The organism is Shewanella sp. SACH (genome assembly GCF_001887095.2).
Classification (GTDB): Bacteria; Pseudomonadota; Gammaproteobacteria; order Enterobacterales; family Shewanellaceae; genus Shewanella; species Shewanella baltica.
Genome location: NZ_MPDG02000001.1, coordinates 1,425,054 through 1,482,724, shown reverse-complemented (window position 1 = coordinate 1,482,724; position 57,671 = coordinate 1,425,054). Strand labels below are relative to the sequence as shown.

48 protein-coding genes and 1 riboswitch (1 of these 49 only partly in view) are annotated in these 57,671 nt (G+C 47.3%); of the genes, 24 read left to right on the top strand and 24 right to left on the bottom strand.

The annotated features are described in order from the left end of the window. Both dapE and BM607_RS06415 read right to left on the bottom strand, forming a co-directional pair. Window positions 1-414: the 5' portion of a succinyl-diaminopimelate desuccinylase gene (gene dapE / locus BM607_RS06420; protein WP_170927460.1), read on the bottom strand. It extends 726 nt beyond the left edge of the window; 414 of the gene's 1,140 nt are visible here — the first part of the coding sequence; its start codon is at window positions 412-414; its stop codon lies beyond the left edge, outside the window. Next, entirely contained in the window at window positions 414-758 is a 345-nt protein-coding gene (locus tag BM607_RS06415) for an arsenate reductase (protein ID WP_071939507.1), read from the bottom strand. The genes dapE and BM607_RS06415 overlap by 1 nt, the downstream gene beginning before the upstream one ends. 292 nt (window positions 759-1,050) lie before the next feature. Between BM607_RS06415 and BM607_RS21900 the strand changes: the two genes are divergently transcribed. Beyond that, complete coding sequence (locus tag BM607_RS21900; protein ID WP_006086821.1) at window positions 1,051-1,221, top strand: hypothetical protein; 171 nt, start codon at window positions 1,051-1,053, stop codon at window positions 1,219-1,221. An 888-nt stretch (window positions 1,222-2,109) separates the two neighbouring features. Further along, complete coding sequence (locus BM607_RS06410; protein ID WP_071939423.1) at window positions 2,110-3,492, top strand: MFS transporter; 1,383 nt, start codon at window positions 2,110-2,112, stop codon at window positions 3,490-3,492. A 228-nt stretch (window positions 3,493-3,720) separates the two neighbouring features. On the opposite strand, the gene crr is transcribed toward BM607_RS06410, so the two are convergent. From crr to BM607_RS06385, 5 genes are all read right to left on the bottom strand, one after another. Further along, window positions 3,721-4,230 (bottom strand): PTS glucose transporter subunit IIA, encoded by a 510-nt coding sequence (gene crr / locus BM607_RS06405; RefSeq protein WP_006081821.1) that lies wholly within the window; start codon window positions 4,228-4,230, stop codon window positions 3,721-3,723. Between the two features lie 71 nt (window positions 4,231-4,301). Beyond that, a complete protein-coding gene (ptsP, locus tag BM607_RS06400) occupies window positions 4,302-6,005 on the bottom strand; it encodes a phosphoenolpyruvate--protein phosphotransferase (protein WP_071939424.1) in 1,704 nt (567 codons plus the stop codon). A gap of 203 nt (window positions 6,006-6,208) precedes the next feature. Further along, complete coding sequence (locus BM607_RS06395) at window positions 6,209-6,466, bottom strand: HPr family phosphocarrier protein (protein WP_006081819.1); 258 nt, start codon at window positions 6,464-6,466, stop codon at window positions 6,209-6,211. A gap of 28 nt (window positions 6,467-6,494) precedes the next feature. Continuing rightward, on the bottom strand, window positions 6,495-6,890 hold the full coding sequence (locus tag BM607_RS06390; protein WP_006086817.1) for an ACT domain-containing protein: 396 nt from the start codon (window positions 6,888-6,890) through the stop codon (window positions 6,495-6,497). A 208-nt stretch (window positions 6,891-7,098) separates the two neighbouring features. Beyond that, window positions 7,099-8,736 carry a methyl-accepting chemotaxis protein gene (locus tag BM607_RS06385; RefSeq protein ID WP_011846922.1) on the bottom strand — a complete coding sequence of 546 codons (1,638 nt, stop codon included), beginning with the start codon at window positions 8,734-8,736 and terminating at the stop codon, window positions 7,099-7,101. Window positions 8,737-9,093: 357 nt separating this feature from the next. Between BM607_RS06385 and BM607_RS06380 the strand changes: the two genes are divergently transcribed. Together BM607_RS06380 and BM607_RS06375 are read left to right on the top strand one after the other, a co-directional pair. Beyond that, window positions 9,094-9,822, top strand: coding sequence for a DUF3334 family protein (locus BM607_RS06380; RefSeq protein WP_006081816.1), 729 nt, complete (start codon window positions 9,094-9,096; stop codon window positions 9,820-9,822). Window positions 9,823-9,927: 105 nt separating this feature from the next. After that, window positions 9,928-10,974 carry a LacI family DNA-binding transcriptional regulator gene (locus tag BM607_RS06375; protein WP_011846920.1) on the top strand — a complete coding sequence of 349 codons (1,047 nt, stop codon included), beginning with the start codon at window positions 9,928-9,930 and terminating at the stop codon, window positions 10,972-10,974. Between the two features lie 129 nt (window positions 10,975-11,103). Here the strand turns inward: BM607_RS06375 and BM607_RS06370 are convergent, their stop codons facing one another. Then, window positions 11,104-11,730: a 3'-5' exonuclease gene (locus tag BM607_RS06370; RefSeq protein WP_071939425.1), complete on the bottom strand. Its 627-nt coding sequence runs from the start codon at window positions 11,728-11,730 to the stop codon at window positions 11,104-11,106. Between the two features lie 219 nt (window positions 11,731-11,949). Here BM607_RS06370 and BM607_RS06365 point away from each other — a divergent pair, with 219 nt between their 5' ends. Further along, window positions 11,950-13,107 carry a cupin domain-containing protein gene (locus tag BM607_RS06365; protein WP_006086813.1) on the top strand — a complete coding sequence of 386 codons (1,158 nt, stop codon included), beginning with the start codon at window positions 11,950-11,952 and terminating at the stop codon, window positions 13,105-13,107. Window positions 13,108-13,288: 181 nt separating this feature from the next. Here BM607_RS06365 and umuC read toward each other — a convergent pair whose 3' ends face one another. From umuC to BM607_RS06350, 3 genes are all read right to left on the bottom strand, one after another. Next, window positions 13,289-14,563: a translesion error-prone DNA polymerase V subunit UmuC gene (gene umuC / locus BM607_RS06360; protein ID WP_071939426.1), complete on the bottom strand. Its 1,275-nt coding sequence runs from the start codon at window positions 14,561-14,563 to the stop codon at window positions 13,289-13,291. Beyond that, window positions 14,560-14,976: a translesion error-prone DNA polymerase V autoproteolytic subunit gene (umuD, locus tag BM607_RS06355; protein ID WP_249269571.1), complete on the bottom strand. Its 417-nt coding sequence runs from the start codon at window positions 14,974-14,976 to the stop codon at window positions 14,560-14,562. The genes umuC and umuD overlap by 4 nt, the downstream gene beginning before the upstream one ends. A gap of 289 nt (window positions 14,977-15,265) precedes the next feature. After that, window positions 15,266-16,657 carry an SLC13 family permease gene (locus BM607_RS06350; RefSeq protein WP_071939428.1) on the bottom strand — a complete coding sequence of 464 codons (1,392 nt, stop codon included), beginning with the start codon at window positions 16,655-16,657 and terminating at the stop codon, window positions 15,266-15,268. 80 nt (window positions 16,658-16,737) lie between these two features. Here BM607_RS06350 and BM607_RS06345 point away from each other — a divergent pair, with 80 nt between their 5' ends. Next, window positions 16,738-17,589: a helix-turn-helix transcriptional regulator gene (locus tag BM607_RS06345; RefSeq protein WP_071939429.1), complete on the top strand. Its 852-nt coding sequence runs from the start codon at window positions 16,738-16,740 to the stop codon at window positions 17,587-17,589. Between the two features lie 395 nt (window positions 17,590-17,984). Here BM607_RS06345 and BM607_RS06340 read toward each other — a convergent pair whose 3' ends face one another. Together BM607_RS06340 and BM607_RS06335 are read right to left on the bottom strand one after the other, a co-directional pair. After that, window positions 17,985-20,549: a glycoside hydrolase family 15 protein gene (locus tag BM607_RS06340; protein ID WP_071939430.1), complete on the bottom strand. Its 2,565-nt coding sequence runs from the start codon at window positions 20,547-20,549 to the stop codon at window positions 17,985-17,987. 276 nt (window positions 20,550-20,825) lie between these two features. Continuing rightward, window positions 20,826-22,481 carry an MFS transporter gene (locus BM607_RS06335; RefSeq protein ID WP_071939431.1) on the bottom strand — a complete coding sequence of 552 codons (1,656 nt, stop codon included), beginning with the start codon at window positions 22,479-22,481 and terminating at the stop codon, window positions 20,826-20,828. Window positions 22,482-23,674: 1,193 nt separating this feature from the next. On the opposite strand from BM607_RS06335, the gene BM607_RS06325 reads away from it, so the two are divergent. The 4 genes from BM607_RS06325 (at window position 23,675) to BM607_RS06310 (ending at window position 26,512) form a co-directional block, all read left to right on the top strand. After that, window positions 23,675-23,968, top strand: coding sequence for a YciI family protein (locus BM607_RS06325; protein WP_071939433.1), 294 nt, complete (start codon window positions 23,675-23,677; stop codon window positions 23,966-23,968). Window positions 23,969-24,053: 85 nt separating this feature from the next. Further along, a complete protein-coding gene (locus BM607_RS06320; protein ID WP_249269560.1) occupies window positions 24,054-24,245 on the top strand; it encodes a hypothetical protein in 192 nt (63 codons plus the stop codon). Window positions 24,246-24,310: 65 nt separating this feature from the next. Further along, window positions 24,311-25,180, top strand: a complete 870-nt coding sequence (locus tag BM607_RS06315; RefSeq protein WP_071939435.1) for an alpha/beta hydrolase — start codon at window positions 24,311-24,313, stop codon at window positions 25,178-25,180. 324 nt (window positions 25,181-25,504) lie between these two features. Further along, window positions 25,505-26,512, top strand: coding sequence for a class I SAM-dependent methyltransferase (locus tag BM607_RS06310; protein WP_071939436.1), 1,008 nt, complete (start codon window positions 25,505-25,507; stop codon window positions 26,510-26,512). 84 nt (window positions 26,513-26,596) lie between these two features. Here the strand turns inward: BM607_RS06310 and BM607_RS06305 are convergent, their stop codons facing one another. The 3 genes from BM607_RS06305 to BM607_RS06295 form a co-directional block, all read right to left on the bottom strand. Further along, window positions 26,597-27,046 carry a carboxymuconolactone decarboxylase family protein gene (locus BM607_RS06305; protein ID WP_006086802.1) on the bottom strand — a complete coding sequence of 150 codons (450 nt, stop codon included), beginning with the start codon at window positions 27,044-27,046 and terminating at the stop codon, window positions 26,597-26,599. Between the two features lie 37 nt (window positions 27,047-27,083). Then, window positions 27,084-28,010 (bottom strand): helix-turn-helix domain-containing protein, encoded by a 927-nt coding sequence (locus BM607_RS06300; protein WP_071939437.1) that lies wholly within the window; start codon window positions 28,008-28,010, stop codon window positions 27,084-27,086. 376 nt (window positions 28,011-28,386) lie between these two features. After that, a complete protein-coding gene (locus BM607_RS06295) occupies window positions 28,387-30,495 on the bottom strand; it encodes a glycoside hydrolase family 97 protein (RefSeq protein ID WP_071939438.1) in 2,109 nt (702 codons plus the stop codon). Between the two features lie 255 nt (window positions 30,496-30,750). On the opposite strand from BM607_RS06295, the gene BM607_RS06290 reads away from it, so the two are divergent. The 3 genes from BM607_RS06290 (at window position 30,751) to BM607_RS06280 (ending at window position 33,126) form a co-directional block, all read left to right on the top strand. Continuing rightward, a complete protein-coding gene (locus BM607_RS06290; protein WP_071939439.1) occupies window positions 30,751-31,566 on the top strand; it encodes a tRNA (adenine(22)-N(1))-methyltransferase TrmK in 816 nt (271 codons plus the stop codon). Window positions 31,567-31,838: 272 nt separating this feature from the next. Continuing rightward, window positions 31,839-32,369: an NUDIX domain-containing protein gene (locus BM607_RS06285; RefSeq protein ID WP_041408466.1), complete on the top strand. Its 531-nt coding sequence runs from the start codon at window positions 31,839-31,841 to the stop codon at window positions 32,367-32,369. Window positions 32,370-32,517: 148 nt separating this feature from the next. After that, entirely contained in the window at window positions 32,518-33,126 is a 609-nt protein-coding gene (locus BM607_RS06280; RefSeq protein ID WP_071939440.1) for a tRNA-uridine aminocarboxypropyltransferase, read from the top strand. Window positions 33,127-33,258: 132 nt separating this feature from the next. Here the strand turns inward: BM607_RS06280 and BM607_RS06275 are convergent, their stop codons facing one another. Next, a complete protein-coding gene (locus tag BM607_RS06275) occupies window positions 33,259-33,942 on the bottom strand; it encodes a hemolysin III family protein (RefSeq protein WP_011846893.1) in 684 nt (227 codons plus the stop codon). Between the two features lie 494 nt (window positions 33,943-34,436). Between BM607_RS06275 and BM607_RS06270 the strand changes: the two genes are divergently transcribed. The 9 genes from BM607_RS06270 (at window position 34,437) to BM607_RS06230 (ending at window position 45,948) form a co-directional block, all read left to right on the top strand. Beyond that, window positions 34,437-35,723, top strand: coding sequence for a hypothetical protein (locus BM607_RS06270; protein ID WP_071939441.1), 1,287 nt, complete (start codon window positions 34,437-34,439; stop codon window positions 35,721-35,723). A 166-nt stretch (window positions 35,724-35,889) separates the two neighbouring features. Next, window positions 35,890-35,988, top strand: a riboswitch (TPP riboswitch). Window positions 35,989-36,188: 200 nt separating this feature from the next. After that, a complete protein-coding gene (gene thiC / locus BM607_RS06265; protein ID WP_071939442.1) occupies window positions 36,189-38,312 on the top strand; it encodes a phosphomethylpyrimidine synthase ThiC in 2,124 nt (707 codons plus the stop codon). 2 nt (window positions 38,313-38,314) lie between these two features. Further along, the gene (locus BM607_RS06260; protein ID WP_071939443.1) at window positions 38,315-40,243 is read left to right on the top strand and encodes a bifunctional hydroxymethylpyrimidine kinase/phosphomethylpyrimidine kinase; all 1,929 of its coding nucleotides are present in this window, start codon (window positions 38,315-38,317) and stop codon (window positions 40,241-40,243) included. Further along, a complete protein-coding gene (locus BM607_RS06255) occupies window positions 40,236-41,147 on the top strand; it encodes a HesA/MoeB/ThiF family protein (RefSeq protein ID WP_071939508.1) in 912 nt (303 codons plus the stop codon). The genes BM607_RS06260 and BM607_RS06255 overlap by 8 nt, the downstream gene beginning before the upstream one ends. 16 nt (window positions 41,148-41,163) lie before the next feature. Then, window positions 41,164-41,367 (top strand): sulfur carrier protein ThiS, encoded by a 204-nt coding sequence (thiS, locus tag BM607_RS06250; RefSeq protein WP_071939444.1) that lies wholly within the window; start codon window positions 41,164-41,166, stop codon window positions 41,365-41,367. Window position 41,368: 1 nt separating this feature from the next. Beyond that, complete coding sequence (locus BM607_RS06245) at window positions 41,369-42,133, top strand: thiazole synthase (RefSeq protein ID WP_012089303.1); 765 nt, start codon at window positions 41,369-41,371, stop codon at window positions 42,131-42,133. Continuing rightward, window positions 42,130-43,245 (top strand): 2-iminoacetate synthase ThiH, encoded by a 1,116-nt coding sequence (gene thiH, locus BM607_RS06240; protein ID WP_071939445.1) that lies wholly within the window; start codon window positions 42,130-42,132, stop codon window positions 43,243-43,245. The genes BM607_RS06245 and thiH overlap by 4 nt, the downstream gene beginning before the upstream one ends. A gap of 102 nt (window positions 43,246-43,347) precedes the next feature. After that, on the top strand, window positions 43,348-43,611 hold the full coding sequence (locus tag BM607_RS06235; RefSeq protein ID WP_006081755.1) for a hypothetical protein: 264 nt from the start codon (window positions 43,348-43,350) through the stop codon (window positions 43,609-43,611). 6 nt (window positions 43,612-43,617) lie between these two features. Beyond that, window positions 43,618-45,948: a putative metalloprotease CJM1_0395 family protein gene (locus tag BM607_RS06230; RefSeq protein ID WP_071939446.1), complete on the top strand. Its 2,331-nt coding sequence runs from the start codon at window positions 43,618-43,620 to the stop codon at window positions 45,946-45,948. A gap of 177 nt (window positions 45,949-46,125) precedes the next feature. On the opposite strand, the gene BM607_RS06225 is transcribed toward BM607_RS06230, so the two are convergent. The 7 genes from BM607_RS06225 to cmoA form a co-directional block, all read right to left on the bottom strand. Next, window positions 46,126-47,034 (bottom strand): LysR family transcriptional regulator, encoded by a 909-nt coding sequence (locus BM607_RS06225; protein ID WP_006081753.1) that lies wholly within the window; start codon window positions 47,032-47,034, stop codon window positions 46,126-46,128. Between the two features lie 203 nt (window positions 47,035-47,237). Then, window positions 47,238-49,103 carry a M3 family metallopeptidase gene (locus tag BM607_RS06220; protein WP_071939447.1) on the bottom strand — a complete coding sequence of 622 codons (1,866 nt, stop codon included), beginning with the start codon at window positions 49,101-49,103 and terminating at the stop codon, window positions 47,238-47,240. Next, window positions 49,078-50,022, bottom strand: a complete 945-nt coding sequence (locus BM607_RS06215; RefSeq protein ID WP_071939448.1) for an alpha-L-glutamate ligase-like protein — start codon at window positions 50,020-50,022, stop codon at window positions 49,078-49,080. The genes BM607_RS06220 and BM607_RS06215 overlap by 26 nt, the downstream gene beginning before the upstream one ends. Before the next feature lie 2 nt (window positions 50,023-50,024). Further along, window positions 50,025-51,530, bottom strand: a complete 1,506-nt coding sequence (locus BM607_RS06210) for an inactive transglutaminase family protein (protein ID WP_071939449.1) — start codon at window positions 51,528-51,530, stop codon at window positions 50,025-50,027. 338 nt (window positions 51,531-51,868) lie between these two features. After that, on the bottom strand, window positions 51,869-52,627 hold the full coding sequence (locus tag BM607_RS06205) for an ATP-dependent zinc protease (RefSeq protein ID WP_071939450.1): 759 nt from the start codon (window positions 52,625-52,627) through the stop codon (window positions 51,869-51,871). Between the two features lie 34 nt (window positions 52,628-52,661). Then, window positions 52,662-53,657, bottom strand: coding sequence for a tRNA 5-methoxyuridine(34)/uridine 5-oxyacetic acid(34) synthase CmoB (gene cmoB / locus BM607_RS06200; protein ID WP_071939451.1), 996 nt, complete (start codon window positions 53,655-53,657; stop codon window positions 52,662-52,664). Continuing rightward, window positions 53,654-54,385: a carboxy-S-adenosyl-L-methionine synthase CmoA gene (gene cmoA, locus BM607_RS06195; protein ID WP_006081747.1), complete on the bottom strand. Its 732-nt coding sequence runs from the start codon at window positions 54,383-54,385 to the stop codon at window positions 53,654-53,656. The genes cmoB and cmoA overlap by 4 nt, the downstream gene beginning before the upstream one ends. 150 nt (window positions 54,386-54,535) lie before the next feature. Between cmoA and BM607_RS06190 the strand changes: the two genes are divergently transcribed. Together BM607_RS06190 and BM607_RS22100 are read left to right on the top strand one after the other, a co-directional pair. Next, entirely contained in the window at window positions 54,536-57,346 is a 2,811-nt protein-coding gene (locus tag BM607_RS06190) for a transporter substrate-binding domain-containing protein (protein WP_071939452.1), read from the top strand. Between the two features lie 184 nt (window positions 57,347-57,530). Then, on the top strand, window positions 57,531-57,671 hold a 141-nt coding region (locus BM607_RS22100), incomplete at its 3' end, for an OB-fold nucleic acid binding domain-containing protein (protein WP_249269570.1).

Sequence of the window (57,671 nt, the reverse complement as noted above, 5' to 3'; positions counted from 1 at the left end):
TTCTTCATCGCTGGTGATCAAAAAGGCGATTGAGCCATTATGATCGGGATGTTTAGCCACAAAACGTTCGGTGGCAATCACCATAGCCGCCAATGAACCTTTCATGTCCGCGGCGCCGCGGCCATATAAGTAGCCATCGATAATGGTGGGCACAAAAGGCGGCGTGTGCCAGCGGCTCACATCACCCGTTGGCACAACGTCAGTATGGCCGGCAAAACAAAAGACCGGACCTTCATTGCCACGGCGAGCCCACATATTGGTAGTGTCTTCAAATACCATAGGTTCGATATTAAAGCCGATGGCGCTCAGTCTTTCAGCCATTAAGGTTTGGCAGCCTTCATCAAGCGGCGTCACTGAAGGGCGGGCGATCAGCGCTTTTGTCAGTTCAGTTACAGGATAATCGTCGGCTGGCATCATAGTGAAAATACTCTTTTATAGGCGGCTTCATCAAAGCCAATCAGCACGTGCTCACCGACGACCAAGACGGGGCGTTTGATCAGTGTCGGTTGCGCCAGCATAAGTTGAATGGCTTTGGCTTGATCAATATCGATTTTATCTGCGTCACTGAGTGCACGAAAGCTTGTGCTGCGCTTATTGAATACGGTTTCCCAGTCTGAGGCTTTACACCAGAATTCGAGGTCTTCTTGACGTAGGCCGTCATCTCTAAAATCATGGAAATGAACTGGAAGTTGATGATTTTCAATCCATTTGCGTGCTTTACGCACTGTATCGCAATTCTTAATACCGTAGAGGGTCAAAATGATGCTCCAGTGTGGATGGACGCTTGGCTGGCAAGCATTGATTTTGCTGGCATTGTGGCATTGTGCGCCGCATGTCACAAGTGGGATGTTTTGCTGAGATAGCGTGAGCATAAAAATGTCAGTGCATCCGCCTTTACATGCCTGCTATTGCGGGGTGTAAGCGTTATCTGAGCATGGGGGAAAGTCTGTTCGTTTGTATTAAAAATAGGCTAAAGGCTTAAGCATCGCTTAAGTTTTCCGCTCTAATGTCTAAGCGTGTAATTGTTGTCATTAGTTGAGGGAAATCATCATGAATATCGCCAATGTGGGTCAATCATCTGCGAGCATGCAGTCATCATCGATACAAGCTCAACAGAAACAAGCCAATATCTCGCCTCAGAAAGTAGAGGAAGTGAATGAGTCATCCCAAGAGCGCGCGAAAGAGGCGGGCAAAGGGGAGTCAGTCGACACTTTTGCTTAAAGCTTTTTATTTGAGTTGGTTGCCTAAGTTCGTGGCTTGAGCTTGATACTCGAGCTTGTTATTCAATTTAGTTGCTCAAGTCAGTTAGTTAAGTTCATGGCCTAAGTTAAATGCTTAAAGTTAGAGGCCATTCAGGTCGGCGGTTGTCATCTCAATTGCCGACTTTTCCTCTTAATTTTACCTCTACTCTATTAGCGTCTCCATTCAGTGTCTTTATTGCCGATATTTTTATGTCCTCGGGTTTTAATGCGATAGAGCCGACGAGTGCTTTAGGGGATTTAATGCAATTTGATAATGACTACCGACCTAAGTGAAATGCGCATCAGCATTTATGTTGTGCTTAAATTTCATGCAGTGTTGAAAGAATGCATTCTGAACAGGGTGCGACATGTCATTTATCCTCACCAAAACAGTCAATGGACATCTACCTAGAATATTATCGACCTAGAACGTTATGTGTTTTGGCTGCCGAAGAAATGATCTCTACATCGCTTTTCCATTCCGCGTTTACATTATTCACCATCGTTAGGTGCCGCTTTTTTTGCTTTAAGCAATTGTTAAGTATATTTTTTTATCATCATTACTATGACTAATCATGCCTATTGTCTCACCACATTCTCACCTTTATGCACTTTCATCCTTCAGCTTCAGCTCACAAGGTTGTTCACTTTTTAGCGACCTGAGCCTGAGCTAAGGATTTCAACCAAAACCCATAAGTCGAGGTAAGCTCTATGCGTTTAGCATCAGACACTCGGTATTTATATTTAATACGCCACAGATAAAATCGTTAACACTTGTTTAACCAAAACTGTCTGTTATATATTGTTTTCTCATTAAAATCAGCTTGATATCTGGCGTTGACTCTAGCGCGATTTTTAAAGGATTAAAATGCACAGCGATGTTTCTTGGCAGCGATTTAAGCAATTTCCGCGCTTGATGTGGATATTTCTGTTTGGGTCTTTTATCACCCGTGGCAGTTATTACATGGTATGGCCATTTTTGGCCGTTATTTTATATGAGAAATTCGCGCTAAGTGCCACTGAGGTCGGCATGGTCTTGTCCTGCGCCGCGATTATTTCGGTATTTACGAGCTTTGTTGGTAGCTCATTGTCCGACAGAATAGGTCGTCATAAGCTGATGTACCTGACGGGCATCCTCTATATCATCTCGTTTTCGTTATTGGCTGAAGCCAATTCTGTCGAGGGGTATGTGGTTGTGATGACCCTTTGCTCTATGGCCACTTCACTGTGGCGACCGCTAACATCGGCGGCTATTGGCGACATCATTGCCGATCCTAAGACGCGTGAATTGGCGATGCAGTCGCTGTATTTCATCGTCAACGTCGGCTGCGCCGTTGGCCCTATGCTTGGGGTATGGCTTGGTCTTACGGGCAAGCAGTCCAGTTTTTACCTTACCGCAGTGGCCTTTGCCGTGTTGTTAGCCTTGTTATATTGGGGATTTAACCATCAAACCCGTCAGGATGTTGCTTTGGCGGCTGGCGCCTCATCGAATGACAATTTAAGTGACGCTACGAGTGGCACTGAAAGTGATGGTGCAAGTGGCAGTGTAAATGACATGACAAGTGATGGTGTTAATCGTGGTGTGAATGGCTTATCGAGTGATACTGAGGCGAGCACGAAAAAAGCGGCAGTCGTGAGCCGTAAGCAAATTGTCGCCATTCTATTGCAAGATAAACTGCTGCAATGTTTAATTTTCGCCAATATTTTGTGTATGTTCATTTATGCCCAAATGGACAGTTCGTTGATCCAATATCTTACTCGCGCTGGCGCGCCTGATTTACTGACGTTAATCTCTGGCATGATTTTCACTAATGCTATGGTGATTATCTCAACCCAATTTTTGCTATTGAAACTCATGGCCCGTTTTCCGCTCGTCAAACGGATTCAAATCGGATTGCTGTTACTTATCTGCTCACAAATCTGGCTGGCATTTAATCCACTGGATCTTTTTTGGGGCTGGATAGGGGCAATTGTGGTGATGAGCGTCGCCGAGACGATTTTGTTTCCTACTATGAATGTGCATATCGACCGCTTAGCCCCTGACCATCTTCGGGGTGCTTACTTTGGCGCCGCCTCATTCTATGACTTAGGCTTTGCGCTCGCGCCCCTTGGAGGCGGTATTATATTGGATCATTTTGGCGGTCAGTGGCTGTTTTTGACGGGCGCCGCACTCTCGGTATTGGTGATTTATCTGTACAGTATTTTAGATAGACTACCGCGACCCGATTTTTCCATGTTTAAAGCGGATTAGTATACGAGAACTCTATCTCAGCTCGTTGCAGCTAACGTGATGGCTTAGCGTGAAAACGACCGAAATGGATTGTTCTAAATGCTGTGTATCGAGACTGCTACAGCTTGGCGAATTCAAATACCGTGTTAGGCTCGGTTTTCAAACACTTAAAAGGCTGACTCATGATTATGAGTCAGCCTTTTATTATTCAAAACACAACCGATAAACGATGCATGTTAAACAGTTAAATTAGAGCTGTACCGTAAAGATCACGTCTTTACCTGCAGTGACACTGCCTTGAGCCTTGTCTAGGTATTTGACGTCTTCCATGTTCGCCAGTACGACAGGGGTGAGTAGGCTGTCGACTTGATCTTTAAGATAATCAATATCGAAGGACAAAATCGGATCGCCGACTTTCACTTCTTGGCCTTCTTGGGCTAAACGTTTAAAACCTTTGCCTCTCAGCTCGACTGTGCCGACACCAAAGTGCACAAATAATTCTAAACCTTGGGGAGACTCAATGCTGAAGGCATGATTTGTCTCAAAAATTTTTCCGATGGTGCCGTCGATAGGCGCAAGAATTAATTCGCCTTTGGGGGCGATAGCAATGCCATCACCGACAATCTTCTCAGCAAAAACCACATCGGGGACTTTTTCAATAGCGACGATATCGCCGGAAACGGGGGCATATACCATGATACCGCCAGCTAACTGAGTCTGGCCCGATACCAAGCGCCTTATTCGGCTTAAAAATCCCATAATCTAGAGCCTCTTTTGCTTGTATTTGTCATTGTTTTTGTTCTGTAATGCAGCATAACGAATAAATGTCTCTATTTATAGCTTGTTATACACTGCTGTAGACCTGCAATTCTATCTTGTTGTAATGCTGTGTGCGCCAGCGCCGAAAATTGTTGGATGTTGCCTTGGCAAATGGCAGCTTTGACTTCTAACAGTGAGCTTAAGTTAACACTGAGTTCGTCCAGCCCCATGCCGATTAACAGCGGTGCAATTTGTGGTGAACTGGCGAGTTCGCCGCACAGCGACACTTTCACATTGGCCGCTTTTGCTTGGACTATTGTCATGTTAATTAACGCTAAAATGGCAGGCGAAAGGGACGGATAGTCGCGGGTAAGCTGCGGGTTTGTCCTATCGGCTGCCATTGCATATTGGGTTAAATCATTGGTGCCAATGCTGACAAAGTCGAGTCGTGGCAGCATAGCATTGAGGTTAAATACCGCTGCGGGGGTTTCGACAACGATACCGTAGCTGAGTTCACCGTAGCCTTTCTCTTCTTCTTCTAGGGCATCTTGGCACTGGGCAATCAGTGCAAACACTTCATCCAATTCTTCTACTTGATTGACCATAGGGAACATCAAGCGGATTGGGCCGTGGTTTGCGGCGCGCAAAATAGCCCTCAATTGGGTTTTAAATAAGTCGGGGTGTGCCAAGGTATAGCGAATACCGCGTAGCCCTAAGGCGGGATTATCTTCTATTTCTTGGCACAGGCAAGGCAGTTCTTTGTCGGCACCGATATCTAAGGTGCGGATGGTAAAGGTTTTACCGCCCAGAGCGTGCAATGCATCGCAATATAAGCTGTATTGGGCTTTCTCATCGGGCAGGGTGCTGACGTTCATCAGCATAAATTCAGTGCGAAACAAACCTATACCATCGGCGCCAACATCGCTGACATGGGTGATGTCGTTGAGATTGCCGACGTTAGCCATAAGTCCTACGATATGGCCATCTTGGGTTTTCGCTGGGCCATCCTTATAGGTTTGCAGCGCCGCCCGTCTTGCCTGTTCGTGGTGAAAGGTGACTGTGAGTCTTGCCTGTTGATCAGGATTGGGATTAACGCAAAGCTCACCATTGAGCGCATCGAGTACCAAGGGCGTGCCGTTGGGGATCGAATCGGCATCAAACTGACAACTTAAGATGGCTGGAATGCCGGCAGCTCGGGCTAAAATCGCCGTATGACTGGTTAAACCACCAGTTTTGAGCACAATACCGCAGAGGTTTTCCCTTGGCAGCAAGGCAAATTCGGCGGGGGTTAAATCTTGCGCCAACAAGATGGTGGGCTTATCGAGTTTGTCGAGCCCTTGGTTTAAATGGCCATTGATCGCGGCAACAACACGTTGGCCTAAACAGCGTACATCTTGGGCTCGATTGGCTAAATAGGGATCATCTAGGGATTGTAACTCGTTGGCTTGATGGGCAAATATGCGTTCAACCGCCACACTTGCCGACAATTGTAAGGTACGAATCGCATCGTTCACTTGCTCGATTAATTCATCGTCTTCCAATAACAATAAATCGGCTTCGATCAGCTGATAATTTTCTGAGTCGCTATCGAGTGCGGCTTGGCTGTGGGCCAGTTGTGCCTGTAGCTCTTGCAAGGCTTTGGTAAACTTGCCCTGTTGTTGGGGAATTTTCGACAGGGGAATAGGGCGATAATCGAGGTGGTGTTCGGTGTGAATAAGGTGAAGTGCCTGACCAAAGGCAATTCCCGATGACACTATAATCCCCGTTATTGACATATCCCTTCCTAAATTAACCACTGAACTGAGTGCCCGTTAGCGCTAGCGAGTCTAGTTGAGTGGCGTTGAGTTTGTAAAGCGTTGGCATGTAAACTATTGGCACGTACAGAACCTGTTTCAACTCATCCCTCGTCGGTAGGCCCTACATGCAAGCACTTAGAGATTAGTGCGCTAATCTGTGCACTAGAAAATAGGACAAAGGCCTAGCTTAGTGTGATCAGCAGCTCGGAGACTTTCTCAACCGCGGCTTGTGCCTGTTCACCTTCTGCAAACACTCTTACCGTGACGCCAGAATATAGCCCTAAAGTTTGTAGCTTAAACAGACTCTTAGCGCTGGCTTGCTTACCATTACATTCGACCATGACATCGCAGTCAAAGGTTTTGGCTTCTTTAACCAGTAAAGCTGCAGGGCGGGTGTGAATCCCATGTTTGGCGGTAATGGTGACAGATTTTTCGTACATAGTGGATGAGCTCATATTTAAAGGGGTATTACACTTCGTCTTTCGATTCTATGATGTGGTAGCCCTGTTTTTTCAAGGCGGCGATGGCACTTTTGAGGCGATTATTTTTCACGAGGATGTAATCGGTATCAAAGGTGGAAATCGCAAAAATACTGATTTGTTCGTCCGCTAAGGTGCCAGACACCTTAGATAAAATGCCTGTCATCGAGAATCCGAGTGGCCCGAGCACTTCAAAACAACACCAGCCCGGTTCTTGCTCTAGGCTGTCGAGTTGCATCTCACTGGAAATGACTAAAGATAAACCTTCTTGGGTTTTACCAATGAAATACATGTCCTGTGCAAAAACCTCACTGGGCAATACGGCATTCGGGCTAAAGCTATGAATAGTGTACTGTTCAGGGTGAACGGCTAAGGTCATTCGCATGGCAGTGTCTCGGTTGGATTTTTAAGGCTAAAGCATACCGCATATCAAACGTTAGCGTGACAGAGAATTTGTGGTTAATGGGATTTTTTCGTTGAAATTCATTGTTGGTGAGCTAGCGGTTAACAAGCGTTACCAGAAGGTTTACCCAAAGAAAAGGGCGCCCTATGGCGCCCCAGTCGACAAGTCATGCTGTTCTCATACACTTTAGTTAGATTTTAAACTGGCCTAAGGTGCGTGACATGTCTTGGCTAATGTCTTGCAGTGACTGAGCCGCATGACTGTTGCTCTCGTTGGCTTTGACTGAGACTTCAGTTAATTCCGAAATATTACAAATATTTCGATTAATCTCTTCGGTCACCAGTGATTGCTCTTCAGTGGCACTGGCTAATTGGGTGTTCATGTCACTGATATGGGCAATCAATTGCAGAATCGCTGCCATGGCTTTACCGGCTTCGTGGGCTTGGGCTTGCAGCTCATCGGATTGCAGCTGAGTTTGATTGTTGCTCTTCATTACTGAGCCGACACCAGATTGGATCTCGCTAATGATTTTTTGGATCTCATTGGTCGAGTCTTGGGTGCGAGTGGCGAGTGCGCGGACTTCATCGGCAACTACAGCAAAACCGCGGCCATGGGTCCCCGCTCGCGCAGCTTCAATGGCGGCATTAAGGGCGAGCAAGTTGGTCTGCTCAGCAATGCTGCGGATCACATCGAGAATGCTACCGATTTGCTGTGAGGCGACGCCCAGTTTTTGGGTAATAACTTCAGAGGCTTTTAATTCTGCCACCAGCTTTTCAGTGTTGCTGACCGTGTTGTCAATCACCACTTGGCTTTGCTGCGCCTGTTCTTTTACGCTGTTCGCCGCATCGGCCGCTTGCTGAGTGTTGCTCGCCATTTCATGGGTGGTCGACAGCATTTGATTGACAGCGGTGGCAACGCTGCCCGTTTCTCTGTGGATATGCTCAGCACTTTGATTGGACTCTTCAACTGCAATTAAGAGTTGTTTGGCGTCAGTGTCTAACGCTTGGCCTAAGGGCTGTAAATGGCCGACCATGTCGCCAATTTTTTGTGCAAACATGTTAAAGGCGCGGGCAAGGTGGGCAATTTCATCTTTACCTTGGGCATTAATCCGCTGACTTAAGTCGCCTTCGCCTTGGGCAATATCTTCAAGGGCATCAATAGCATCATTCAATGGCGAGGTGATGGAATGATTAAGCACAAGGAAGAAGGCAAAAATCGGCACTGAAATCAAAAACATGATAATCAGGTAATCGATAATAACTGACTTTAAACTCGCTTTAACGTCACTGAGATAAGCACCTGTCATCACTGTCCAGCCCCATTGTGGGTAGTAACGGGCTTCGGCGAGCTTATCTTCGATAGCGCGAGTCATAGGATCAGCTATGGGGTATTCGAGGGTGGTTTTCGATTTAGCCCGCGCTAATGGCAGCATAGTGGCCAATGGATTGGTGCCATTGGGTAATTTGAACGTTAATGCTGAGGTGCCAACAAGACTTGCATTGTCACCGTGGGCGAGGATTTGATTATTATCATCAATAACAATGAAATAGCCTGAGCCAGAATAGCGAGTCTGATTGATTAACTCAGCGGCAGCTTTCTTGGCGTCTTCTTCGCTGTATTTACCTTTGAGCGCATCCTGACGATGTACATCTATCACGCTTAACATGCTTGCGAGTTGACCGTCTATTTGTAGCCATTTCTGCTCAATTAAATTGCTGTACTGCTCCTTAATCGAAAAACTGGCAAAACACACAGTCCCTATCGCGGCCATAAGAAGCATCATCATTAAGCGTTGCAAGATGGTAAATCGGCGCAAAAACGTGATCATTGGGGTTTCTCAAAGGCTAATAATTGTTGCTTAATATACCTGCGAATCAATCTCAATTGAATCATCTGTGACATAAATTCAGCAAAAGCCGTTATAAAATATGAGTTTCTTTGATCTAAAGCAGGAAATGATGATAGGGAATTTTAATCTGTTGCATTATGGGGCATGTTCTTATTAAGTTATGCAGTTTTTTAAGTCGTTGCACGTTTCAGGTTTTTTCTGACCTATTAAATATCAATAAGTTAGCATTATGTTAACTTTGCGGCCTTGCTAAATTAGGCTAATCAATTGTTTTAATTTTGATTTTTTACGCTTTTACGCGCAAGATTAATGCATTATTCAGTTTGAGAATCGATTATGACCACAAATACTATCGTAACGTCGGATGATATTTTACTGAAGTTATGTCACTCAGTCGCCCACGTACTCTCTAGCACCAGTGCCAGTAATGTTACCCACGCGGGTATGGTACAAAGTATCGCGCGCACGCGTCTAAAACCCGATCTCGGTTGTTTCTCGATTTTTGATGGCGGTTTTTCGGGCCTAGTCGTCATTAACTTTTCATCTTCGGCGGCGATTGAAATCTACCGTCGCTACATGCTGAACATGGGCATGCCTGAATCTGAGTTGGCGTTTTCGCATACGTCAGATGAAGTGAGTAACGTGATGGGTGAGTTGATGAACCAAATCTTAGGGGATTTTATTAATAAAATTTCAAAAGAATTGCAAACGTCAATCAGCCAAAGTCAGCCAAAAATGTTGACGATTAATAAAGAGTTAACCATTTCAATCGATGCTAACTTAGATGATGCGGTCGCCCGTAGAGTGTCGTTTAGAACTGAAAACAATCATATTTTCTACCTCGAATTTGCCATGGATAAAACTGAGTTCATTCGTTTAGATGAATTTGTTTACGATGAAGAATTCGACCCCGACAGCCTATTAGAGCAGCACAGTACGATAGGCGGTAATAAGGACTCAACGTCGAATGTTTCGCCTTGGGTGAAGATGGCAGACAAACCCGCCATTGCGACTCGCGCCATTGATAATGACGCCGATGATTTGCTCGATCAGCTTGGCATTTAAGCAGAAAAACCAAGTGTAAGACGGATGTTAATGCATTCGTCTATACAAGTTAGCGGAACTGTTTTAGTATCGACGCAAAATAATCACTAAGGTTACCTCCTCTCTATGGCATCGAAAGCGACCTCGATTGATATTGCTTATCGTGCTGGCGTATCCCAGTCTACGGTTTCCCGTGCCCTTAGAAACAGTCCGTTAGTCAATTTAGAGACCCGTCAACGTATTCAAGCCATTGCTAAAGAGCTGAATTACAAGGTTGATAAAAATGCCAGTAATCTTCGCACCCAAAATAGCCATACCTTAGCGCTGTTATTGTGTGAAGACCCCACCAATGATGACTCGTTAATCAATCCCTTTTTCCTGTCTATGCTAGGTTCCATTACCCGAGCAACGGCGCAGCAGGGTTATGATTTACTCGTTTCTTTTCAGCAATTATCCAGCGATTGGCATGCCGATTATGAAGACAGCAATAAAGCCGATGGCATTATTCTGCTCGGTTATGGCGACTATATGGATTACGAGCAAAAGCTGGAGCGACTGTTAGCGCAGAATACCCATTTTGTGATTTGGGGCGCCGAACATAACAATAAGTCTGTGTTGTCGATTGGCTGTGATAATCATCAAGGCGGCTTGATTGCGACAGAGCATTTGATTTCCCTTGGCCGCAATGCTTTTGCCTTTTTAGGTGATGCTTCGAGCCATAGCCCTGAGTTTAGGGACAGATATTTAGGGCATGTGAAGGCGCTGCAAACGGCGAATATTCCCGTGGATCGCACTAAGCAAGTGTCGGCCATCAGCACAGAAAGTTCAGGCTACGATGCCGCTATGGTGTTGATTGCCCAAGGCGCTAAGTTTGATGCGATATTTGCGGCCAGCGATTTGATCGCCATTGGCGCGATTCGGGCGTTGAAAGAAAAGGGCATTTCAGTCCCTGAGCAAGTGGCTGTAGTGGGATATGACGATATTCCGGTGGCGAGTTTTGCTAATCCGCCATTAACGACCATTAAGCAGAACACCCAATTAGCCGGTGAGATCTTAGTCGACAGTGTACTCAAACTTATCCGCGGACAAGAGGTGAGTGCGCAGCTTATTCCGACAACCTTAGTGGTTCGCAGCTCATGCGGCATTGATAGCGCGCCGCTTAAGCCGTTATAGATGGCCGTTATCGCTAGGCGTTTGTAGCTCTATCATACTGTTATTTGTTGGCAACTCGTTGGTCACTTAATTTACCGATTGAAACAACGCCGATAATCCTTGGATTTATCGTTTTTTTGCTTTTTGATATCACTTGGCGGCGTATTGGCGTAAAAACTTCGGCACCTCTGCTTTGGTTTTCTTCGCTAATTTTTGCAGTAACTCAAAGGTCGGTGAGCAGAGTCCAAACTCTTGCTGAAGGTCTGCCAGCATAGCTAGCCACAAATGGCCGGTCATTTCGGCATCGGCTAAGGCGCGGTGAAAGGTGCCATCGGTTGGCAACTGTTTATAGCGCACTAAAGTCCCTAACTGATGATTGGGTGCCGCTTGATACAAACGTCTCGCCACCAGCAAGGAACAGCCAAATTGTCCAAGATAACGATGGCGAATTTGGGCAAACTCCGCATCTAAAAAGCGCTGATCGAACGCCGCATTGTGGGCAACTAAATTGTGATCGGCGATAAAGTCCGCAAAACGCGCCATCACTTCATTGCAGGGCGCCGCGTCCCTGAGCATTTGATTGCTGATCCCTGTGTAGTCTTCAATAAAGCGACTTATTCTAAATCCTGGGTTCATTAACTCAGAAAATCTTTGGGTGATCACGCCGTCTTCAATCAGCACAGCCCCGATTTCAATCGCGCGATCCCCTTGATTGGGCGACAGCCCCGTGGTTTCAAAGTCGAGCACGACCAAAGTGTTAGCAGCTGATGTAGGCATAGATCTTACATGGACTCAATAAATGATGTGTCAGCATTAGCGCTGTTTGTGGCGAAATGCTTTTTGATAAGCCGATTGTAATTCAATACGTTAGTAAATTCACTATCACATTGATGCTGACAAAAGACTTAATGCTTTGTTGATCCGGTCGAGCTTTCTTGGTTTCGCTTCCTGTTAGCATTTGCCGCTATGAATAACAGTTTGGTTTGTGAGCAACCCATGCAACTCGATATTAACGGCTTAACGCCCGCGCAATTTCTAGCAGAGTATTGGCAGAAAAAACCCTTGGTGATCCGCCAAGGATTCAAGCATTTTCAAGATTTAGTTTCGCCCGAAGAATTAGCTGGCTTAGCCATGGATGAGCTGGTGGAATCTCGGCGGGTGTACCAACAAGCTGGCCAATGGCAGGCGGAATTTGGTCCCTTTGATTCCTACGATCATCTCGGTGAACGGGATTGGACTTTAATAGTCCAAGCCTTGAATAACTGGGTGCCCGATGCGGAAGCCTTGATCCAATGCTTCGATTTTATTCCGCGCTGGCGTTTAGATGATGTGATGGTGAGCTTTGCCACTCCTGGCGGTGGCGTGGGGCCGCATATCGATCTGTATGATGTGTTTATTTGCCAAGGTTCGGGACGTCGCCGTTGGCGTGTGGGCGATCTGGGGCCGCACAAAGAGTTTGCCGCCCATCCCGCTTTGCTGCACACCGAAGCCTTTGACCCGATTATCGATACTGAGTTGTTGCCCGGCGACATCCTTTATATTCCCCCTGGATTCCCCCATGACGGCATAACCTTAGAACAGTCGTTAAGTTTTTCAGTGGGTTATCGCACCGCCTCCGCCAAAGATATGATAAGTGCTTTGGCCGATCATTTGTCTGAACAGGATTTAGGCGCACAGCAGATTTCAGATCCAGACCGCGAGCTGACAACGCGCAGTGGTTGTGTCGATAATGGCGATTTAGCGCGGCTACGTACCCAACTGACCAATATGTTGACCGATGAACTGGTGAGCGAGTTTTCGGGCCGCTATTTAACTCAGTCAAAATGCGCCTTAGATTTACCCGATGAGCCATTGGACATCACGCAAGACGAAGTGCTCGCTTGGCTCGATGAGCAGCCGCTTATTCGCCTCGGCGGGCTGCGCTGTTTGTATTTTGATATTAATGTGGCACAGGGCGTTGTCTATATTAATGGTGATAAGTATCCGCTTTCAGCCGAATTGGCTGCAGTGATCCCATTACTATGTGATAGTAATCAGTTGGATAAAGCTGCCTTAGCCCCTTGGTTAGCCCATGCTGATTTGCTCACGCAACTTACCGAGTGGGTGAATCTAGGCTACTGGTACTTTGAAGATCTCAGCGATGAAGAGTGTTAAGGCGAAATGAGCCAAAGCTTGATGGGTGTTAATGCCACTTTAGCGTTAACACCCAACGGGGCTTAGCGCTATATATTTTTTAGATCTAGATGGGTTTTAGTGCTATATGGATTTTAGAGTTAGTTTAGAGTTAGGTGGGTTCTGTGATTCGCAGACGGTCATTAGCCATTGGATTTGTTGATTATTTCACTATGGGCAATTGTGCCCATTGGGTGGTGTAACGAGGAGAAAGGTGCTCACGCTTCATTCCCCAAGTCGGGTCAATACCTTGCCCTGCAAACCAAATTTTTCCATGACCGCTGTGGTTCACTTTATCGAGTAATTGCATCAACTCCTTGCTTTTAGGCCTAGGCGTGACGTCATCGAATAATCCGAGCTGAAACACGCCTGTACCAAAAAAATCCCCTAACATGACACCGGCCTTTGCATAGGCATGGCCTTCACGCCAAATGCGTTGCAGTAGGCTTTGGCCAAGGGTGACAAAATCCCGCGTATCATTGCTGGGGCGAACTAAACTGCCCGACAGTGATTTGCTGTACTGGGGAGTTGCATCGCTAAAAGGGCTAGTACGCACAAATACTGACATCGCTTTAGCGTACTGGCGCTCGGAGCGCAGTTTTTCACAGGCCCTAAAAGTGTATTCATTGATTGCCTGTTGCATCGCTTCTAAATTATCAATACGGCTGCCAAAGGATCGGGAGCTGATAATTTGTTGCTTAGTGGCGGCGACCTCTTGTATGTCATCACAGGTAATGCCGTTAAGTTCGCGTACCGTGCGCTCAACGGTGACAGAAAAGGTGTCGCGGATAAGCTTTGGATGCGCATCCGCCAATTGCAACGCGGTATTTATACCCATGATGTTCAAGCGTTTTGTAAGCCTACGGCCTATTCCCCAGACTTCGTCGACAGGGATAAGCGCCATCAGCCGTCGTTGGCGTTCACGGTCGCGCAAGTCAACCACGCCCCGCGTCGCGGGATAACGTTTCGCGGCATGGTTTGCCAGTTTAGCGAGGGTTTTTGTCGGTCCAATGCCGACGCAAACACTGATCCCAATCCACTGCGGTATCCGTTGATAAATATCTAAGGCAAGCTGATGAATATCAATGCATTTATCGAGACGAGAAAGGTCTAAAAACGCTTCATCAATACTATACACTTCTACTTTCGGTACCATTTGCTCTAAGGTGGTCATGACTCTATTTGATATGTCGGCATAGAGTGCATAGTTGGAGGAGAATACCGCGACGTGATGCTGGCGGAGTTGGTTTGCGATTTGATACACAGGCACCGCCATCTTGATGCCAAGTTGTTTTGCCTCTGCCGAGCGGGCGACGACGCAGCCATCGTTATTGGATAACACTACAATCGGCCTGCCAGCTAAATCTGGCCTAAACATCCGCTCACAGGATGCATAAAAATTATTGCAATCGACGAGGGCGAATAGTGAGGGCGTCATTTGAGCTTTTTCACCACGTTGGTCACCACCCCAAAGATGTTTAACTCAGACTCATCATTGATGACAATCGGGGAGAATAAGGCATTACGTGGCAGCAATTGCACCACAGGGCGCAGTTGCAATTGCTTTACGGTAAACTCGCCGTTGACTGCTGCGACAACGGTATCCCCGTGGGCCGGCTGTAATGAGCGATCCACTACCAAAATATCACCGGAGAAAATCCCCGCTTCGATCATCGAATCCCCTTGGACTTTGACAAAAAACGTGGCGGCGGGGTGCTTGATGCATAACTCATTGAGATCTAATGTTTGTTCTACATAGTCTTGGGCTGGTGACGGAAATCCTGCGGCAATCAAGGAGCTAAATAGCGAGAGCCGATATTGGGTATGTTTGGCGAAGCGGCCTAGGATCATCATAATAAATCACAATATACTGTACGTATGAACAGTATAGTCTAACAATGAAACTTATCGAAATAATTTATGTTGGGACAGTTGTGTTATCGACCCTGGCGCAAAGACGAACTTGTTTTATGCTGTGTGCTGATTGTATGCGCTGTCGAGTGATGAGTGTCGAGGTGCTGGGCAATTGATGATGGCTGCTCTAAAGCACCCTTGGCGGCGTGAATACCGCCAAGGGTGAGCGTTTAGTCAATTTAATTTAGTTAACGCGCTTTAGTTAGCCCGCTTTAGTTCACGCAATTTAGTTAATCCAACCGAGCCATAGCCACCACAGATAATCCAGTGGGATAAGTGCAATTAGAGTGATTGCCGCCAGCGGTAAGGTGATGTTAAGTAGTTTGCTTAAGGGCTCTTGGGATAATTGCATCGCCAAAATCAACGGGGCAACCTGATAAGGAAAAATCACGGTTGAGAAACCGATCACCTGCGTCATTAATACTGCTGGGGTGGAGAAGCCAGTTGCATTGGCAAAATCTGCCGCCATGGGGGACAACACTGTCGGCACACCTGGAACCGTTGCCACTAATCCCGTCAGCGTCCCCATCAGCGATAACGACATGAAATTCAGGAACGATGCCCCTTGCTGCAATGGTAGCCATTCACTGAACAGTTGACCTAGCGCAGTGCCAAGTCCAGATTGATTGACCAATGCCCCTAGACCTAAGGCCGCCGCGACAAAAATGACGGTCGCAAAATCCACCGAACTATTAAAACTCTTAGGCTCAAGCACTCCCCATTTTGGGAGCAATAACAAGATAGCGGTGGTCAGTCCAACCCATGCCGGATTGATCCCATGCAGTGAGTCTGTCACCCAAAATAGCAACGTTATCGCAAGTAATACTGTGACTTTCTTTTGCATACCAAGGTTATAAGCTTCTGTTTCAATAATGCGTTCAGGCTGGTTTTCATCAATTTTTGCAGGAAATAGGAAGACGACTAGCGCCACAATCAATATCGATTTGAGCAAACCAAGGATTGGAAAATGCAGTAAGAGATACTCGGTATAACCAAAATGGATATTGAATAGATTCTCGCTGGAACCCGCCAATATCATATTGGGAATATTCGCGGGCAACACGGCAAAACTGGGCATGTTACACGCCAGTGCCAAGGCGGTCGCAATGCCTATCCGCCCATGACTACCACGAGCAAAACCGACTTGCTCAGCTAACGCCATACCAATTGGCACCATGACCACCGCACGGCCAACGGATGAGGGCATCACAAAGCCAAGCAGCACGGCACTAAAGACCAAACCCGCAATCAAGCGTGGATAACTTGAGGTCAGTATGGGGGCAATCAAACTGGCCATTCTGCGACTTAAGCCAGACTGAGTGATGGCACTGCCAATCACAAACCCTGAAATGATTAACCACACCGCAGTCGAGCCGAATCCTGAAAAAAGTACACTCGGCTCAATGAGTGTGAAAATGGTGGCAAGGGCAAAAAATATTAATCCCGCCATAAAGGGCGGGAAAAAACCTGTGCTCCAAAACATTAAGGTCACTAATACTACGCCAGCGCTATAGGAAAACACCGCGGGATGCTGACTCAGCGGAAAAAGTGCAAGTAAAGTAGCGATCAACAGTGCACTGAAAAACGCTAGCGGTTTAACGCCAATAAAACGTTTCATGTTTACCGACCTATTGGGTTGAATACGTAAAAGATGCCAACTAAGATAGCTGACTTAGTTTGGCGTTTTAAGAGGGCAATATGTCAAAAGCTGTTCCTAAAGCGACATTGTTAACGCCCAGTGACGTGGCGTTTATCACAGATGCCAATCGACCTGTGCTAACCCATACTCGCAATATGGCGGCGGAAGCGGGCATCGAGCCTCATTCTCATCCGCGGGGGCAGCTACTTTGGGCCGCGAAAGGCTTGTTACGTGTCCGCAGCGACAATGCCGTCTGGGTGGTACCTTCAACCCATGCGGTGTGGATCCCCTGCAATTTGCCCCATCAAGTGAACAGCGAAACCCACGCCCACACTCGTAATATCTATATTGATCCTAGCTATGATGTTAGGCCACAGGATACAAAAGTGGTGATGGTGACGATGACAGCGCTGATGCGCGAACTGGTGCTCAAACTCTGTGAGAGTTCACACCTTTTAGGCAGTGGACAACTGCATCGGCTGGGTTTGGTTGCCATTGATGAGCTCGAAACTCTGGACAGCCTAGATGCTCATTTACCCGCAGGCTCAGATCCAAGACTCAGCCGCTTGATCCAAAAGTTGATCCGGCACCCAACAGTGAATTACACCCTGACCGAGTTAGCCGAAATGGGCGGCGCGAGTGTGAGAACGATTGAGCGACTATTCAAAGCTGAAACTGGGCTCACTTATCGACAATGGCGGCAAAGGTTTCGTCTATTAAACTCGCTTGAAAGCTTAAGCCAAGGAGAGAGCACGACTAGGGTGGCGCATAGTCTAGGTTATCTGAGCGTCAGCAGTTTCAGTGCGGCTTTTAAAATGCAATTTGGTTGCACGCCGCAAGATTATCCGCAGTATAAGCCTATGAAAAGAAAGGTGAATATTTTTACTAGCCCCGTGACGGGTAACAACTAAAACAATGTATGCTCGATTGTGGCTTCTGCATTCAAGGCATTACGAATGCCGAGTTCCTATGTTTATAAAGTGATGTTAAAGCGAGCTATGTGGAATGGCTAATGATCAGTTGCTGATATAAAAATATGATGACGTTATTTTGGTGATGTGCTTGATGCAACTTTTTGATAAAGCATGAATGGAACAGCATTGGAATAACATGTAGTCGGATAGGTCACAGCCAGATATAAAAAAGGCTAGAACAACATTTGTGAGTTGTTCTAGCCCTTAATTTATTAAAGCTAAAGCATCGTTAAGCTCATGCGCTGTTTTAGCGTGTTATTTCAGCACACTTTCCAATGCGCTATTTCAAAACACTATTTCAATACGCTATTTCAAAAAGCCACTTCAACTCGTTATTTCAATGCCGCTGGGACGATAGGGTAGTGATCCCAGACTTGGCCGTCGGTCATAGAACGCACCAGTTTGATGTATTCGGCATGGGTCCAGGCAAGCGGCGTGGCTGAGTTGGTGCCTTGTCCGAGTTTGTAATGGTAGCGGGTGGCATCGCCGACACCGTCCCACGCTTGCTCGGGTAACATCATGCCCGCATTCGCAAACGTTTCCATGCCCTGCACATAGGTGTTGATCAACTGCTGCTTGGTTTGCTGCGCGTTATTGCCTGTTAGCTCGCCTTTTTCTTGGGCGAGTGCTAATTCAAAATGACCGCGCTCACCGGTGAAGAAGGGCCAGACGCGGCCACGTTGATCGGCGCTGTTGCTGCCCGATTCCGCATAGTTCTTGCCAGAAACCGTATCCTCACCGTAGCCATCGTTGCCATAACGTCTAAAGCCTGGGATTTTGCTGCCATCTTTAGCGGTAAACTCATATTTAAGGCGCAAATTAGAGTCAAGTTCAGTGTTATCAATCAATTGAAGGCTTTGATTGATGAGCTTATCAGTTGCACCGCGCACGCCATAACGTACTAGTTCTAAAAATCCGCCATCGAGGATTTGACGTTGATCTAAACCTTTTTTACCGTTATTCGCCGCCAGTGTATCGGCGGTGTTTGGCTTGCCATTAGGGCTTAAACGTAAGTAGTAAGGCGCGCTGACTCCGGTGCTGTTCTTCAATAATCCTTGGGTGGTGACTAAGTGCTTTTCTAAGCTATCACTTAAACCTTTTACGGCGGCAAGATAACGGCTGCTGGAGTCGATATCCTTGGCTTCTTTGGCAATTTCACTCGCGGCAACAAGACCTGCGATCACTGCGGCCGTTGTCGAGGGGGAGTAACCCGCTTGTTCTTCCCAACGCTCTTGCTGGGTTTTGGGCGGGGTGATTTGGGTGTGATTCCAATCCAGATTGACCTCACCGCCACTGATCAAAAAGTCTGCTGCACCTTTGAGCATCTCTTGATACCAGTGACTGATCTCATCAGGGGTGAGTACACCCGCTTGCCAGAGTTTCCAGCCGAGCATGATTGGCATGGCGGTTTGATCGAGCTGTACACCAACCCACTCAATTTGGCCATCCACATGGGTCTTTTGCAGGAACCAACCCGGCGTACCCGTAAAGCCGGGCGTCTTTTCGGTTACTTGCACTTTTTTCAGGTATTCGAAGGCCACTTTGGGCGTTTGGGTGTCACCCATGGCGAGGAATGCCATGGCACATTGGTAAAAGTCACGCGGCCATACCGCTTTATAGCCAGTACTCGGAACGGCTGCTGAAACCGTATCACCCCAAGGATTGGATAGCGAGGCGATCAGTGCGCCCGCATAGGTTTTATCTTCCTGCGCTTTCAAGACCATAGCACTGGTATACAGCAGCTTACCGCTATCTGTGGTGTTGTTGGCCATGTTTGCGATGGCGGGCAGCGAGCCTAAGTAATCGTGCCAGCCGACATGGGTGGCATCGCCTTTATAGGCGCTCAGCACAGCATCATAACCTGCGGCCAAAGTGGCATTGGCATTGGCTAAACTCTGGGCTTCATCTTTACCAAAACCGATGGCGAGATTAAAAGTGACGGGTTTGGCTTTGATGAGCGTAGGGTAACTCGCAGTAAAGGCGATATTGCCAACGGTCGATTTATCTTGCGCACTGGTCGTTTGATAGGGCGTATCGAGTGTGCCGTTATCGGCCAAATCGGCTAGACCATCTGAAACGCCGACAAAGCCTGTCGTTGCCTGCACAAAATTCAGATCGGATTTGACCGTCATTACGCTGCTGTCTTTGGCGGCGGTATAGGCCACCAGCGCCTGATTATTAGCATGATTGTCAGTATGAGTGTCGATGCGGCCGATATCATTGGCGCCCGCGTTATCGATATGCGGATTGACATACAAATGCGGCGTAATGCCGTCTTCAAAGGCGGTAAAGGTGACGCGCATCATTAGGGTGTCGCGGTCGGGATCGGTAAAGATATGCTTTTCAATCTGATACTTACCTTCAACATCTTTATTGATAACTTTATAGGCAAGGGATTGCGGGCGACCGTTAGCATCGGTATCTAAATATTCTATGCTGCTGATGGTGTTATCTTTTTCGGTATCGACAAAGCCATTACCTGTGACCACAAATTGCAGTTCTTTGAGCTGCGCATTATGGATCAGACCATACATGGTTTCGGTTAAAATACCTTGGGCGAGGGAGAACCAAACGCGGCTAATGGGATTTTGCTTGGCATCTTGGTATTGACCTTGGGTGTAAGACTCGTAAGACGTCCCAATACCGGTTTTACCCGAAAATGCCCAAGTAGGCGCTTTACCCGGTGCGCCGGGCGCAACCAGCTGCACATTTGATGCGGCATTGCCACTCATGCTCGGTGTTGCTGAATTCGATGTGGGTGAACAGGCTGTGAATCCTATTGTCCCTAATAGACTTGCGGCGACGGCAAGCGCTAGGCGGCTACGCCTTGTTAACGTTTGCGCGTGACGGGTTTGGCTAGTGTGCAGATCCTGCTGCGGTGTAGGACTCGATTCCATCTCGTTCTCCCCAAATAATGGTTATATTTTTATAGTGATTGAATTGATATAAAGGCTTCATGCTGCGGTGAATCGCCAACAGGCCAAGTTCACCTTGCGTAACGTATCTGGATGTATGCCGACTAACTGCCTCTTATCTAACGACCTAGCATCTAACTGACTGTTATCTAATGGCTTGGCATCTAAAAAAGTCTCACTTAACTGTTCAGCACTTAAATGGGCGCAGCTTAATTGAGTGCCACCTCATTGGGCGTCACTGCTCTCAGTGAACTGTTATCAGTTAACTTTGTTTGCGGCTTTTGTGGTTAAGTTGGTTTTGCTATTTACGGCGGCGCTTTGGTCATTTTGATCCACAATCTCTTGCTCAACAAAAAGTACCGCAATACCTGCGCACATCATCAAGATGCCACCTGTGATCAGCGCATAAATAGGTTGACCATCGAACAGACCATTGAGCACTAAACCCAGCACACTGGCGGCAAGAAGCTGCGGGATCACAATGAAAAAGTTAAAAATCCCCATATAAACGCCCATTTTTTGCGGGGGTAACATACCCGACAACATAGCGTAGGGCACAGATAATATTGACGCCCACGCGATACCGACACCTATCATAGGCAGCCATAACAGGCTTGGGTCTTTAATAAAGAAGAAGCTAATCAAGCCGATACCGCCACAGAACATATTGACTGTGTGCGTCAGTTTGATACCGATACGCTTAGCCAGCATAGGAATAAAGATCGCGGCAATGGCGGCAAAACCATTGTAGGAGGCGAACAGCACGCCGACCCAATCTGCGCCGTCGTTGTAGGCTTGGGACAACACATCGCTACTGCCAAAATGGTAAGACGTCACGGCTGCTGTGGTGTAAATCCACATGGCAAACAACGCAAACCAAGAGAAAAACTGCACTATCGCCAGTTGATGCATGGCTTTGGGCATATGGAATAAGTCATCGACCACGCTAAATACCATGCCGAGCTTATTGCGTTCAGCGGGTTGTGAATTGCCCAAACGCAGCGCGCAATACAGTTGCAATGGGCCAAAGGCGAAAATCCCTAAGCTTAAGATATACAGTTGCTTATCTAAATCCTGCGCCCAAATAGCGAAGGTGAGCAGGGCACCGAGACCCATCCACACGAAGGACGCAAATTGGTAGTCCTTACGGGTACGAGTGCGAGCTAAGGTTTCATCCTCTGCATCGACTTGTTTTGCGTTAAAGGCGGCTAACTCTTCGGGGGAATATTCTTTTGTCGATACGACAGTCCAAGTGACCGCTAGCAATAATACTGCGCCACCGAAATAGAAGGCATAACGCACTGAGTCGGAAATTTCACCCGCTGGTGCAGTATTCGCGACAGCAAAAAAGTGAGTCAAAATATAGGGTAAGGCCGAAGCGACCACAGCGCCAATACCGATGAAAAAGCTTTGCATGGCATAGCCTTGGGTACGTTGGCTTTTCGGTAAATTGTCACCGACGAAAGCGCGAAACGGCTCCATGGCGATGTTGATCGAGGCATCCATGATCCACAACATGCCCGCGGCAATCCACAGGGTAGGCGAGTGCGGCATGATAAAAATAGCAAGAGTGGTAAAAATCGCGCCAATCAAAAAATAAGGGCGGCGACGGCCAAGGCGTCCCCAGGTTTTATCACTCAAATAACCAATAATAGGTTGAACCAATAAACCCGTCAGCGGCGCGGCAATCCACAGAATGGGGATTTCATCGATTGATGCGCCTAAGGTTTGAAAAATGCGGCTGACGTTAGCATTTTGCAGGGCAAAACCAAATTGAATGCCTAAAAAACCGAAGCACATATTAAAAATTTGCCAGAAATTCAGCTCAGGTTGTTGCTTGAATGAATGCGGCGCCTGAGGCACGACAGCTTGATGGCTATCTTTTTGATTAGCCTTTTGATGATTCGAAGACATTGAACTTCCTTTCTGTTGCCGGCAGTATTTCTGCCTTGAGTGCTTATTGTTTTAATTGTTTTGCCGAGCAATGGATTGGCACTGTACTTTGCTTTTATGTGGATCGCTATTCATCACTGCTAAGAGGCTTGTGTTAAAGGCTTCCTGTAAAAGCCAGCAAGTCCCCGAAACAACCGATAGTTAGATTCAAAGCTTGTTCGCTATGGTTTCGCGCATGCTATGAATGAGTCTGCTCTGTGAAAAAATGGCGAATATACCTCTCCCTCAGAAGTATATTCGCCAATAAATTCATTTCTAAATTGGACCTCAGCCTTAATGAAAAGCGGTCAGTCCAAAAGAGTGGCTCAAAGCCAGTCAGCAGAAAGAACTTAAGCCTGATAGCAATCCTTGTATATCACCCTATCAGAAACGACCTCACAGATTTCAAACCCCACAAGCAGAGGGTGAAACTAGCGGATTTATAGTAGCCTCGGCGTGGATTTGTGCACAACTGCTTACATACGTATTCATCATGGCTTAGTAACCGGAAATAAACATAGGTGTAACGCACTCAGGCTATTTATCAGGAACAACAAGCTTGAAGGTGTGCTCAAATAACTCGCTAATCTTGTTCGAATATTAGGTCATCGGACGTGATGATAAGTCATGGCATTATTCACTAAAAGCAGAGGTGTTGTTATTGCAGATGTTAACCGAGTGATAAACACCGCGGTACAATCACAGATGGCTCAACTATCGCTAATGGCAACATCACTTACGACAGAGTTATCGCTAACGACTAAATTGGACGGCTGACGAGCTTATGCGTTGCGTACTGAGTCACAGGCTTTTAGTGAAAAGGAGTGCCAAGCTGGCGGCGAATAATCATATACAGTGCGATTGGCTCAATTGACTAAAGCGCTTGAGCTAAGCCTGTGAAGTACTCATTAAAAGAACGGGTTTAATGCGCTTATTTCAAACGCTCAGTCAAAGTGCTTGATTTAAGTGTTTAATTAAATTCAGGAAGCAATAAATGTCAAGAACGGATGCCGATGGCTTGACTCGAAAGTCACGCACTCTGCACTATATAGCTTGTCTAAAGTTGGCGGACTGAGCTCTGAACTCATTAGATCGAGATGATCGCCAGATTGAGTATCCCACGTTCGATTATGTATCAATTGTGTTCATTTTTTTCAATTGCTTAAAGGATCCCTATGTTTGTTGTCTCACTAACTTATAAAAAGCCGATTGCCGAAGTGGAGTTACATTTAGCCGCGCATATCGAATATCTTGATCAGTATTATGCCGCAGGGACTTTTGTCGCCTCGGGTCGCAAGGTGCCACGTACCGGCGGTGTCATCCTTGCTAAGGCTGAGAGTCGCGCGGCGCTAGAGGCTATTTTGCAGCAAGATCCTTTCTGCATTGCCGATGTCGCTGAGTTTGAGGTGATAGAGTTTGTGCCAACTAAAACGGCGCCTGGATTAGAGCCATTGATTGAAGTGATTTAATGCTGATCACCTTATCGCTCCGCTGCATCGCCGACAAAAAAGCCATGCTCACCGTTTTCATCAGCAGGTGTTGCCGCTCAAAGGCATGTTTAACATTGAAGTTGATACCTTTAAAGGTAAAGTGACACCTGGCGAATGTGTCGTGGTTAATGCGGGTGAAATACATCATTTTGCCGCTGAACATGAAGCCAGATTTATCTTTGCAGTTCTTGATAATAGGCTGCCATTTAAGATTGCCGTAGCGACTAAAATCGGCAGGTTTGATTTCGAACCTTGAGCGTAACGAGTCTGGCGAGCTAGATTAAGGCGATTAACTCACTGTGACTCGATAAGTGGGATTTGATGGATCAAATTTGGACTGAATTACAACAGGCTCAGGTTTTTAAAACCTTTTCAGATATTGGCGACCCCGCCCATTTCTACCACGCCAATGGTTTTCCATTAGGCGTTTATGCGCCCTTATTGGTCAAGTTGAAGCGAGCGTTCAGTCTTAATGCACTTGAGTTAAGACCGACTTGGCCTGATGCAGGTATGCCGCCTAAGCGCCGAGATTGGCAGCTTTATGCCGATGATTTGATCTTGCATATTGAGCGGCATTGCAGTGCGCCGATTATCGGAATTGGCCATTCAATGGGAGCATCCAGCACCATTCTTGCCGCCAATAAAAGACCTGATTTGTTTAAAGCACTGATACTAATTGAACCTGCAATGGTATCGCGCCCGATCGCTTGGTTTGTTAAGTTAATGTCTAAATCGTTAATGAATCTGACCGCGCCCGCAAAAAACACCTTAAAGAAGCGCGATGTGTGGGAAACCCGGGAGCAATATATCGAATATTGCAAAATGAGTAAGCTATACAAACGCTTTGATGATGAGGCTTTTATCGCCTTAGCCCAATTCGGGATTCATCAAAACAATGATGGCCAATTCACCCTGAAGTTTCCTAAACGATGGGAAGCGCATAATTACACTCAACCGCCGAATGTATTATCGATATTGAAGCAGATAAAGCTTCCCTGCGTCGCTATCCGGGGGAAACCGTCAGTGTTCTTTTCTGAAGCGACCTGGCTGCACTGGCAACAGCTCACGCCGGATACAGTATTTTTAGAAGATAAGCGATATGGGCATCTGCTGCTATTAGAAGATCCATCTGCCTGCTTAAGCCTTATTCATCAAGGGCTCAGTGAACTGAATCGCAAAAGGGTGAAGTGAGTGAATTTGAGATGGACTAAGAATGAAAGGGCACTCAGAAAACGGCTTAATTTATGAGCGCACTGACGCTAGCTAAACGCAAGCACTACAGTTCCAGCTAATGATTATCCAAATGATCAGCATGAGCGGTATCTAACGCTATATTCAACAGTGATATCGAGAGATCTATGCTAAGTTCGTCGCGCCCTCGTTGGAACGGGCCAAAGCCTGCAATTTAGCGCTCTTTTGGTGAATTTATCCGATATTCTGCGACCTAGTTTGCTATTATGCCGTTTTCCTTCTTGAAACCTTACGCAGGTTTCCGCTGCGCGAGTCCCGCTTTTTATGTCTATTCAAACGCTGTTATCGACGGCTCTGGCGAAACGCCATGATTTTTTACAACAAGCAGAACAGGATCAAACCGATTGTTTTCGGGTGTTCCATGGCACAGTCGAAGGCGTGAGTGGCTTGAATATCGACCGTTACGGCGATGCTTGGCTCGTGCAGAGTTTTCATCAGACCTTAACCGACGAAGAGTTAGCCGATGTTAGCGCTATTTTACTGCAACAGACCGATTTGCCGATTGTGTATAACGACCGCTCATTAGGCAATTCCCGCGTATTGAATGCGTTATCACCCGCACTGACAGAGATCGCGAGTTCTGAGCGAGTCATGCAGGAAAATGGCATCAAGTTCAGCACTAAACTGCGCCATGAAGGACAAGATCCGCTGTTATTCCTCGATATGCGCATTGGTCGTGAATATGTACGGGCAAACAGCCAAGATAAAACCGTGCTGAATTTGTTTTCTTACACCTGCGGCATTGGTACAGCGGCAGCCATCGGCGGCGCGACTCGGGTGATGAACGTCGATTTTTCTTCCTTTGCTTTAGCCACGGGTAAAGCGAATGCGGCGTTAAATCAGGTGTCGAATGTATGTGAGTTTGTGCAGAGTGATGCGTTTCCGGTATTGCGCCAATTGGCTGGTTTAAGTGTGGGAGGACGACGCAATCAAAAATTACCGAGCTACCCCAAATTGCCGCAAACCCAGTTTGATCTCGTGTTCCTCGATCCACCGCGTTATGCCAAGAGTGCTTTCGGTATTGTCGATTTGATCAATGATTATCAAGGTTTATTTAAGCCTGCATTAATGGCAACTAAAGTCGGCGGCACTATCGTTTGCTGCAACAATGTGGCGAAAGTTGAGCGCCAAGCATGGTTTGACAGTTTAGTACGCTGCGTTGAAAAACAAGGCCGCACAGTCACAGCGCACACTTGGCTTGATCCCCATGAAGATTTCCCTTCGTTCGATGACAATCATCCACTTAAAATAGTGGCGCTGACCTTAAGTTAACGGCATAGCGATACGAACGGCATAGTGATACCAACAAACAGGGCACTGCATTAGGTGCCCTTTTTATTGTCTATTTATTTGCTGCTATATGGGTTGCAAGTGGAAGGCGATCGCGATGCGGTTCCAGCCATTAATGGCAATGATTAAGCTGGTGAGGTCGACAATTTCTTTCTCGGAATAATGCTCTGCAAGCGCCGCATACTGACTGTCATGCACGGGTGCAGTAGCAACTTGGGTTAAGATTTCTGTCCAGAGCAGCGCTGCACGTTCCCGTTCATTAAAGATTCCATCGACCTCATGCCAAGCGGCAAGTAAATCTAAACGCAGCTGTTCTTCACCGTCACTTCTGGCTTCCTCGGCGTGCCTTCGCTGACAAAACGCGCAGCCATTGAGTTGCGATGCTCTGAGCTTGACTAAATGCACCAGTAATGGCGCAAAGTGGGAGTCGCCGGCTGCTTTGTCTAAGCTTAACAGTGCGTTGGCGAGTGCGGGTTGTAGCTGATAAATTTGCTGGCGTGGTATACGTTCTGACATAAAAGCCTCCTATAAGCTGAGGCTTCAATCTAAGCGGTTAGCGCGACGTAGGATTGGAGATTTGCGACATTTTACGCTTTTTGTATTGTCCTGGCGTTTGCTGTGTCACCCGCACAAAGTGTTGATGTAGATGGGCTTGATCGTAAAATCCGCAATCGAATGCAACTTGCACTAGGCTGAGGTTAGGTGATTGGCTGAGTAGATTGCGGGCGACTTTGACTCTGTTTAACTGTAGTAACTGCGCTGGCGACAATCCGGTTACTTGTTTAAATCTTCGTTCAAACTGACGACGACTTAAGGGCAATTGGCTATAGAAATCCTCTAAACTGGCTTGGGTTTGAATAAGCTTTGGTAAACTCGCCTGCACTAAGCCAATCATAGCGCTTTTATGTCGAGATAAGGCCGCATCAAATTGCCGCTGGTTGAGTTGCAATAGCCAATGCTCAAGTAATGCGATGCGTCGGGCTGGTTGATTCGTTTGCGCCAGTTGCGATAACAGTTGATCCAATCCTGTTAGCTGCAATTGCGTCGCATCAATAGCCATCACTGATGTGGCAGACTGAATATCTTGCAGTTCAATTCCGAGTAAATGAAACGCGCCGCCGGGGTGAAAGCGAACTGTCAGCAGCTCGATTCCTGGCAAAAAGGCGTGGCAATGTCGGCTCTGACCACAATGAAACAACACTTGAGGTTCTTCGCCGCTGAGCGTTTGAGTTAGTGTTTGTGTTTGTGTTTGTGTTGGGAAATAGAAATGTAGGCTAGTGCCGCCGTCCGGATAAAATGTCTGCTCAATGCCCTGCGGTAAATCGGTCGCTACGCGCAAATGAAAGTAGCGCTGCACCCAAGGGCGAAGTGGCGCTAAGGGGTGAAAATGCGTAAAGCCTAAGTGTGCGAGTTCGGTCTCAAAACGCTTAAAGCTGCGCATTTCTAATAAATTTGCCTTATATCGCACGCTGAGCACCATAAGCAAGTAAAGGAAGGTCAGATTAATCTAACTGAGCTGAAGCATTTTTGCACCTGTGTTGATTGTACGCATTCGCCTTGGGCTGGATTGAACAGTCTGTGGTGTTGGCTAGTTTGCGAGGGGATTTAAAGCCTGTGTATTCGGTTCATACCGATTTTTCGGCCTATTAGGCACCAACTGAATCTACGCTAACATCAGCTAAGACGCTTCGAGGAGGATTAACTTTTATGTTTTGTATTGGGGTAAACAGGTGCTATCTGGCAATAAAAAGTCACCAAGGACAAGGTACATCCTTGGTGACTTTCTGTTTTTTACTCTGTATTTTCACACTCGCTTAAGCAATTAAGTTAGCGCGCTGAACTGAACACGATGAAATCTAAAGTGCTTTAAAGCGTATTGCCGTACCGCCACTGCTGGCAAGTACGAGGTTGAGGCTATCTTTAGCGCTTACTTCTTTAGTCTCAATCACATAATCATAGGGATTGGTTTTCCAATCGGCGTTTGCGCCATCGCGGTAAATCTGCGCTTGATAACGTTTATTCGGGGAGAGGAAATCCAGTTTGACCGTGACCTTGCGCGCAGTTTCATCGGTGAGTGCACCTAAATACCAATCACCTTGATCCTTCGCTTGGCGGGCAAAGACCACATAGTCGCCGACTTCACCGGCAAGCGCGACACTCTGATACCAATCTGTGGGCACATCGCGGATAAATTGGAAGGCATCTAAGTGCTTTTCATAATTGCGCGGCAGATCCGCTGCCATTTGGATTGGGCTATAGAGCACAACGTACAAGGCGAGCTGTTTAGTCAAGGTGGTTTGCACACGGTTTTGTGCATCCAACCCCTTAGGTGCTAAGTCAAAAATCCCCGGGGTAAAGTCCATTGGGCCAGCGAGCATACGGGTGAACGGTAACATGGCCGTATGTTCAGGGCTATTTGGTGGGCTACCCCAGGCATTGTACTCTTGGCCGCGGGCACCTTCACGGGCGATCCAGTTTGGATAGGTTCGGCGCAGACCCGTGTCTTTGATTGGCTCGTGACTATTGATGCTGATATGGTGTTTCGCAGCTTCTGTGACGCTGTGCAGATACTCGCCCACCATGAACTGGCCGTCGTGCCACTCGTGACGGGTAATGCCTTTGTCATCGATACGCTTGATTCGGCCACCATCGGCGACATAGCCCGTCTTGACTTGGGTCACACCGTGCTTCTCATACAGGGCAAAGGCATCAGCCATTTGATCGCGATAATGGGTGACTGAACCTGCTGTCTCGTGGTGGCCGATTAAACGCACCCCTTTTTTCGCCCCGTAGGCTGTGATGGCGGGCAGATCAAAATCGGCATAGGCCTTAGTAAAGCTAAATTGATCGCCATTATGGAACCAATCGCCGTCCCAACCTTCATTCCAACCTTCTACCAATACACCATCAAACTGATATTTAGCGGCGAAATCCATGTAGCGTTCGGTTTCGCTGGTGGTGGCGCCGTGGGTTGGGCCCGAACCCCAAGTATTTTCATTTAAGTGCATTCCCCACCAAATACCGACGTATTTTCCCGGTTTTACCCAAGTAACATCGCCGAGTTTATTGGGTTCATTGAGGTTCAGGATAAGGTGTGAGTTGAGCAACCCAGTCGCGTTGTCGGCAATTTGAATGGTGCGCCATGGCGTATAAAAGCCTACTTGAGTTTTGACGCGAATGCCATCGGACCAAGGCGTGAGATCGGCCTTAAGCTTGCCATCCCGCTGTTGATCTAAGGTCATGGCGGCAAAGTCCACCAAGGCGGCCTCGTGAATACTTAAGTGCGTTCCATCTGCGAGTTTAAAGGTGAAGGGCGTGTGGACTCTATCGACTTCTTTAAGCGCTGTGGTGCGATACAAATATTCGTAGCGATTCCAGCCGCGGGCAGGGATCCACCATGCTGTGGCTTTATCGGCTTGACCGACATTGAACTCGGTTAACTCGTCTGTGATTAAGATCGGCGAATTAGCGGGAAGGGAGGCTTGTTGGGCTAAGTGATAGCGAAAGCCAATACCATCGTCAAAGGCTTTAAACTCGACTTCGAGCTGCACCTTGCCGTTGCTTAATACCGCGGTCAGTTGATTGTGCTGATCGCGGATCCATTCCTGCTCGCCCCAAGGTTGTTGCCACTTGTCATCGGCACTCTTTTTATCGCTACTTTTAATCTGCAATCCTTGACCGAGTTCACCAAGGGATTGAAAAACTAAGCCTAAGCGGCTCGGTTCTATGACTGTCTTGCCGTGAAAATCGATTTTATATTCGGGGCGGCCAGTATCGTCACTCAAGCTGATTTGAATTTGTTGGTTGGGTGAGCTGACGGTAACGGTTTTGGCAAATACGTTGGCACTAAAGAGACTCGTAACCGCAAGGGCGATAACCGTAGGGCTCAATAGCAATTGCGATAGGCTTTGGCGCGCTGAATGCGAGCCGTCAATTAACTGAATAGGGTTGGTCTTGATGAACATTCCTTGATCCTTGTTTTTATAATGAATGTGACTCACAGCATACTAGTGGCGATGGCTTTTTAACCGCAACGGCCTGCATACGTATTCACCACATTAAGGCGTGACGTAACAGAAGTGACGAGAAGTATTGCGAGGGCACGAACAAAAGATGTGGTTTGCTTTTGACTCGGGTAATATGCGCGCTTTCTTTTTGCTTAAAAATGCAATTTAGCGTGGGATTTACAGTGTTAAAAGCCGCAGCAGTAAGGTCAAACCGTGAAAATTAGCCAACGTTTACAACAGATAAACAGCATGATCAGTGGTCATTACGATCATATTTGGGATTGCTGCTGCGATCATGGTTTACTCGGTATGCTGTTGCTAGAAAGGAGCGCTGCCCGCCATGTACACTTTGTCGATTGTGTCCCTTCGCTGATGCAGGCGCTTGAACTGCGTTTGCAGCGTTTCTTCCCCGCTGACATATCAGGCCTAAATCCCAACTTAGCGCCACACTCAGATCCAGACTTAAACCCAGACATAGACCCACACTTAAACCTAGGCATAGACCCAAATTTAAGTTGTCATACTCAGTGGCAAGTGCATTGCCTTGATGTTGCGGCTTTACCGCTCGTGCAAACCAGTGACAAGGATAAACAGTTGATCATCATCGCTGGTGTGGGTGGTGAACTGCTGGTGGACTTAGTGAAGGCAATTCTAGCCCAATACCCACAGCGGCACCTCGAATTTATTTTGTGTCCCGTGCATCATAATTATTATGTCAGGCAATCACTCACTGCCTTAGGGCTAGGGCTTAAGTCAGAACACTTATTGGAAGAGAATCAACGTTTCTACGAAATCCTCCATGTCAGTACAATCGCGGCTCCAAATGGTCTGCTTATCAGTGCTACGGGTTCGTTAATGTGGCAGACGTTAGATGAAACAAGTTTGCCGCGAGCGCAGCGTTATCTGTCGCAGGTGATTGGTCATTACCAACGCATGCCCACGCATAAGCAAACACCAGAGATTATTGATGCCTATCAGCAGCAATTGGCCCAGCTCTTAAGTGAGCATAGTGAGTTTGAATGCTCTTGAGCATTTTTCCGCTTGGACATTACGATGGGCACCAAAGATGAGCAACTACGATGAGAATCAGGCGAAATAAAGGATACATCGCGATCTCGTTGTTAATATCATGGGTAAAACGATTTTAGCTTAAGCCGTTAATAATTAAGCTTGTAATCGCTAAAATCTATCAATCACTCGGACTGGACTGAGTGTGATTATTGCCTCTGCTACAGTTTTTGATCTGCATTTGGCACATTTTCGTTTATGCTGCGACTCCTTTTCGGCAAATGGCTACGACTATGCGTTTATTGAGAACCACCCAAGATCCAGCGGTTAACCTACAGACGGCACGCGTTTTTTATCGCAGAGCTGCCCGCGCGATTGTGTTATCGGGTGAAGACATTTTGCTGCTGTATACTCAAAAATACCGCGACTACAGCTTACCCGGCGGCGGAATTGACGACGGCGAGAGCCTCGAAGACGGGCTGATCCGTGAGCTACAGGAAGAAACCGGCGCCCTAGACATTCAAGTGTTAGCGCCCTTTGGCCGTTACGAAGAGTTTCGACCTTGGTACCGTGAAGGGGCGAACGTAGTGCACATGGAGTCATTTTGTTATGTGTGCCGTATCGACACCGCACTGGGCGAGCGTGGTTTAGGTGAGACTCGATTAGAAGCCCATGAGATAAAAAATGGCATGCGGCCTGAATGGCTCAATATTCATCAAGCTATCGCCCATAATGAAGATATTCAGCGCAATCATCCCCATAAAGGCCAATCAATAGAGCGTGAAACTTTTCTGCTAAAACAGATAGTGTTGGAATGTTTGTAAGTTTTATCACTTTAAAATCATGTGTTTAATATATGATTTTATTTCACATATAACTGAGTGAGCAGGGTTTGGTTAGCGATTAAACGTCGTTATTTCAACGTGCTCTTTTAAGCTGATACTGCTTCGAGCCTGTTCCTAACATCGCTAGATGTTCAATGTTATTTCTCATTCTTTTGCCGCAGCAAGGAAGGCAATGCAGATTATTTTATTGACCCACGAACGCGAGTTAACCCGCAAAACGAATACTGGCCAACTCGCGTTAGCCGCATTCCCTGAAGAGGTGAAAAGCATCGTCTGGTCGAGAACGGCACCTGATAACGATTTAGTGGCTATGTTGGCATCGCAGCAGGCTAAACTGTTGTTTCCTGCAAGTGATACTGAGCACACTGGGCCCATTGATCATAATGCCTTAGATACGGTTTTAGCTGAGCCAGTGCTCTCGAACGCACAAATGTTGTTAGCGCCTGCGCAATCCACACTCATAGCAGAACAGCGAATGCCGAGCCAAGTGGTGATTTTAGATGCGACCTGGCAGGAGGCACGTAAAATGCTGCGCCAGAGCCCCTATCTGAAAACGGCTGCACGAGTCAGTTTGCCGCCACTTATGCCTGAATCCGCCTTTATATTGCGGCGTAATCAGCAAGAAGGGGGTTTGTGCACCGCAGAATGCATTATTGCGCTTTGGCGCCAGTGTGGCAGAGCAGAACAAGCGACGCTATTAGCGTCGCTATTTACTGAATTGAATAGCCGTACTTGATTGCGATGTTCGAGAGAACGTTTGAGGAAGTGCTTGAATAGATAATTAACGACTTTCAGGTTTGAATCACAGATAAATCACCGTCAGTTAAATTATAGCCAGTTAAATCACCATCAGGTAAATCATAGCCATTTAAATAACAGTCAGATAAATACACAGAAAGTGACTCATGGCACCGCCAAGCACAAACAAATGCCAAATGGCATGGTTAAATGGAATACGTTTCCCGACGTAGAACACCACCCCTAAGGTGTAAAACAAGCCACCTAAGATCAATAGATTAAAACCTAACTCCGACATGGCCGCCGTTAAATCGCCCATCACAGTGACACATAGCCAACCCATGGCGAGATACAAGACTAAGCTTAACTTTTTGAATTTGTGAATAAATAGCGTCTTAAATAGGATCCCACCAATCGCAAGCGACCAAATCGCTGTTAAAATCACTATCGATTGCGTCCCCTGTAGGCTTATCAGCATCAAAGGTGTGTAAGTTCCTGCAATCAAGCAGTAAATTGCGCAGTGATCGGCGATCTTAAGTTTATGTTTCCAGCCTGAATGGCTAACGCTGTGGTATAAGGTCGAGCATAGAAAAAGCACTATGATGCTCGCACCATAAATGGCAACGCCTGTTAGTTGAATTGGCATTAGATGATCTTGCCCTTTGAGTAACATCAGTACCAATGCCACTATGCCTGCGATGATGCCTAAGCCATGGGATACGCTATTAGCGATCTCTTCTTTAATACTATAAGGCCCAGACTTAGCAGGGATGTTAGCTGGGTTTTGTTGTTCGATAACACTTTGACTCGACATGGTAGATACACACTCGCAAACGATAATGACTAAGTCTATCAGTTAGGAAAATAAATCACCACATTTAAGCGTACACTTGTAAGCTTAAATGTGTGGCTGGCTTCTATTGTTTTCACCTTTTATCTTTTTTACGCCGTCTTGCATTCCGGTCAGCATATCGCATTGATGATGTTATCCGCTTCAAGACGTAAGAGTTAGCAAGCATTTTCCCTTCAATTTAGCGCGATTGTGATCTCAATTCCCAGCCTTATTTGTCTCAACTGACAAGTGTCTTACTAAGCATTGGCATAAGCATTGGCATAAGCACTGCGCTTGTAACGTGTTGCATTCGCGTTGAACTTTACCCTGTTTGCCTCCTCTAATCTGCGTTGAACGCTCGCAAGTAAATGCAATCATAGGATAATTCACTTTCAATCTTTATTAACAAAGTGCAATCGCTCCACGTTAAGCGTCATCTAAATCAATTAATACTGCACAAAACCTAAGGATGGATTTTGCCTTTTCAACGTCAACCTAAAGCAATGCCTTTATTTGCAACATGCTCTAACGCGGCTGCGATTGAAGATGATCCCGATAATGTTCCTATTTCGTTAACATCCTCAGAAGGTGAGACTTTTATTGCGTTTGAGCATCACCTCAGTGATCTGGATGATGCTCAAACGCCTGTTTTTACCGCTGATGCGTTCAATAGCGGTGCAAGCCATTTAGTCACTAAACATGGCATCCAAGCCATAGGACAAAGGCAAGCCCAGCAAGACATCCACACCCAAGATCAAGACCAATCAGGTTCAAAATTAACGGCTGAATCATTTGGGGCGATACGGGTTAGTACTCAGGGATTGGGGATGGGATCAGTTTTGCGTGCTCGTCAGCCGTATTTCAAAGGATTAAGTCTGCTATTTTTTGTGCTCTTAGTGCATGCGTGTTTATTTTTACTTATCTGCATTTTGTGGCGCCCACAGTTAAATCCCTTTGGATTAACGGAAACAGAAAGCCGGGGCCCTAAAGTAACGGCGCTCAAAGCTTATTTTATTTATGCTCCCGCAGTAGAGAAGGTTGAAAGCGCTGCGCTAGAAACAGAGAGCAAGGCCGTGGATAAGACTGAGATGACAAGTTCTGTTACGCCTACAACTGTTCCCACGCCTGCAACTCAAGTTAAGCCTCTGCCAATACTTGAAAAGATCATGCCTGAAAAAGTAGAGCAGGGAAAAGTGAAGCCAGATACGGTTAAACCGGACATCACTCAATCGAACCAATCTCAATCAAGTGCCCCAAGTGAAGTACAGCCCGCGGAAGTGACGGCAAAAAAACCAACTAATACGCTTGATACCACAGAAATAAAGCCGCAGCTTGGCGCTAAGAGTTCGCCCGCAGCAGAAGGTGAGAGCACAATAGCGACAAGCTCAAGCATGAGTTTATTCACCCAGCAATATTTTGAACGTCAGCGCGAGCAAGCGCTCGATGATCTCGTCATTGAACAGGCCGATAAGTTCACCCGGAAATCGAATATGAGTGAAATGAGCCCAGAGATGGAGGTGCTATTTGTCCCTAACGCCGATGATTTCGGTGGCACAACGAGTCTAGATTTACCCTTAGACCCAAATCGTATTGTGCGTAAAGGGGATACTTGTTATCGCGTGGTACAAGTCGGCACTCAAGTTAATCCTTACGCCGAAAATTTAGGTTTTCCCATTAACTGCAGTGGCAAAAAAATCAATCAAGCTATTGATGATGCCATTCAATCTCGATTAAACAAAATGATGCTCAAACCCCATAAATAGTGACTTTTTTTATGATTTATTTTCATGCTAATTATAGCTTTTTTAGTTTAATTTTATTTAATCATTTAAAAACAATTAATTATGAATCTTTATTTTGGATTGGTGGTTAAGATTTTTAATTGCTTTTTTCCTTGTTTGTTGCTGCCGCTTCTGTCTATACTGCGCACTCATCTTGTCGGAGTGCCTCTTGGCTGAGACCGTTTATTCGGGATCCGTTGAACCTGATCAGGTTAAAACCTGCGAAGGAAACAAGCGTAATAACACACATTAAATCGCCAAAATAGACGGCTTGAACACCTGTTAACTCAGCAGTGTTTTAAGCCTTAATGTTTAGATTTAATTGTTATTGAGCAGGGTAACTCAATTTTGAAGCCAGTGTTGGCCACAAAAATTGATTGCCATGCCCAGCTATCAACAACTCAATTCTCCAGACAAGCAACTCCATTTTTTAACGTGAGATTGCTTATGTCCAGTTCAAACCCAAACCCAGCTGTAGCTGCCAATGCGATAGAAATCACAGCGCTAGAATCGACAATCCCTAATAAATCGACAGTGGCTAATAAATCGGCTGAGTCTAGTCAATCAATCGTGTCTAAGGCGCCGAGTCGCCGCGAAACCCGCGCGCAGGCCCAAGCCTTTATCGATACGTTAGCGCCACTGCAACATCCTAATTCACAAAAGATTTATCTCGAAGGTTCAAGTGCCGATATTCGCGTTGGCATGCGACACATTCTGCAGACTGACACGCTGGTGGGCGGAACAGATGATGCGCCTATCATGGAGAAAAATCCGCCAATCCGAGTGTACGATTGCGCCGGACCTTATTCCGATCCTGAGGCCGACATCAATGTGCGTCTAGGTCTTGGTAAATTAAGACAAAACTGGATCCTAGCCCGCAACGACACAGAGCAATTACCCTGTGCCACCTCAGATTTTACCCAACAAAGACTCGCCGACGACGGTTTAGACCATCTGCGTTTTGAGGCAGGTTCGAGTGCAATTGTCCGCCCACGCAGAGCGCTGCAGGGTAAACGAGTCAGTCAATTACACTATGCCCGTCAAGGTATTATCACGCCCGAAATGGAATATGTGGCGATCCGCGAGAACATGGCACTTGCCGAAGTACAGGATGAAATCCTCAATCGTAAAGCCAAGGGCGAAGCTTTTGGTGCCTTAGTCGGCGAACCGATTACCGCCGAATTTGTCCGCGCTGAAGTTGCCCGTGGCCGCGCGATTATTCCGCTGAATATTAACCATCCCGAAGCCGAACCTATGATCATAGGGCGTAACTTTCTGGTGAAAGTGAACGCCAATATTGGTAACTCGGCGGTGACCTCTTCCATCGAGGAAGAAGTGGAAAAGCTCGTCTGGTCAACCCGTTGGGGTGCAGATACGGTAATGGATTTATCCACGGGTCGTTATATCCACGAAACCCGCGAGTGGATCATCCGTAACTCGCCAGTGCCCATTGGCACAGTGCCGATTTATCAAGCGCTGGAGAAAGTGAACGGCGTGGCAGAGGATTTAACCTGGGAAGTGTTCCGCGATACCTTGATTGAACAAGCGGAACAAGGTGTTGATTACTTTACCATTCATGCTGGTGTGCTGCTTCGTTACGTGCCGATGACGGCTAAACGCGTTACTGGGATCGTTTCCCGCGGCGGTTCAATTATGGCTAAATGGTGCCTGAGTCACCACAAGGAAAACTTCCTCTACAGCCATTTTCGTGAGATCTGTGAGCTTTGCGTTGCCTACGATGTATCCCTGTCTTTAGGTGATGGTATGCGTCCAGGCTCGATTGCCGACGCTAATGATGCCGCCCAGTTTGCAGAGCTTGAAACCTTAGGTGAGCTAGTCAAAATCGCGTGGGAATACGACGTACAAACCATTATCGAAGGGCCGGGACATATCCCGATGCAGCTCATTAAAGAGAACATGGACAAGCAGTTAGCTCACTGCGATGAAGCGCCGTTTTACACGCTTGGCCCACAAATCACCGATATCGCACCTGGGTATGATCATTTCACCTCCGGCATAGGCGCGGCCATGATTGCTTGGTACGGCTGCGCTATGTTGTGTTATGTCACGCCAAAAGAACACTTAGGATTACCGAATAAACAAGATGTTAAGCAAGGTTTGATTGCTTATAAGATTGCCGCCCACGCCGCCGATGTGGCGAAAGGTCATCCGAGTGCGCAAATTCGTGATAATGCGCTGGCAAAGGCGCGGTTCGAATTCCGCTGGGAAGATCAATATAACTTAGGACTCGATCCTGAAACCGCACGTGCTTATCACGATGAATCTTTACCGCAGGAATCCGCTAAAGTCGCGCATTTTTGCTCTATGTGCGGCCCTAAATTTTGTTCGATGAAAATCACCCAAGATGTGCGCGCCTATTCCGCTGGCTTAGAGGCGGCACAAGCGAAGGCGGAGCAAGTTGAAGCGGATGCCCAAGCCATGCAAGTCACAATCAAGACGCCGCAGGAGTTGGAAGCGGCTATGGCACTAAAATCGGCACAATTTGCCGCTTCGGGCGCCGAGATTTATCACGTGAAAGACAAGCTTGTCGCCGAAGCTGAGGAAGCCTAATTATGCAGGGTATTCATGGGGGGAAATTGCCCATGAATACCGAGCGTCCCGCGTTTATCTGGACCATAGCTGGTTCAGACAGTGGCGGCGGTGCCGGTATTCAGGCGGACTTAGCGACAATTCAAGATTTGGGCTGTCACGGTTGCAGTGTGGTCACCACAGTGACGGCGCAAAGTTCTGTGGCGGTCACTTTAGTCGAGCCCGTATCAGCGGCGATGTTAATGGCTCAGCTGACGACTCTACTTTCCGACTTGCCACCCAAAGCAATTAAAATCGGCTTACTGGCAGATCAAACTCAAGTGGCATTGCTGGCAGATTGGATCGCGAGTTTTAAAATCCACTATCCATCTGTGCCTGTGATTGTCGATCCTGTGATGGTCGCCAGTTGTGGCGATGCATTAGCAGTAGATAACTGTCAGGATATAAAAAGTGCGGCCAAATCAGCCTTAGATTTTAAGCCTTTCAAAGGTTTAATCGAACTTATCACGCCCAATGTGCTTGAACTTGGGCGGTTGACTCACAGTGATGTTTCAACGAAAGCGCAATTCGCTGCCGCGGCACTGGCTTTATCCCAGAGCCTTGATTGCAGTGTGCTCGCTAAAGGTGGCGATGTGAGCTTTGGTTGTACTGACATTCTTGATGATACTCATGCTCAAACTCACGCTAACGCTCTTGATACCGCTTACAAGAGTAATGGCTGGGACCTTGAGCTTGCCGAGGATTATCTGGTTTGTCGTCAAGTGCGCGCGAGCTCTAAACTGCATCAAAATGGGCGTTTCTGGTTAGCCAGCCAGCGGGTTAATACCCGTCATAACCATGGTAGCGGCTGCACTTTGTCATCGGCCATTACCGCCGTGTTAGCGCAAGGTTTTGTATTGCAAGATGCGGTGGTGGTTGCCAAAGCCTACGTGAGTCAAGGCTTAAGCGCGGCGATTGGTTTAGGGCAAGGTCCAGGGCCGTTGGCCCGTACGGGTTGGCCTAATAACTTGTCCCGCTATGCCAAGATAAATCTGTGTGATGGCAATTTTATTCGTCATCACCTCAATCGACATCTTGATGTTAGAAGTGATTTAGTTGCAACAGTTTTATCCGCAACAGATCAGGCAACCGCTCAGGTAAGAATAGCCTCGACGCCACCTCAAAATATTTTATCCCACGGTTTTAAAGTGCTCGATGCCGAGCTTGGTGTTTATCCCGTGGTGAGTGACTTAACCATGCTGGAAAGTTTATTAGCGGCAGGCGTTAAAACTGTGCAGTTACGGATAAAAACCGACATCAGCGAGTTAACTACTGCAGCGCCAGCTGAATCTGATTTAGGCAAGTCTGCGCTAAGTAGATGTGAGTCAGGCAAATCTAAGTCAGGCGAACCTGAGTTAATTGGCTCCGAATTAGAAGCTCAAATTCAAACGGCCATTGCCTTAGGCAAGCATTTTAATGCACAGCTTTTTATCAATGATCACTGGCAGTTAGCGATAAAATACCGTGCCTTTGGGGTACATTTAGGCCAAGAAGATCTCGCCGTTACTGACTTAGCGGCCATTCAAGCAGCGGGACTCGCGCTAGGCATATCGAGCCACAGTTATTTCGAGCTGTTATTGGCGCACCAATACTCGCCATCCTACATAGCGCTTGGACATATATTCCCAACTACGACGAAGCAAATGCCTTCGGCGCCCCAAGGGCTCGCAAAACTTACACATTATGTGGCGTTACTCCAAGACCATTATCCCTTGGTCGCCATTGGCGGTATTGATTTAGATAATCTGGCAAAGGTGAAAGCCTCGGGGGTGGGCAATATTGCTGTGGTGCGCGCAATAACGAAAGCTAAGGATTCAGTCGCAGCGTTTGCAGAGCTGAGCCAAGCTTGGGAGCAATGTAGCTTGTCTGAAGAACTGGCTGTAAAGCATGGGTTGGGTGCAAAGCATGAGTAAAAACCCACCGCTTGCTCACGCAGAGGTTCTTTGCGGTCATATACACAGCAACAATGAACACTGCGGCCATACACTCAGTGATGCCGATTTTATGCGTTATTCTCGGCAAGTCTTATTGCCTGAAGTCGGTGAGGCCGGGCAATTGCAACTGGCCGACGCCGGTGTCGCTATTATCGGTCTTGGCGGTTTAGGGCAATTGGCGGCGCAGTATCTGGCCTGTGCCGGTATAGGTAGTTTGACCTTAATCGATAGGGATAAGGTTGAAGTATCAAATCTGCCAAGACAATTGCTATTCAACGATGCCGATATTGGGCTCAATAAGGCGCGAGTTGCCAAGAAAAAGCTCAATGGCATAGCACCGCATTGCACTGTTGCTGCCCTTGAAACAGCATTTAATGCTGCGACATCGGCTCATCATTTGGCGGATATTTTACATATAAAACAACAAGGTAAAAGAGTACTTGTACTTGACTGCACCGATAACTTTGCGACTCGCCAAGCCATTAATCGCAGCTGTATCGAAGCGGCTTTACCTTTAGTCAGCGCGTCAATCGCAGCATTTAGCGGCCAATTGTTCGCGGTCGACCAAATGCAGTTCCCCTCTGGTGGTTGTTATCACTGTATTTTCCCCGCGCAGACGAGAGTGTCGCAGAGCTGCAGTACCCAAGGCGTACTCGGGCCGAGCGTAGGCGTAATGGCGTCAATGCAATCTTTGGTGGCCATGCAACTCTTGTTGAATGTGGATAGATGTGATGAACCTAAAAATGCCTTGTTGGGGCGTTTTTGGCGCTTCGACGCTAAATCACTTTCATGGACAGCGGCGATATTAACGCGGGATCCCCATTGTGACGTATGTGGTCCAAAAGAGGTTCATTCATCATCCGATAAGCCCAGAAAACTATAAAGTATGGAGGTTTGATATGATTTTAATTCACATAAATAATGTCCCGCAGCCATTAACGGAACCGACTTCACTCGCGGCTGTGATCCTCACGCAAGATATAGCACTCGATTCGGTCGCTATCGTGTTGAATGCAGAGGTGGTTCCGCGTAATCGCTGGCAATCTATTCTCTGCCAACATGAAGATAAATTGGAACTTTTTTCAGCTGTAGCGGGAGGCTAGTATGTTAACTATTGCCGATGTGGAGTTTGAATCACGGTTATTTACCGGAACGGGAAAATTCAGCAATAGCCAAGTGATGCTTGAGGCGATAACGGCTTCAAAATCGCAGTTAGTGACAGTTGCGATGAAAAGAATTGATTTTAAAATGGGGCTTGATGATTTACTCACGCCGTTACGCCAAGCGGGTGTACGGCTATTGCCTAACACTTCGGGGGCGAGGAACGCCAAGGAAGCGGTGTTTGCGGCTGAGCTTGCCCGTGAAATGCTGGGAACTCATTGGATTAAGCTCGAAATCCACCCGGATCCTAAGTACCTAATGCCCGATGCGATAGAAACCTTAGAGGCGGCTAGAATCCTCTGTGAGAAAGGCTTTATCGTGTTGCCCTACGTGCATGCCGATCCTGTGCTCTGTCGCCGCTTGGAAGAGGTTGGCTGCGCTGCGGTGATGCCACTGGCGAGTCCGATTGGCAGTAATCAGGGTTTAGTCACTGAAAGCTTTTTAAAAATCATCATAGAGCAGGCGCGGGTGCCAGTGGTGATCGATGCCGGTATTGGCGCGCCTTCACAGGCTGCGCGGGCAATGGAGCTGGGCGCCGATGCGGTGCTCGTCAACACCGCCATCGCCAGCAGCGCGTCGCCGATAGTGATGGCCGAGTGCTTTAAAGAGGCGGTGCAATGCGGTAGACGGGCCTTTGAAGCTGGGCTTGGCCGAGTACAAACGGGCGCGGTACATACCAGTCCTCTGACGGGATTTTTAAACCAATGAGTTTTGTAGCGGAATTTGCCAAGATCCCACGGGATAAACTGTTACTCGATTTGTATTCTTGCACTGCCCAAGATGTTGAGCGGGCGCTGGTGAGTCCAGCAGGGGATTTACGTAGCTTACTGGCCTTGTTATCACCTGCGGCTGAACCTTATATAGAAACCATGGCACAACGTTCAGCGGCGCTTACGCGGCAGCGATTTGGCGCGAATCTGGGTATGTATTTACCGCTATACGTCTCGAATCTGTGCGCTAATGATTGTGATTACTGTGGCTTTAGCATGAGTAACAAACTCAAACGCAAGACCTTGAATGAGCTGGAGTTGATGGCCGAAATGGCCATTATCAAAGATAGGGGCTTCGATTCTGTTTTACTGGTGTCGGGTGAGCATGAAACTCAGGTCGGCATCGATTATTTCAAGCAAATGTTGCCGCTGGTAAAGCAGCAATTTAGCCATTTGGCGATGGAGGTCCAGCCCATGAGTGAGGACCATTATCGCCAGTTAGTCGCGCTAGGTTTAGATGCTGTGATGATTTATCAGGAGACCTATCAGCCCGAGACTTATGCTCGTCACCATTCTCGAGGTAAAAAAATGGATTTTGCCTATCGTTTAGCAACACCGGACAGAGTTGCGGCGGCGGGCGTTGATAAAATTGGTCTTGGGGTATTACTGGGGCTGGATGATTGGCGTTTAGATGCGTTAATGATGGGATATCATCTCGACTATTTAGAGCGACGCTATTGGCGCACCCGCTTTAGTATTTCGCTACCAAGGTTACGACCTTGTACTGGCGGGATCACCCCAAAAGTCATGCTATCGGATCTAGGTTTAGTGCAAATGATTTGTGCATTTAGAGTCTTTAATCAACAGCTTGATATTAGCATGTCGACAAGGGAAAGCCCTGAGCTGAGGGATAATCTTTTGCCACTTGGGATCACTCAAATCAGTGCGGGCAGTTCGACGCAACCGGGCGGCTATCAAGCGCCTGACAGTCAACTCGATCAATTTGAGATAAGCGATGATCGCAGTGTCGAGCAAGTTATCGAACAGATGCAACGGCAGGGTTTTAATCCCGTATTTAAGGATTGGGAAGCTAATTGGATCACAGGATAAATCTGGCCGTAAATAAATGCTGAGAATGCGGATAAAATCTGTACTTTTGCACGTTACTGGTCAATAATTGACCCATTAATCACAGCGTGCAGGAATACCGTTATGCAAATCCAATCTGCTTATTCATCCGGTCTGCAAGGCTTGCAAAGTGCTCAATCTGGGCTCACTCAAGCAACGATAGATGTGGCTAAACCTACACAGACGCAAAGTGCAACTCCGGCTGAGCCTGCCAGAGATGTTGCCCAGCCCGATAAAACGTCGGCATTACTGGCAGCAAATGAGTCATTAAGACAAGGTGAAGCCTCAACAGAAGTGATTGAAACTGATTCAGAAACGATAGGTTCGATCATTAATATTAAGGTGTAAAAAATCATGTCGGTTGTGGCGCTATCACCTAAGGTTGGAGCGCCATCCTCTTCATTTTCGGCACATGATAAGACGCTAAGCTCGAATCTAAGCCAGAGCCTAATCCAGAGTCAAGCTAATAGCACTTATCAAGGAGCCAGCGCTCACACTGCAGGCTCCGCAAAATTTGAAGCGAGTGGTGCCTATGAACCACATTTTACTGGAACCTCAACAGCTCCGGTTCAAGCCGCTATATCATCAGCGCCTTTATTCAACGGGACAAATACGGCGACATCCATAAGTTCAAATGTCGCTGGTATTTATGCTGTAAAAGCGCCGTTTTCAGTCGCTGCTACGCCTGTACTACCAGCGGTTAACGGCGCAAGCCAAGCACTAAAGGCCAATCCTTTTGCTGAATCAAGGCCGCAGGTTACTCTTCCTCAGGTCAATCTTCCTCAAGTCAATGGGTTAAAAGATCGGGCGAGTTTACATGCCGATGCCAGTTTTAGCTTATTAACGGGACCTAGATCCATTTCTGGTGTGCGTGGGGGACAAATTGCCGCACCTGTGTCGACTTCGGCATTTTCAACAATCACGAGTACTATAGGAACTAGCCTTGGCGCAAACGCCTTATCTACAACAAGTCCGAGTCTTAGTGTCACGAGCAGTATTCCCGCTGATATTTTTACGCCTCCGAGTTCATCAATTGGCACGAGTAGCACAGAGCTTCCCGCTTTTAATCCATCGAGTACGGGCAGTGTTTCTCCCATAACGCCTGATTTAGCCGCAGTGTTTGGGCCACAAACTGTTTTTACTGGCGCAGCGGTAGTTGACTCCTCCACCTCTAACCCAGCAGGTAATAGCTCTGTAAATAACAGTTCTGGAAATTCTGGAAATTCTGGAAATATAAGTAGTAGTAATAGTTCAGCTGCGAGTGCAGGGACTGTTGAGCAGTCAAACTCTGCACAAACAGCAGATCAATCCGCTCGCAATGAAGTTGCTCAACCGACAGTGTTGGAACAATTTACCCAGGTTTTCGGTGACGCTAAGGCTCAAGTCAGTCAGGTAGAAGATCCTGCTATAGCGTCTAACCCCGATGATCGTCAGCAAGCCTTAGCTGATGTCTTTGCTAAAAACGATAATCAGCTTGAAAAGCAAGCACAGGAAGAGGCGTCGCAGAAACAGCAAGCTGTGGCAGCGGAACAAGCAAAGCAACAACAATCACAAGCGCAATCACAGGCACAGCAGGCTCAGGAGCAAGCAAAGCAAGCCCAAGAAAAAGCGCAGGCGCAACAGCAACAACAAGTTGATTCACTTAAGGCCAGAGATTCTGAGGTTAAAGCCCATGAACATGCTCATGCTACCGTAGGCGGGCAATATGCTCAGAGTCCGAGTTTTAAGTATGAGAAGGGCGCCGATGGCCAACGTTATGCTACCGATGGTGAAGTGCAGATCGATGTTTCTGCTGTCGGAGGCGATCCACTCGCAACAATAAACAAAATGAAGCAAGTGTACGCGGCGGCAATGGCTCCGGTTGATCCTTCATCTGCGGATATTCGCGTTGCCGCTGAAGCTTTGCAAAAAATGAATGAAGCAAAGGTGAAGCTTGCTGAAGAGCGGCAACAACAGATTGTAAACTTGCAAACAACCCAAACCTTAGTGGGCGCCGATGCGCAGATTAAAGCGCTACCGCCGTTGCAAGAACACACACCCGTAGTAACGGGGAAAGTTGACGAGTCAGGGAATATCTCTCAGCCCCAAAATGCCGTCTCAACACCAGTATCAGATGCAGTCGATAAGCTCATTCAAAGGGTTGAAGCGCAGACGGCCAAAACAGCTGCGACGACTGACACAAGTTCTGGTATTAGTTCGGAAACTCCGTCTAATACATCGAGTACCAGCGGCTCAGTCAATACGCCAACGACAGTGGAAACCATTGAGCCACCGACTGCAACCTTAGCATTTGGAGAAGCATCAACTGCTGCTGATTTAGCGACCCGTTTTATTCCAAGACCCGATAGTACCGCAAGTCGTTATTATGCCGCTGTTGCACAAGCCAGTATTGGACCTTCAGTCCGTGCTGACGTAACGCAGCAAGTCAATATTCAGCCTTCTAATCTAGCCCCTGTAAACGAGCTGCCTAATAATGCGCAATCCGCTACTGTTCTGCCAACTCTGGCAGCAAAAGATACCAACGAGATAAACGAGTCGCCTTCAAGCATCAGTGCGAGTGAGAATCGCAGTGCGTCACTGCAGCGTGAGTCGAGTGTTGAAGATAATGAATCGCAAGGAGCAGGATTTATTCAGCCGCAATACTTGGGTCAGCAACCAGCACGCTATGTTGACTTTAGTGTGTAAGATTAGGCTTTAACTATGCCCATTCTGCTGTTCATTCTCTTTTTTGATGCTACCTTTCTGCATTTATTCTTTCGCACTAAGCACTAAGCACTAAGCACTAAGCACTAAGCCAGCGTCAGCACTAGGCTCTTAGCGTCTTGCTCACTCGAATTGAGAACTCGTTTGGTTATCTTGCTATTAATTGTTATTCGTCGGTTCAATTCCATGCTGTTTTAAAATCAAAGAGGCAAGCAGTTTGGATGCTGGTCCTTGTTGATCCCTATTAGGGATCACTAGGCTTAACATGATGCGGCGTTTTTGACTGCCATCAAGATGTAAACGCACTAAATTGCCCGAAGCCAATTCCTCTTGGACTAAAAAAGACGGGATCCAACAGAAACCAATACCTTGGTTTAAAATGACTTTTGCCTCGTGGAAGTTAGACACGGTCCAGCGCTGCTCAGCTTTGAGCCAGCCGATGTCGATATTGGATTGCACGCCGGTATCTTTGATCACTAACTGTAAATACTGTGCCAGTAGCTTATCGTCTTCAATCGAACCTAAGTCAGCGAGTGGGTGACTTGGATGACAGACGAGGTAGAGTTCTTGTTCACATAAAGGTTCGGATAAATACCCTTTGGGCGGCACCCCTGCACAGATAGCAATATCGACTTTACTCTGCAGAATGAGCTCTTGGGTGCCGGTGATCACTGAGTCCAGCATGATGATTCGAGTGCCACGGCTGTGGGGCAGAAACGCATTGAGGGCACACACTAAGCTTTCCATCGGATAGATAATTTCACGGGCAATCGTGAGTGTCGGCTCCCACCCTTGCTCTAGATTACTCGCGAGCTGTTCTAACTCGTTGACGGCTTGGGTGACATGCCGTGAGCGGCGCAGTAGTACTTCGCCTTGCTGGGTAAGATAGGCTTTACGGCCTTTGACTTCGAGTAGTTCAATACCTAATTGATGCTGTAATTTGGCAACCGCATGGTTGAGTGACGATTGACTCTTGTTGAGTTTTTCGGCCGCTTGGGCATAGCCGCCAAAATCGACCACCGCTTGCAAAATACGCCATTGTTCTAAGGTAGATTTAGCTCGAGTCATTATAATCTCAAAAAAACGATAGATTGAGGCTTATAGTGGCCACTTCTTACGACTTTTTCAATTAAATATCATAGAGTCAGTCATTCTCACGACATACTGCTAGCTATGTCGCGCTAAGTTATTGAGGTGTTCGAGAGGCGAATCATGACGATTTGCTGTGTCTGTGCCCGAGCGAGTCACAAACACAGCTTATGCATTCACTCTTAAAACGCACAAGAACCTGTGGCGTCGAAAGTTTGATTGTTAGAATTACCAGTATGCTCCGAAGCGGCGCTATTGGAGATCCTTTGGATCAGCGAAGCGCTATCAACGGGCGCACCAATGATGGCATTCAATTGTTCACTTACGTTTAAAGCGTCTTCATTGACGACTAACAAATTGAATAATTGAAGTTTGTCTTGGCAGCCTAATGTTGCTTGATCAATCAGCTGGGCTAACGATGCTTGCCAGAGCGATTGGTAGTAAAGTGGACCTTCGTTGGCGATAGCATTGAAACTATAGGGATAATCCTTGGTTTGCGGCCAATTTTGGCCGAAGCTAGCACTAAACTCTGCACCGAGATCCGGATAGATTTGTGAATTTACATCTTGATAAAAGTTGACTGCAACCTTAGCGCGAAAGACTCTGAGCTGTTTCGAATAAGCTTTAGCCAGTGTTTCACGCTCTTGTAAATAGCTTTGCTCAAATTGCGGAAAGAGTTGATGGCGCAGCACTTCAGCTAACCAGAGACTCGCCACAAAATGGCTATCCTGACTTTGTCCCATGGCATTGTTGAGGTAGAAATGGCTCGCTTTAGCAAGGGAAGTCACTGCTTCTGCGATGGATTCGGTTAACTGTTCAATGTCTTTGTAGTTACTCAGTTGCGGCTTAAGATCCAACGCCTGTTGTCCAAATTGCTGGCCGAGTACACTTTGGCGCAATGTCTGCTGTTGACTACTTTGCTGTGGATTATGGTTGTACGCCACATAGATTTCACCCAACAATCTTTGCTGGTGGTAGACCCTGACAATATGCGGCCGATTATGATCGGTTGGTGTTCTCTCGGCGTTGGCGGTTGCTATGGTCTCAAACTGCAAACCAAACACTTGCAGATAAGTAAAGCTGCGACTCAAGACGTCTGAGGTCTGCCATCTGGGGCCCTTGGCTGATGCTTGTTGTGACAGGGTACGTCCAATATCCCAGGGAGCCACTTGCAAATCTTGTGTTTGGCTATCAAGAAATGCTTTGACCAACTCAGGGGATGATAACTGCTGCGAACTAAGCGCTAATGCGCTGTAATCGGTAAAGCCTTCCGCAGTGGCGGCTTGTTGGCGCTGCTCTGCAATTCGCTGTAATGCCGTTTGATTGGTTTCACTCGCTCTGGCTTGGTAGGCCTGCCATACATTTTGGCGACATACGGCGTTTTCCTGTGTCAGTAAGTAGCTGACGATAGTGCCCGAAAAATCGCTTTGCTTTGCACTGCTGCGCTTCTGCCTGTCACTTTTATCATCTTCTTTATGCAGAAGATGTTGCTGCTGCTGAGTCGCTTCGGGTTGGCATTGGCTGTCATTGAAGGCAAGACTAAATTGTTGGCTGCCTAACCCTTGGCCTATGCTGGCCTGCGCCGTATGTAATTTCGCTTTTTCCTCGGCGCTCCAATGCTGTTGTAGCAAGTGTTTAAGTTGTCGGCTCAACAGTATTTGTTCAGTATTACCTTGGGCTAAGGCGTAAGCCAGTTGGCTAAATTCCGCTTGGTTGAGAAGTTGCGACAGGGTATCGGCTAGGTGTAACTGGCATTGCAGTAAGCCTTCGCGTTCTTCACTCGGTAAGTTAAACCCACGGTAATAGTTGAGCCTGTCGTTGATATTATTAAGCCCAATCGTCTGTTTCTCAAAAATAAGCGCGCGCTGGGCCAAGGTTAATTGCGCCGTCGTTAAGCGCGCGTTGGCGAAGGCTGACGCGAGCTCAATGTTTGGCAAACGCAGACATTGCTCAACCAAGAGGGGAACAGGACTTGGCGCCGCATAGGCGGCATTCGTAGCATAAAGGCTTAAGCCAAGCAGGCTAACCAGAAAAGTGGGTTTTAACATAGGCAACACGTTCTGCAACTGTCATGGAATGAGATGACATGGCTTCAACATGCTTAAGACGAGGCAAAATACCTTTTCCATTTGCAATCTGAATCGCCAGTCCCGGGCGCGCATTGAGTTCAAGTAGTAAAGGGCCTTTGCTTTGGTCTAACACCATGTCAGTGCCGAGATAACCCATTTCACACATTTCATAGGCGCTGGAAGCTTTATGGAGCAAGCTTTCCCAATGGGGCACTATGATATCGGTGAGTTTTTTACCTGTATCGGGATGAAACTCAATTTGTCTATCAAATTGCACAGCATGTAACCCTTTTCCCGAGGCAATGTCAACGCCTACACCCACAGCGCCTTGGTGTAAGTTGGCTTTACCGTCGGAGGCCGCAGTCGATAAACGCAGCATGCCCATCACGGGAAATCCCTTAAAAACAATCAAGCGTATATCGGGTACCCCTTCATGGCTGTAGCCTTCAAACACAGGATCGAATTCGATTAGGCCTTCGATTATGGCAACATCGGGTTTACCGCCGAGCGAAAATAACCCACTGAGAATATTGGAGACATGGCGGTTAAGTTCAGAGAGGCTGATCTCGTGGCCACTGGGTTTAAAGTAGCGCCCATTATCGACCTTAGTGATCACTATAATGCCTTTGCCGCCCGAGCCTTTGGCGGGTTTGACGACAAATCCACTTCGGCTTGAGATGCGTTCAGGGATATGCGCTATCTCGTGTTGTTCGCGTACAACCGCAATCAGATCAGGAACCGCAATATTATTCGCCAAGGCCAGCTGTTTAGTGATCAACTTATCATCGACGCGTTTATAAAATTTACGCGGATTGTAACGGCCAATGTAATCGATATTACGTTGGTTCATATTAAGCACGCCATTTTTGCGTAGCTCCCACGGCCAAGCGAACCCCATGTTTATGCGCCCGCCAATGATTTAAAGCGTTTGAGCTCGAGCAGGCGATAACCTGTGTATTGCCCCATAAGTAATACTAAGGCCAAGATCACTAAGTGAATCCCGAGAAAGTTAAACACCCAATGCTGTACCCAGCTTGCGCTCATGGCGAGGTAGGCCAAGGTGGCAACCATCAAACTGCCGCCACCTTGGAGGATTACCTCCCTCGGACCTTCTTCCTCCCACAGAATCGACATGCGTTCTATGGTCCACGCCAGAATAATCATCGGGAAGAAAGTAATGGTTAAGCCTTCACTTAAACCAAACTTGTAGGAAAGCAGTGTGAATACGCCGATGATCCCAATCACCACGATGATCACCGCCGATATCCGTGAGATTAGCAGTAGATTTAAATGGGATAGGTAGGAACGGATGACGAGTCCGCAGGAAACGATAAGCAAAAAACCAATTAATCCGGTGAGTAAGCTGGTTTGAATAAAGGCCAGTGCGATTAATACTGGCATAAAAGTCCCTGAGGTTTTAATGCCAATCATCACCCGCAAAAAAACCACCATTAGTACCCCGATGGGGATCAGCAAGATCCCTTTAAAAAGGCTTTGCTCCTCAAGGGGTAATTGGTAGAGGGAGAAATCGAGCGCATTGTTGTTCATCATCATGTCGATGGACGTCGCAAGGGCGGAACGGGTGTTCTGCAGCATAGCGAAGTTCACCTGCGAGTTAACGCCGCCCATGACATCAAGCACTGAGTGGCCTGCACGTTCCCACAGCAGCAGGTTTTGGGGGCGATCTTGTTTGCCTTTGACTAAATCGAACAGTATCCATTGACCGTCGTGAAAGACTTCAACAAAGGGCGATAAGGGCTGTCGACGGCGTTGATCTTCTAAATACAAACCGCTGACCTTGTGCGCAGGAATGCCCTTAGTGTGTAGCATGTGTAAAAACAGTTGGGTCGGCGTTTGGCTTGCGAGCAATAGCTCGACATTCTGGCTGCGTTTAGGCTCGGTTATCGATGCCATCAATTGTTGGGCGAAGGAGAGGTTGCTGGCGCTGCGAGTCCAGACATCTGCAATCACTTGCTCTGCGGCGGCTTGTTCTGTCGCGGGCCATAAATAGACTTCGGGCGCTGTGGGAGTTTGAGTCGCTGGTATCTGCGTACTGCCTGTCGGCACCAGTGTCACTTTGTAATATAAATCCTGTGTGCCTAGGGCTTGGCGTATCGACCAAACCGCGCGGCGATCGTTGTCATTATGATTGATGGTTAAACCGTAACCCGGTGAACTGGCATTTTCGACCAGCACTTGGTACGCAGGATCTTGCGGTAAAGAGAAAGACACTTCTGCAGGCTCACCCGTACCTTGAAAACTGACTTTGGCTTCCACGGCCCAGCTTTGAACTTGCTTACCGGGCAAAAAGGGCACGTTATGCTCGACGCCGCGGTAAATGCTCGCGCCGATGCCGACAATAAAGAGCACTGCCACCAAGATATAGAAAGGGTTGCGTGAGTGCATTATGGATCCTTCTTGTTAGGACAACTTAGTGTTTGGTCAACTTAGTGTTTGGTCACTTAGTGCTACGTCTACTCAGTGTTATGTCAACGCGGGATTGTCTATTAAAAAACAGATGTGATTGTTACGAGTGTGATTGTCACTAGTGTGATAGTCACGACGCCTGCGTTGGCTGAGCTATTTTTTGCGTGTTAAGTTGTCGAAAAATAATAATTTTAAGCTGTCGTTGTGAACGGTGAGTTTGAGCGGCGCTTTCTGATAGAAAGCTGATACAAAATCCACGCCTGACGCTTAGCTTTGACATTCATCGCTCTTGGTTCACGCCTCTTGAGTTCGGCTATTTAGTTCAAAGCGTGCTTACTGCGCGAGGTCACTTGGTGTGTTACTTTGCCGTGGACATAACGTTGACTGACATCGACTACGGCAATGTCTTTCATAAACTTGCGTCCAAGTAGTAATGGATAATCGAGGTGGCTGCGGTCGGTGAGGTTGAGATCGGTTTCTGCAGCATATTGACCAATTTTAAGATGCGCGTGGATCACTGGGCGGCGATCTTCTTTCTCGCTCGCATCTTGTTTAATGCGGACAAAGCGCACGACTTTGGCCTCAAACTGTTGTGGCGGAGTGTTTGCCCCCTGAGTGAATACCTCAAACCGTACCCATTGATTACCATCGCGCTCAAACAGGGTGATATTGCGCGCATCGAGAGAGGAAGACTCGGCGCCCGTATCGATTCGGGTGGCAAAATGGGTGTTGAGTTCATCCACAAACACGCTTTCGACTTCACCTAAGATAAACTTGTCACCTAAGGGCGTGCGGGCGCATTGTTTGGGCACGGCAACGGTTTTAGCTTTGGGTGTTTCTAGACTCGCGACTTGCTGTTGTAGTAGCTGCACTTGCTCGTGCAGTTGCACGAGTGGCGCCGTATCTTGGGGTTGGCATCTCTGATTGATGACCTCAATCAGCGAGTCTTGTTGCTGGGCTAAACGGGTATTGAATGTGGCAGCATCTACGGGAACTGTGGCATGGGTGGTCGGTTCTGTCATTGCACATCCCCCAAGTGTGGTGGCAATGACAATAGCGAGCAGCTGCTTAAGCATAGTGCTTCCTGTTAGCGGTAAATCTTATATTAGATCAACTGATTAAATCCTGATTAGGCTGGTTCTTCACCGCGATAATCGTGGCGCGTTTGGGCGCAGGATAACCTTCAACCGTTTTGGTGATGTCGTTAGGATCCAAGTATTCAACCAGTGACTCGTTAGGCATCCAGTCGGTACGGCGTTGCTCAGCAAGGGCTGTGACATCGGTATCGACACAACGTATGTCGGTGAAATCACACTTCTTTAACCAGAGCATCAGCGCGGCAACGGACGGAATGAACCATACATTATTCATTTTGCCATATCTATCTTGAGGCACGAGTACGGCGTTTTCGTCGCCATCTATCACTAATGTTTCTAACACTAGCTCACCACCAGTACGCAACTGATCACGCAGTTGTAACAAGTGATCGATAGGTGAACGCCTGTGATACAAAACACCCATGGAGAAAACGGTGTCGAATGCATCGAGCGGTGGCAACTCTTCAATGCCAAGAGGCAACAGGTGCACAGGATGATGTGTGCCCGCTAAACGTTTTACGGCTTCAAACTGACATAAAAACAATGGCGAAGGGTCGATACCGACGACGCGCTTAGCACCTGAGCCCAACATGCGCCACATATGATAACCACTGCCGCAACCGACATCGAGCACAGTGCGGTTTTTCAGCGGTGAAATATGTTGCTTCACGCGATCCCATTTCCAGTCACTGCGCCATTCGGTATCGATATGGATGCCATGAATGTGGAATGGGCCTTTACGCCATGGCATAAACAGGCGCAGTAGGTTCTCTAGCTTCTCTTTTTCGCCAGAGCTAAGTTGCTCGCCGCTACCGACGGTCACGCTATCGACAAAATCCACTTGGTCGGGTGCAGGATAGTGCAGCTTGTTGAGCACTTTTTCCCACTTTGGCAAGTTGCCGTGTTTATGATCCCGTTGCCACTTGCCTAAAATGCTCGGCAGGGTTTCGAGCCAGTGTTGTAGATTTGAATCGGCGATTTGTTGGTAAAACGAGCTAAAGCTGATCACTTGATGGCCACCATAGAAGCAAAGTTAAAACATTGGAACCAGAGACTAAAGTGACTGAAGCCTTGGCTGGTTAGGCGTTGTTGATGCGTGGTTAAGGTGTCAGGCTTCATGACATTTTCCAGCGCACTGCGTTTTTGGCTGATCTCGAGTTCGCTGTAACCATTAGCGCGTTTAAAGTCTAAATGTTGCTCTTCCAATAGGGTTTGGATCGGGGCATCTTCAAAGCGAATTTTTTCAGATAGCACTAAAATCCCACCGGGGTTTAGGCCTTGATAAATCTTGGCTATCAGGGTTTCTCTGTCTTCTGGTGGTAAAAATTGCAAGGTAAAATTGAGTACCACCAGTGAGGCATTTTGAATATCGATATCGCGAATATCTCCGCAAACCAGATCGACGTCCGTATCGCTGACATAGGCATTCAGGTTCTCTTGGCAGCGTGCAACCATAGATTCACTGTTATCAACGGCGATAATACGGCATTGACGGCCTTGGATTTGGCGACGAATACTTAAAGTTGCGGCGCCGAGTGAGCAACCCAAATCGTAAATTTGAGTATTTGGCATGACGAAACGATCTGCAAAATCGCCTATGGTATTGATAATTTGCGTATATCCGGGCACGGAGCGGCGGATCATGTCACTGAACACGCCTGCTACACGGTTATCAAACTGGAAATCGCTAATATGCTCGCTCGCTTGAGCGTAGATAGTGTCTTGAGAAACGTTCATCTGAGATTTTTCATGGGAATTCAACCCGGCATTTTAACGAATCCGATCGATTAGCAGCAAGTCTCATACTGGTAATTTGCGATAAATTTTTGTCTAATACGCCATAGATAACAAAATCGTTACATGTACATCAAGTACTAAGGGCTCAACTTGAAGTTTGTGATCCACTTAATCGTGATCTTGTGCAGCTGTTTTTTGAGCATAACAGGGCAGGCAAGTCCATTGCCCGACGAGCCATTAATCGTGGTGATGGGTGAAGATAGCTTTCCCTATCAATATGTCGACAACGATGGTGAGCCGACCGGACTACTGGTCGATTTATGGAAAGAGTGGGCGAAACAAAGCCATACCCAAGTGGTTTTTGTGGCGCGCCACTGGCACGAATCCCTTGATCAACTGCGGCAAGGTAAGGCGCAAGTGCATATCGGCATGGGGAAAACCCCAGAGCGTGAGCAAGAGTTCGACTTTGCTGAGCCCATCGCCGATGTCGGCACTTTTTTATATCTGCATAAATCCCTGCAGGGTAAAAAGTCCATTAAAGAACTCATTCCCTTTCAAATTGGTGTGGTGGCGGCTTCATCCCACGAAGCAGAATTGCACCGTATCGAACCTCAGCTCGTGTTTAAACGCTACGAAAGTCGTGAGAAATTACTCGCTGGGGTTGCCGCTGGTGAGATTATGGTGTTTGCGGGCTTAGAAGGTTATTTGAAAGATCCCGCTTCATCCCAAGAGATTGCCGCGAATTATCCCAATACGGCGCGAATCCAGATAAAGGCGATGCAGTTCGTTCCTGCGGTCAAAAAGGGCAATCTTGATTTAGTTGACAGGATTAATAAAGGTTTCACCGCGCTCGATCCACACTTTATCCAGCAAACGGAGCGACGATGGCTTGGCTATCAACGTCAACAAGCTGGGATTGTTATTTCCATGCAACTGGGCGTCGAGCCTTTTGTGGACTTAGGGGTCGATGGTTTACCCCATGGCTTGTATGTGGACATGTGGCAATTGTGGTCCGAGAAAACGGGTATCGCCGTTGATTTTATTTCTGGCGATATGAACTCCAGTGTGGATGATGTTCGTCGTGGTCTTGCCGATGCGCACATTGGTTATCCAGAGAGTGATGATGTCAAAACGGGGCTTAATCGGGCTTGGCACTTATATACGGTTAAGAGCCGCTTGTTTCTCTTTCAGCAGCAGTTGACCGATTTAGACAGCTTAAAAGGTAAACGTATTGGGGTGGTGCCGACGGCGCCTTATCTGGTGGAGTTACGTAAAGCCTTACCCCAAATGGCACTGCGCTATTACGACAATATGGATGCCATGGTCGCGGGCGCAAGATCGGGCGAGATTGTTGGCTTTGTGGCTTCGGGTGCATGGACATCCCATTATTTACTGCTCAATAAAGGCTGGTCTGACTTTAGCCAGTATCCCAATCTCGAATTTAGCACCAACATTTATGTGCTGACTCGCAGTGATGATCCTGGTCTGACGCAGCGGATCGCCAATGGCTTTAACAATATTAGCAATCAAGAGTTTGCCGATATTGAAAATAAATGGATGCTCAATCCCAAAGATCATGTTTTTACCCAAGCTGAGCGCCATGTCAGCCTAAGCCCAGCAGAACAGGACTATGTGGAAAGTGTAGGCGAGCTTAAAGTGGGCTATTTAAAGCAGTGGCCGCCGATGGAGTTTATGGATGAGCAGGGCGAGTTTGCGGGGATCAATAGCGATATCGTCAAATTACTCAAGGAACAGCTCAAACTTAAGCTGACGCCCGTTGCCTTTGATGATTGGCATTCGTTAATCGACGCACTGCAAAAGGGCGAGGTAAGTTTAGCCGGCAGTGTCGCCCAAACGGCGGAGCGCCAGCAACGTTTAGCGTTTAGTGAGGCATATTGGCCATCGCCGTGGGCATTAGTGTCGCAATTGGAGCAAGTCTCGGTATTCAATATTGCGCAGCTCGCAGGACAAAGGGTAGCTGTGGTCGAGGGCTATCATTTGGTGGCCCAATTGATGAGTCTGGAACCTTCACTCAAGTTAGTGATAGTGCCAAATACGCAGGCGGGATTGGCGGCGGTGACTAATGGCAATGCGGATGTGTTTATCGATAAAGTGGTGACGTTGGCCTCCGAACTTAAAACCAGTCACTACCCGACGCTGAAAATGTCGCTGCTGAGTGATCTTGCCGATCAGCATAGCCATATTGGTGTTTATCCTCAGTTTGCGCCGCTGGTGCCACTGATTAACAAAGCCTTAGCCTTGATTGACGCTCAGCATCAGCAGCAAATTTATGCGCGTTGGGTGTCATTTTCTGTCGCGACAGAGAGCGCTAAATATCTGCAATGGATGCGTTATATCGTATTTGGCGTGATAATCTTGTGCTCAGTGATGGTAGCGGTGCTATTAGTGAATCGCCGCTTAAATCGTGAGATCACCCAGCGATTAGTCGCTGAAAAACGTTTGCTGCATGTGGCAAATCACGATGCTTTGACTCAGTTACCTAATCGCGTCTTGCTCGATGACAGATTAGCCCAAGCTTTGCTGTCCCATCAGCGCGAGCAAGCCCATTTTGCCTTGCTATTTATCGATCTGGATGGGTTTAAACAAATCAATGATCAACATGGTCATCCGATTGGCGATGAATTACTGGTACAAGTTGCCCAAAAGTTAACCAAGGTTATCCGTGGCTCAGATACCGTGGCGCGATTTGGCGGCGATGAGTTTATTATCCTGCTAAATCGTGTGCAAGATCTCGATGCTGCAACCCAAGTAGCTGATAATATTCTACAGGCACTGTCGAGCCCTTTGCTTATTCAAGGCGTCAGTGTCAGCATAGCGGTCAGTATGGGCGTGGTGATTTACCCCCGCGATGGTGATACCGCGATAGGCTTATTGAAAAAAGCCGATCAACTGATGTACCAAGCAAAAAGTTGCGGCGGGCGTTGTTATCGCTCAGCTTGATGTTTTTTTGAACGCTCATGCTCAGATAGTGCGTTCGCCTCTAGTCAAGGGCGTAAAACTGTTTGATACTTCACCGCCTAAGTGTGAAGTACTTTGGTAATCGGCATTATTTTACTATAATGCCGCTTTTATCTCGTTTTGATTATTTCCAAAGCACCGGTTTCCGGATAAAGGATAGAGTTAGATGCGCAGTCATTATTGTGGAGACGTCAATAAGTCTCACGTTGGACAAGAAGTTACCTTGGTAGGTTGGGTTAATCGTAGCCGTGATTTGGGTGGCGTTGTCTTTTTAGATTTAAGAGACAGAGAAGGTCTGATCCAAGTG

Bases quoted from the DNA above. Each gene is read 5' to 3' on its own strand.
- BM607_RS21900 (WP_006086821.1), top strand. From the start codon at position 1,051: ATGAATATCGCCAATGTGGGTCAATCATCTGCGAGCATGCAGTCATCA.
- BM607_RS06410 (WP_071939423.1), top strand. From the start codon at position 2,110: ATGCACAGCGATGTTTCTTGGCAGCGATTTAAGCAATTTCCGCGCTTG.
- crr (WP_006081821.1), bottom strand. From the start codon at position 4,230: ATGGGATTTTTAAGCCGAATAAGGCGCTTGGTATCGGGCCAGACTCAG.
- ptsP (WP_071939424.1), bottom strand. From the start codon at position 6,005: ATGTCAATAACGGGGATTATAGTGTCATCGGGAATTGCCTTTGGTCAG.
- BM607_RS06395 (WP_006081819.1), bottom strand. From the start codon at position 6,466: ATGTACGAAAAATCTGTCACCATTACCGCCAAACATGGGATTCACACC.
- BM607_RS06390 (WP_006086817.1), bottom strand. From the start codon at position 6,890: ATGCGAATGACCTTAGCCGTTCACCCTGAACAGTACACTATTCATAGC.
- BM607_RS06385 (WP_011846922.1), bottom strand. From the start codon at position 8,736: ATGATCACGTTTTTGCGCCGATTTACCATCTTGCAACGCTTAATGATG.
- BM607_RS06380 (WP_006081816.1), top strand. From the start codon at position 9,094: ATGACCACAAATACTATCGTAACGTCGGATGATATTTTACTGAAGTTA.
- BM607_RS06375 (WP_011846920.1), top strand. From the start codon at position 9,928: ATGGCATCGAAAGCGACCTCGATTGATATTGCTTATCGTGCTGGCGTA.
- BM607_RS06370 (WP_071939425.1), bottom strand. From the start codon at position 11,730: ATGCCTACATCAGCTGCTAACACTTTGGTCGTGCTCGACTTTGAAACC.
- BM607_RS06365 (WP_006086813.1), top strand. From the start codon at position 11,950: ATGCAACTCGATATTAACGGCTTAACGCCCGCGCAATTTCTAGCAGAG.
- umuC (WP_071939426.1), bottom strand. From the start codon at position 14,563: ATGACGCCCTCACTATTCGCCCTCGTCGATTGCAATAATTTTTATGCA.
- umuD (WP_249269571.1), bottom strand. From the start codon at position 14,976: ATGATCCTAGGCCGCTTCGCCAAACATACCCAATATCGGCTCTCGCTA.
- BM607_RS06350 (WP_071939428.1), bottom strand. From the start codon at position 16,657: ATGAAACGTTTTATTGGCGTTAAACCGCTAGCGTTTTTCAGTGCACTG.
- BM607_RS06345 (WP_071939429.1), top strand. From the start codon at position 16,738: ATGTCAAAAGCTGTTCCTAAAGCGACATTGTTAACGCCCAGTGACGTG.
- BM607_RS06340 (WP_071939430.1), bottom strand. From the start codon at position 20,549: ATGGAATCGAGTCCTACACCGCAGCAGGATCTGCACACTAGCCAAACC.
- BM607_RS06335 (WP_071939431.1), bottom strand. From the start codon at position 22,481: ATGTCTTCGAATCATCAAAAGGCTAATCAAAAAGATAGCCATCAAGCT.
- BM607_RS06325 (WP_071939433.1), top strand. From the start codon at position 23,675: ATGTTTGTTGTCTCACTAACTTATAAAAAGCCGATTGCCGAAGTGGAG.
- BM607_RS06320 (WP_249269560.1), top strand. From the start codon at position 24,054: ATGTTTAACATTGAAGTTGATACCTTTAAAGGTAAAGTGACACCTGGC.
- BM607_RS06315 (WP_071939435.1), top strand. From the start codon at position 24,311: ATGGATCAAATTTGGACTGAATTACAACAGGCTCAGGTTTTTAAAACC.
- BM607_RS06310 (WP_071939436.1), top strand. From the start codon at position 25,505: ATGTCTATTCAAACGCTGTTATCGACGGCTCTGGCGAAACGCCATGAT.
- BM607_RS06305 (WP_006086802.1), bottom strand. From the start codon at position 27,046: ATGTCAGAACGTATACCACGCCAGCAAATTTATCAGCTACAACCCGCA.
- BM607_RS06300 (WP_071939437.1), bottom strand. From the start codon at position 28,010: ATGGTGCTCAGCGTGCGATATAAGGCAAATTTATTAGAAATGCGCAGC.
- BM607_RS06295 (WP_071939438.1), bottom strand. From the start codon at position 30,495: ATGTTCATCAAGACCAACCCTATTCAGTTAATTGACGGCTCGCATTCA.
- BM607_RS06285 (WP_041408466.1), top strand. From the start codon at position 31,839: ATGCGTTTATTGAGAACCACCCAAGATCCAGCGGTTAACCTACAGACG.
- BM607_RS06280 (WP_071939440.1), top strand. From the start codon at position 32,518: ATGTTCAATGTTATTTCTCATTCTTTTGCCGCAGCAAGGAAGGCAATG.
- BM607_RS06275 (WP_011846893.1), bottom strand. From the start codon at position 33,942: ATGTCGAGTCAAAGTGTTATCGAACAACAAAACCCAGCTAACATCCCT.
- thiC (WP_071939442.1), top strand. From the start codon at position 36,189: ATGTCCAGTTCAAACCCAAACCCAGCTGTAGCTGCCAATGCGATAGAA.
- BM607_RS06260 (WP_071939443.1), top strand. From the start codon at position 38,315: ATGCAGGGTATTCATGGGGGGAAATTGCCCATGAATACCGAGCGTCCC.
- BM607_RS06255 (WP_071939508.1), top strand. From the start codon at position 40,236: ATGAGTAAAAACCCACCGCTTGCTCACGCAGAGGTTCTTTGCGGTCAT.
- thiS (WP_071939444.1), top strand. From the start codon at position 41,164: ATGATTTTAATTCACATAAATAATGTCCCGCAGCCATTAACGGAACCG.
- BM607_RS06245 (WP_012089303.1), top strand. From the start codon at position 41,369: ATGTTAACTATTGCCGATGTGGAGTTTGAATCACGGTTATTTACCGGA.
- thiH (WP_071939445.1), top strand. From the start codon at position 42,130: ATGAGTTTTGTAGCGGAATTTGCCAAGATCCCACGGGATAAACTGTTA.
- BM607_RS06235 (WP_006081755.1), top strand. From the start codon at position 43,348: ATGCAAATCCAATCTGCTTATTCATCCGGTCTGCAAGGCTTGCAAAGT.
- BM607_RS06230 (WP_071939446.1), top strand. From the start codon at position 43,618: ATGTCGGTTGTGGCGCTATCACCTAAGGTTGGAGCGCCATCCTCTTCA.
- BM607_RS06225 (WP_006081753.1), bottom strand. From the start codon at position 47,034: ATGACTCGAGCTAAATCTACCTTAGAACAATGGCGTATTTTGCAAGCG.
- BM607_RS06220 (WP_071939447.1), bottom strand. From the start codon at position 49,103: ATGTTAAAACCCACTTTTCTGGTTAGCCTGCTTGGCTTAAGCCTTTAT.
- BM607_RS06215 (WP_071939448.1), bottom strand. From the start codon at position 50,022: ATGGGGTTCGCTTGGCCGTGGGAGCTACGCAAAAATGGCGTGCTTAAT.
- BM607_RS06210 (WP_071939449.1), bottom strand. From the start codon at position 51,530: ATGCACTCACGCAACCCTTTCTATATCTTGGTGGCAGTGCTCTTTATT.
- BM607_RS06205 (WP_071939450.1), bottom strand. From the start codon at position 52,627: ATGCTTAAGCAGCTGCTCGCTATTGTCATTGCCACCACACTTGGGGGA.
- cmoA (WP_006081747.1), bottom strand. From the start codon at position 54,385: ATGAACGTTTCTCAAGACACTATCTACGCTCAAGCGAGCGAGCATATT.